The organism is Aliivibrio sifiae (assembly GCF_002954715.1).
In the GTDB taxonomy this organism is placed as follows: domain Bacteria; phylum Pseudomonadota; class Gammaproteobacteria; order Enterobacterales; family Vibrionaceae; genus Aliivibrio; species Aliivibrio sifiae.
Genome location: NZ_MSCP01000001.1, coordinates 2,239,278 through 2,296,948, shown reverse-complemented (window position 1 = coordinate 2,296,948; position 57,671 = coordinate 2,239,278). Strand labels below are relative to the sequence as shown.

Genomic DNA, 57,671 nt, shown 5'->3' with positions numbered 1-57,671 from the left:
AGATGAGTGGACATTAAAAACGCCTCATAAACCGCGTTATGTTGCTGGTGTTTTAGGTCCAACGAACCGAACGTGTTCGATTTCCCCAGACGTAAATGACCCTGGTTATCGAAATGTCTCTTTCGATGAATTAGTCGAAGCCTACTCAGAATCAACTCGTGCCTTAATTAAAGGTGGTTCTGATTTAATTCTTATCGAAACTATCTTTGATACTTTGAATGCCAAAGCCTGTTCTTTTGCAGTCGAATCTGTTTTTGAAGAAATGGGTATTATATTACCAGTAATGATTTCTGGTACGATAACCGATGCATCAGGACGTACTTTATCAGGCCAGACAACCGAAGCTTTCTATAACGCATTACGTCATGTTAAACCAATCTCATTTGGTTTGAACTGTGCGTTGGGGCCTGATGAATTACGTGAGTATGTGAGTGAACTATCTCGTATTTCAGAATGCAGTGTATCTGCACACCCTAACGCCGGTTTACCTAACGCCTTTGGTGAATACGATCTCTCTCCAGAAGAAATGGCAGAGCATGTAAAGGAATGGGCTGAAAGTGGTTTCCTAAATTTGATTGGTGGTTGTTGTGGTACGACACCTGAGCATATCCGTCAAATGGCACAAGTGGTTGAAGGTGTTAAGCCGCGTCAATTACCGACACTTCCTGTTGCTTGTCGTTTATCGGGTTTAGAGCCATTAACTATTGAGAAAGACTCTCTTTTTGTAAACGTCGGTGAGAGAACCAATGTTACCGGCTCTGCTCGTTTTAAACGGTTAATTAAAGAAGAGCTATATGATGAAGCATTAAGTGTCGCTCGTGAGCAAGTAGAAAATGGTGCTCAAATCATCGATATCAACATGGATGAAGGCATGCTTGATGCTGAAGCGTGTATGGTTAAATTCTTAAACCTGTGTGCTTCAGAACCAGAGATATCTAAAGTTCCTGTTATGGTCGATTCCTCTAAGTGGGAAGTTATCGAAGCAGGTCTAAAATGTATTCAAGGAAAGGGTATTGTTAACTCAATATCGCTTAAAGAAGGCAAAGAAAAATTCTTACAACAAGCTAAGCTTATCCGTCGCTATGGTGCAGCTGTGATTGTGATGGCTTTTGATGAAGTTGGCCAAGCGGATACGCGTGAGCGAAAAATAGAAATATGTACTAATGCCTATAACATCTTAGTGGATGAAATTGGCTTCCCACCAGAAGACATTATTTTTGACCCTAACATCTTTGCTGTTGCAACTGGAATCGATGAACATAACAACTACGCCGTTGATTTTATTGAAGCCGTTGCTGATATAAAAAGAACGCTTCCCTATGCCATGATTTCAGGTGGCGTATCTAACGTGTCATTCTCATTCCGTGGCAACAACTATGTACGTGAAGCGATTCACGCTGTATTCCTATATCACTGTTTTAAGAACGGTATGGATATGGGCATCGTAAACGCAGGCCAATTAGAGATTTACGATAACTTACCGGAAGATTTACGCGAAGCGGTAGAAGACGTAGTGCTTAACCGTCGTGATGACTCAACAGAACGTCTACTTGATATGGCTACAGAATATTTAGAACGAGCGGTCGGAAAGGTTGAAGATAAATCGGCTTTAGAATGGAGAACATGGTCGGTAGAAAAACGTCTTGAACATTCTTTAGTGAAGGGAATTACAGATTTCATTGTTGAAGATACTGAAGAGGCTCGAGTGAATGCCTCTCGTCCTATTGAAGTGATTGAAGGTCCTTTAATGGACGGCATGAACGTCGTGGGTGATTTATTTGGTGAAGGGAAAATGTTCCTTCCTCAAGTGGTTAAGTCTGCGCGAGTGATGAAACAAGCCGTAGCGCATTTAGAACCTTTTATTAATGCCACTAAAGATGTCGGTTCAACTAATGGCAAAATCTTATTAGCAACGGTGAAAGGTGACGTTCACGATATCGGCAAGAATATTGTTGGGGTTGTTCTTCAATGTAATAACTATGAAATCATTGACCTTGGCGTGATGGTTTCTTGTGAGAAAATACTAAAAGTAGCGAAAGAAGAGAACGTCGATATTATTGGACTTTCAGGCCTTATTACACCATCACTTGATGAGATGGTTCATGTGGCTAAAGAAATGGAGCGTCAAGGCTTTGATTTGCCACTTTTGATTGGTGGGGCAACGACGTCTAAAGCGCATACAGCGGTGAAGATAGAGCAAAACTATTCTCAGCCTGTGGTTTATGTTAATAACGCCTCTCGTGCTGTTGGGGTTTGTACGTCATTGCTTTCTAATGAATTGAAACCTGCATTTGTTGAAAAATTAGATATTGATTATGAACGTGTGCGTGATCAACACAGCCGTAAAACACCACGAACAAAACCTGTTTCTTTAGTAAGAGCACGAGCAAATAAAGTTGATATTGATTGGGTAAACTACATACCTCCTGCACCTGTAAAGCCGGGAGTGCATATTATTGATGATATGGATGTTGCGACGTTACGCCAATATATTGATTGGACACCTTTCTTTATGACGTGGTCCTTAATGGGCAAATATCCTGCAATTCTAGATCATGAAGAAGTCGGTGAAGAAGCGAAGCGTTTGTATAAAGACGCGAATGATCTGCTTGATCGTGTAGAGAAAGAAAAGCTATTAAAAGCACGAGGCATGTGTGCACTTTTCCCTGCTAACAGCGTTGATGATGATATTGAAGTTTATACCGATGAATCACGCACTGAGGTATTGAAAGTGCTACATAATTTACGCCAACAAACAGAGAAACCAAAAGGTTTTAATTACTGTTTGTCTGATTATATAGCACCGAAAAAAAGCGGAAAAGCCGATTGGATTGGTGGTTTTGCAGTGACTGGTGGCATTGGTGAGCGAGAGCTTGCTGATGACTATAAAGCCAAAGGGGACGATTATAATGCCATTATGATCCAAGCGGTTGCTGACCGTTTAGCTGAAGCCTTTGCCGAGTATTTGCATAAGGAAGTACGTAAAGATATTTGGGGATATTCCCCAGATGAAGACCTGTCGAATGATGATCTTATCCGTGAAAAATACCAAGGTATTCGCCCTGCACCTGGTTATCCAGCTTGTCCTGAACACACAGAAAAAGGAACGCTATGGGAGCTAATGGATGTTGAAAATGCGATTGGAATGTCATTAACCTCTAGCTACGCTATGTGGCCAGGAGCCTCGGTTTCTGGCATGTATTTCTCTCATCCTGATTCTCGTTATTTTGCGATAGCTCAGATCCAAAAAGATCAGGCAGAAAGTTATGCAGAAAGAAAAGGTTGGGATATGTTAGAGACGGAAAAATGGTTAGGTCCAAACTTAAACTAGTCTTCTTAAATAAAATACATTAAAACAAAAAGCCCATTCGTTAGTAACGAATGGGCTTTTTTAGATTAGCTTAAAGTGTAGGCTTATTTTTCAAAAAGTTCTTTATGGAGCACTTTTACTGCTTGTTTAGATTCTGATTCATGTAATAAGAAACACAGATTATGCTGGCTCGCACCATAACAAATCATACGTAAATTAAAGTCTTCTAAAGTGCCGAAGACTTGTTTAGCTGACCCTTTAGAGTGACTCATTTGATTACCTATGAGGGCAATTAAGCATAGGTTGTGTTCTATCTCTATTGTACAAAGCTCTTCTAGCTCTTGTTGTGCTTCTGATGGTAATTCAGGTGCTTTACCATTGGTATTTGTTTGATCTAACGTTAATGCAACACTAACTTCTGAGGTTGTAATTAAATCTACAGAGATTTGGTATTTTGCTAAAATTTTAAATACTTCAGCAAGGAAGCCGTAAGCATGGAACATGTTTGGACTGTGTAATGTCACCATGGTTTGATTACAACGTAAGGTTAACGCTCTAAATAAAGGAGCACTGTTTACCTGCTGTTTAATCCATGTACCGCCTTTTTCTGGTTCTTTTGACGAGCCAACAAATACAGGAATTTGATGACGAAGCGCAGGAAGTAAAGTTGATGGGTGCAATATTTTAGCCCCATAATTGGCCATTTCCGAGGCTTCACTGAAGCTGATTTCAGGGATTGGTGAGGCAGCAGAGGCAATACGTGGGTCGGTCGTATAAATGCCTGGAACATCTGTCCAAATTTCTAACCCGCAAGCATTAACGGATTCTGCTATTAATGCAGCACTGTAATCGCTACCCCCTCGGCCTAATGTTGTTGTATTGTCCTCGCTATCAGAGCCTATAAATCCTTGAGTAACAACAATATGCTTTTGACACAGAGGAATCAGTTTTTCTTGAGCTAGACGAGTTATTTCTTCAAGTTGAGGTTCTCCCTTGCCAAACTTCGAATCGGTGCGTAATACGGTACGAATATCAAAGCGAACTGCTGAGTTTCCACGTTCAATCAATAATTGTGTAAAAAGGTGGGTAGACATTAACTCACCACAAGCAACCAGGTGATCGGTAAGTCTGTCGTTAGATTGAAACGCTGCCGCATCTGCCGCTTTTTCTACATCATCAAGGATTTCAAGAATGACTTTTTCTGGATAAATGGGATCAGAAAGTTGGTCTAATACAGAAAAATGAATGGATTTTAGTTCTGAGAGGATTGCTTTTTTTCTTTGGTTATCTTGTGTGCCGTTGGCAAGTTCAACTAAAAGATTAGTGACACCCGAACAAGCACTGATAACGACAAGGTGAGTATTTTGGTTTTGTTCTATGACATAAGCACTGCGGCTCATTGCTTCAAAATTTGCAACGCTTGTTCCGCCAAATTTAGCAACATTTATAGGGTTCACTTTCCTGTCTCCCGACTACATCCAATGTGGAAATAAATGTGAAGAGTCATAGCAAAAAATAAATAGCTGCTAGAAGCTCTCCACTTAAAATTAAGTGGCAATCGTAAGGATTCAGCCAATACGATCGATAATCTCTTCCCAATTAAGACTATCTCGGCACTGCTCTCCCTCACTTATTTGTTTGGGAGTTTGGGCTCCACAAATAAAGCTACCTAGGCAGTGCTCCTCTTCTGTGTATGTTTTATACAACAAAACATATGTTAACAATGTGCTTTTTTATGAAACAAATGTCAATCAATAGTAATGACTTTATTTGTATTTCTCCGATTTAAAGTGAATATAAGTATTTTATGGTTATTTTGTATAGTTAAGTCACTCTAATTACTTCGTCTAATTGAGTTTAATTATTATTGTGTCTATTCTTTAAACACCCTATATTTCAAGGAGTGAATGATGCAAAGTTTTATCCCACCAAAAAGAACCCTTATGGGACCTGGACCTTCTGATATATCGCCACAAGTATTACAAGCGCTAAGTCGACCAACGATTGGTCATTTAGATCCTCTGTTTATAAAAATGATGGATGAAGTAAAAGAGCTACTTAAGTATGCATTTCAAACAGAAAATGAATTCACTATTGCGGTTTCTGCACCTGGAAGCGCGGGAATGGAGACTTGTTTTGTTAACTTAGTGGAAGAAGGTGAAAAAGTATTAGTTTGTCGTAATGGTGTTTTTGGTGAACGAATGCGTCAGAACGTTGAACGATGTGGTGGAACCGCGATTGTCATTGATGATAAGTGGGGCGAGCCAGTTTCATTAAATAAAATTGAAGAGGCTCTGAAACAACATTCAGATATTAAGATAGTCGCTTTTGTTCATGCAGAAACATCGACGGGTGTATTAAGTGATGCTGAAGCCATTTCAAATTTAGCTCGTCAGTATGGATGTTTAACCATTGTTGATGCGGTAACATCGTTAGGTGGCGTACCATTATTCGTGGATAAATGGCAATTAGATGCGGTTTATTCTGGCTCTCAAAAATGTTTATCTTGTACTCCTGGCTTATCACCAGTGACGTTTTCTGAACGAGCAGTGGATAAGATGAAATCAAGAATTAAGCCTGTTCAAAGTTGGTTCTTAGATCAAAGTTTAGTGCTGTCTTATTGGAGTGGCGAAGGAAAGCGAAGCTATCACCATACTGCACCTGTGAATAGTTTGTATGCATTACATGAATCATTATTAATGCTTAAAAATGAAGGGTTAGAAGCCGCTTGGAGTCGACACGCATTTTACCACCAAGAGTTAAAACAAGGATTAGAATCGTTAGGCATTCAGTTTATGGTTGATGAAGCGTATCGTTTACCACAGCTTAATGCCGTTTATATCCCAAAAGGTGTTAGCGATGTGGAAGTTAGAAGTCGATTACTGAATGAGTATAATTTAGAAATTGGTGCAGGGTTGGGAGATTTAGCCGGAAAGACTTGGCGTATTGGTTTGATGGGTTATGCGGCCAAGAAAGAGAACGTCGCGTTATGCTTAAAAGCATTGTCAGATGTTCTTTAGAACATAAATAAAAAGCCGCTAAAATGTCAGCGGCTTTTTACTGTATTTCTATCTATTATTTTATTTTTGGCGTAACTTTTCGTCGAGTTGCACTAATTCAAATTTGTTATTTGGGAAAAGGAAAATGGCTTCTCTTCTAATATCTTCAGCTCTTTTTTCTTCCCCTAAAGCTTGGTAGGCAATGATTAAATTTTGATAAAACGCAGGTCTTGGTTTTGTTTTAATAAGCTCTTTTGACCAAGTAATATAAGGCGTGATCAGCTCTGGTTTTTTGTTCATGATACCAATGGATAGTTGAGCAGATAATACATCCCAATTAAATCGGTCCTCCCAAATTACAGGGTTAGTTACTTGATTTAAAATATCAGGGTTCATTGGTCGAGTCGTTTCAAATTTAGTCAAAACCCAATTTGTATGCAGTGTTGAAAGCATATAAAAAGCAGTGACAATTGGCAGTACCAATGAGCTGACTCGCAGTGTTATCTTACTGATATCACTAATGCGGTATTTTTTATATTTACAGCTTAATTGGTCTATCCAGAACAAAAGAATAATGAAAGTAAACCAGTGCAGCATAGAGTGATAAAACGGGTACTCTAATTGACTATGAATGAAGATCGGGGCGATTAAAGCCAACAGAGCAAATTGTGTATCGAGTTTACTTTTTCGTATTTTAAGTAATACCCCTCCGGCGGCAATGAGTAAACCTAAAATTGCGACGATACCACCTTCAACAGCCCAATATAGAATTTCATTATGAGGGTGATCCATCGAAGGCAACCCAGGTTTGTAGCTTGATGATATTTGGTGCTGTTTTGCTGTGTATAAGGTGTAATCAGCCTCGAAATTACCATAACCATAACCGGTGATTGGTTTTTCTAAAAACATATCTAGAGCTTGTGGAAAGGTATATCGTCTTGGACTTTCTAAATCAGCCTTTTGACTAATTAATGAAACTTTAGATAAATTATCTTGAGATAAGTTAAATAAAATAAAGCTACCACTAAAACCAATAATTAACGCTAATACCCAAGAAAAGAAACGCTGTTTAGTACAATATTTCCACATGTATGGTGCTAATAAAAGAAGGCTTAAAGCGGTCGCTAACCAACCTGTACGAGATGCTAATACAACAATGAGTGGTAAGGTAAATAAGATGGTTGCATAAAGCAAAGTGAGTGCAATAACATTTTCACGATATTTAATTGGTTGTCGAGCGAGAAAGTAAGAGGCGATAGCGAGTCCAGTAGCGAGAAAACTTGCCATAACATTCGGTTGCTGAAAAATGCCATAAGGACGGTTTGCTATAACATTATAACCGAAACTGTTCCCTTCTTTTAAAAAAAGATATTGGATATAGCCAAAAATTGCTTCGATTAACACTGAGCCTATGATGCACCACAAGAGCCACTGCTTCTGTTTATTTGAAAAAGCAAACTGTTGCAGGGTAATAAAGAAAAGCAATCCAGCCCATAAGCCTAAGAACTTACCTAATGCTAATTGAGGAGAGGCATCATGATAAAATAGGGGAAGAGAAAGTAAGCTAACAGCAAATAATAAAACCAGAGTTAAGGTCGAATATTTAATTAAACCTTGTTTTGCTATATGGAATAAGGCAATTGCAATTGCAATGCTAGCTGGGATCCAAGAGGCGGCATTGAATGCTAGATGTAGTCCTGAACCACCAGGATTAGGTTGGAAAAAATGAGCACAAACAAAGAAAAGAACACTTAAGCTAAATAGATAGGATTTGGTTAATGGTTTTTTTATCTTTCTAGCTTCTAATTGTGTTCCTTGAGTGAGTAGCGTTGCCATGTTTCATTAATTCCTTATTGCGAGCATGAGAATAAAAGTAAAGCCAACAAAATGCTGGCTTTATTCTATCTGATCCAAGCAATAAAAGGCTTAATTTTATTACTTTAACATTGGTTTTAAGAAGCGTGCCGTATGAGAGCCCTCAACTAGTGCAACATCTTCAGGTGTTCCTTCTGCAATGATCTCTCCACCTCCTTGTCCGCCTTCTGGTCCTAAATCGATAATCCAGTCTGCGGTTTTTACTACATCAAGATTGTGTTCGATAACCACTATCGTATTTCCTCGTTCTCGTAAACGGTGAAGAACATTTAATAGTTGTTGAATATCGTGGAAATGCAATCCAGTTGTTGGCTCATCTAAGATATACAGTGTTTTTCCTGTGTCTCGTTTAGAGAGCTCGCGAGCTAACTTCACTCGTTGGGCTTCACCACCAGAGAGTGTGGTAGCAGCTTGGCCTAAGCGAATATAAGATAAGCCTACATCCATTAAGGTTTGTAGCTTTCTAGCGATAACAGGTACTGGCTCAAAGAAGGTATGAGCATCTTCAATGGTCATTTGGAGTACTTCGTCAATACTCTTACCCTTGTATTTTACCTCTAGTGTTTCACGGTTATATCGCTTCCCAGTACATACATCACATGGCACGTACACATCAGGTAAGAAGTGCATTTCGACTTTGATTACGCCATCACCTTGACATGCTTCACAGCGACCACCGCGAACGTTAAAGCTAAAGCGACCAGGTTTATAGCCACGTGAACGTGATTCTGGAGTGCCTGAAAATAGCTCACGAATAGGGGTAAAGATCCCTGTATAAGTTGCAGGATTTGATCGAGGAGTTCGGCCAATTGGACTTTGGTCAATGTCGATCACTTTATCAAAATGTTCGATCCCTTTGATCTTTTTATAAGGAGCAGGTTCTGATGTGGTAGCTCCATTTAATTGCGTATGGGCGATCTTAAAGAAGGTATCGTTAATTAACGTTGATTTTCCTGAGCCAGAAACGCCCGTTACACAAGTAAAGAGGCCTACGGGTAATTTTAATGTGACGTCTTTTAAGTTATTACCTGTCGCTCCAATTAATTCGACCTGTTTTTTAGGATCGGCTTTGATGCGTTCTTTAGGTACCGCGATTTCTTTAGCACCACTTAAGTATTGGCCTGTTAGTGAATTTGGGTTCGAAATAATAGCTTGGTAATCACCTTCAGCCACAATATGACCACCATGAATCCCAGCGCCTGGGCCAATATCGATAATATGGTCGGCACTTCTTATCGCGTCCTCGTCATGCTCCACCACAATGACGGTATTACCAAGATCACGAAGGTGATTAAGGGTTTTTAATAGGCGCTCATTGTCTCGTTGATGAAGACCGATAGAAGGTTCATCAAGAACGTACATAACACCAACTAAACCCGCACCAATTTGACTTGCTAAGCGAATACGCTGCGCTTCGCCACCAGAAAGGGTATCAGCACTGCGTGATAAATTAAGGTAATTTAAACCTACATTGATAAGGAAATGCAGACGTTCATTAATCTCTTTCATTACTTTATCTGCGATTTGAGCTTTTTGCCCTTTCAGTTCTAGAGAACTAAAAAATGCCATTGAGTCTTGAATACTCATTTCACAGATTTCAGGTAATGTTGTATCACCAACAAATACACTACGCGCTTCTAAACGTAAACGCGTACCGTGACAGCTTGAACAAGATTGAGTCGAAATATATTTAGATAAATCATCACGAACAGAACTTGATTCTGTTTCTTTGTAGCGACGGTCAAGCGTATTTAATATGCCCTCAAAAGGGTGACGTTTAACACGTAAATCACCACGGTCATTACTGTATTGAAACTCAACTTCTTCCGTTCCTGAACCATTAAGAATGATATTTTGGAATTTCTTCGATAGAGATCTAAATGGTGCGAAAAGATCGAATCCATAATGATTTGCTAATGAAGTTAGCATTTGGAAGTAGTAATAGTTTTTTTGATCCCAGCCTTTAATTGCGCCTTCTGCAATGCTGAGCTTATTGTCTAAAACAATTCGGTCGGCATCAAAATATTGTTGAACACCTAGACCATCACAAGTACCACAAGCTCCTGCTGGGTTATTGAATGAAAATAGGCGAGGCTCAAGTTCTGACATGCTGTAACCACAATGTGGACATGCAAAGTTAGCAGAGAAAATCAGGGGTTCATCTTTGGTATCATCCATATAATCGACAACAGCAATACCGCCTGTAAGCTCTAAAGCGGTTTCAAAAGATTCAGCAAGGCGTTGTTTTAGGTCCTCTCTGACTTTAAAACGATCAACAACGACTTCAATGGTGTGTTTTTTATGTAATTCCAACGTCGGTGGATCTGAAAGATCGCAAACTTCGCCATCAATACGAGCGCGAATAAATCCTTGAGCAGCTAAATTTTCTAAGGTTTTAACATGTTCACCTTTACGTTCTTTCACAATAGGAGCTAATAGCATCAGCTTTGTGCCTTCAGGTAACTCTAGCGCTTTATCAACCATTTGACTGATAGTTTGTGCAGTTAGTTCTACATGATGCTCAGGGCAACGAGGTTCGCCAATACGTGCATATAAAAGACGTAAATAATCGTAAATCTCAGTAATTGTTCCGACAGTAGAACGAGGATTGTGAGACGTTGATTTTTGTTCGATAGAAATAGCAGGAGAAAGGCCTTCGATGTGGTCTACATCTGGTTTTTCCATTAGGGATAAAAACTGGCGAGCATAAGCAGATAACGACTCTACATAGCGTCGTTGACCTTCTGCATATAAAGTATCAAAGGCCAAAGAGGATTTGCCTGAACCAGATAAACCAGTAATAACGGTTAGTTTATCTCTTGGGATAGTTAAACTAATGTCTTTTAGGTTATGGGTTCTTGCCCCTCTAACTTCAATTTTATCCATGAAAATGTCTCTCTGCTTTAAAGAATAACTAGAGATAAGTATTGCACAGAGTATCAAAACAACAAAGAGGTACTGGGTAAAAAAACAGTAGTTTTATTAAAAGGGAGATATTATGTGGGAAATAAAAACGCCTTGAGATATATCACAAGGCGTTTATATAACTAGTAAGCAGAGGTATTATTTTTTACCTGTTTTTTGTTGTGCAAGTTCTGCGGATTTTTTATCTTTTAAGTAAATATTTTCGTAGCAGTAGTTAGTTGCTTCGATGTAGCCCTCAACGCTACCACAGTCAAAACGCTTACCTTTGAATTTATACGCAAGAACACAACCTGATTGAGCTTGTTTTAATAGCGCATCAGTGATTTGGATCTCACCACCTTTGCCTGGCTCTGTTGTTTCTAGAATTTCAAAAATATCAGGAGTTAAAATATAACGACCAATAATGGCAAGGTTACTTGGTGCTGTTCCTGGTTCTGGTTTTTCAACCATGTTGTCTACACGATATAAATCGTCTTTGATCATTTCACCAGCAATAACGCCGTATTTGTGAGTTTCGTTATCTGGCACTTCTTCTACTGCAACGATAGAGCAGCGGAATTGCTTATACAGCGCAACCATTTGTGAAAGAACACCTTGTTCTTCATTAACACACAAGTCATCTGCAAGTACGACAGCAAACGGTTCATCACCTACAAGTTCGCGACCAGTAAGAATAGCATGACCTAAACCTTTCATTTCACGCTGACGAATGTAAGTAAAGTGAGCTGCGTCGATCAATTCACGAACATCTTCAAGTAATTCTTCTTTATTGGTACCACTAATTTGGTGTTCTAATTCGTAGTTCTTATCAAAGTGATCCATTAATGAATGCTTACCGCGACCTGTTACTACACAGATCCCGTCCATACCAGCATTGATAGCTTCTTCTACGCCGTATTCAATCAGAGGCTTGTTTACCACTGGCATCATTTCTTTTGGCATTGATTTCGTTGCTGGTAAAAAGCGAGTGCCGTAGCCTGCTGCAGGGAAAAGACATTTTTTGATCATTACAAAGTCCTAGAAAACAAGATTAAAATTAGTGAATAACGCTTACTTGAGCATTATTGTTATGAGTGCAGTTTAGCGATTAAGTAAACTGAAATGAAGCGCTTTAGATGAAAAGGGAGCTTGGTATCATTATTAATTAGGTAATATTCATAAGTTCTTTAAACCAATCCCAAATTCCGAATGAGAAATTATGAAATATGTCGATCCCGAGTGCTGATTTTATTAAATATAAAGTAACAACCGCTAGAGCAAATAGGCTCAGTACACCTAGGGCCATTAGCAATGTCATCATAAAGACAGCAAAAGGAGACTCATTTCTTAATTGTTGTCTAAAATCACGACCTAATAAGAAAACGAAGAAGTAACGTTTATTGAATATAGAAATGCTTTTTCGAATATCGACTTTATTATTCGAGCCAAGTCCTGTTGCTATGATTGCTCGTTCTATCGATTTTCGTTGATCACTTGTGAGTTCACTTGCTGTTGTTTCATCAAGAGATGCATAGAACTGAGCGATTAAACGTTGTTGTTTTTTATTCATTATTAATTAGCTCTTTTCTAAAGCAGTTTGGTTATAAACAGACATGGTTTGTTTCGCTATTTTTTCCCAATCATAATAATCAAGATAGTGACTATAGTTCACTTTTTCACTATTCATTTCCGCATGTTGTGACAGTTTTGAGGTTAACTCTTCAATGTTACCAACAGGGAAGTAACTTTCGGATGAGAGTTTAACCTCTAAGTTAGCAGGAATATCACTTACAATAGTAGGTAATGAATAAGACATCGCTTCTAATAAGGCAATAGGTAAACCTTCATGATATGAAGGCATTACAAACACTTTTGCTTGAGAGAAGAGGGCTTGTAATTGCTCCCCTTTCAAGAAACCGGTCATAATGACGCCATCGACTTTACTCGCTTGTTCTTTTAGCTTTTCGCTGTAAGGCGTAGGGTGATCAGTATCGCCCATGATAACTAAAGGAATTGATAGCTGAGCTTTTTCGTAAGCGGTGATTAAATTATGAAATCCTTTTTCTTCCACTAAGCGACCAACCGCAACAAAATAATTATTTGCAGTTAGAGAAAATTCAAATAGTGCATTATCTATTTTATCTTGCGCTAATGGTTTTGGTAGTTTTACCCCATTATAAATAAGGTGGGCATCATGACGATGGTACTTGTCTTTTATAATGTCATTGATAACTTCTGATATTACAATGATTTCAGAGGCATAAGTGACTGCTAACTTTTCACCTAATAGCAAAATTTTCTTTGCAAAATCTCCCCATTTTTGACGGTCATAGTCAGGGCCATGATGAGTAAAAATGACTTTTTTCCCTAATATCCGCAATAAAGGAACAACAAGACCCGGACCAATAGCATGGACATGAACAATGTCTGATTTATCGAACAGTGTTGAAAAAGAGGCTAAGGTTGAGTGAATAATTGCTTCCAAAGATTTCTTCTTTGGGGCCCAAACTGATTTTGTTGTTACGCCTTGGTAACTTGATATTTTATAATCAACATAAGGAGAGCGAGCTATTACACAAATATTATTATGAAACTGTTTATGGATTTCAGGATATAGGTGCTGGCAGTGTGTCTCTACACCACCAAGAACATTTGGGATCCCACGAGTACCAATAACGGTAATATTATTTGTCATCTTGTTATCCTTTTAAAAGCGCTTGATATAAATTTAATAAATCAGTTTTATGTTTTGTCAGTGTGTACTTACTTAGGAAGCGCGCTCTTGAATTTTTGCCCATTTCATTGGTTGTCTCTGGGTTTTCTATTAATGAATCTAATTTCTCAGCAAGCGCTGTAGCATTGCCAGCTTCAAATAAATAGCCATCAATACCATCTCTAATTTGTTCGGGTATTCCACCAATTTTAGAACCAATAACAGGCTTACCGTAAGACATGGCTTCAATCACAGACATTGAACAGTTTTCATAACACTCTGATGGAACGATAATAGCTTTTGCTTCTTTTATAAGGGTTAGTAATTCGTTTCCACTTTTAAAACCAAGTAAATCAGCTGTTGGGTAGCTTTCTTTTAATTGGTTAAAAACAGGACCATCTCCAACAATTTTTAATCCTGATTTTTTGGTCATTAATTGGTGCGCTTTAGCGAGAGTTGGAACGCCTTTCTCTTGGCTTAGTCTACCTAAATAAAGAAAGTAACCTTTATCTGTTGTCCCTTCTAAAGATACATTCTCATCAATACCATTAACGATTACGTCTACTCGGTTGTTTGGTAGCTTTTCTTGAATGAATCGCCCTAAAAAACGACTTGGAGATACGATAGCATCAAGTTGTTGATAGTTTTTACTGGCCTGTTGGTAGAGTGCTTCCACTGATAATAAAACACTTTTCATTAATGACCCTTCTTGGCAGCGATATTTTGTCGCATTCCAAACAGAACCATGAACACAGGCTTCACAGGTGTGTCCATTACGATACATTGTGTAGCTTGGGCAAGCTATTTTTGTGTCGTGAGCAGTAAGCACTGTTTTGCAACCAAATTGTTTCGCCACTTTAATGATGGAAGGAGTGAGTTGATGATAAATATTATGAAAGTGCACCAAATCAGGCTTTTCTTGTTCCAACAGAGCTTTAAATTTCTTACATGCTTGGGAGTTATGAATAAAGTTAACGGCCGTATCGATTTTATTTTTAATGGTTTGTTCTTGATAGTAGTCGACATTGTCTACAAAAAAATCTGCATATTTTGAATCTATATTTTTCTCATGTTTCATCGAAAATTCAACGATCTCGACACCTTCAGAAAGCAGCATATCTCGTTCTTGAAAATAAACGGTTTCAGCGCCACCTTTCATAAAGAAAAATTTATTAACTAATAGAACTTTCATTTTTTACCCTCGTTAATAATTTTATGTTGTGGTGGTTGTTTCGGATCTTTAAGGGGCAAAAATAGCCCTCTAATTAAGCCCGCAGAGAAAATAGATAAATTAAATACGCTTTGTAGAGCATCTTTGATGGATCTGTTTTTAATTGTTTTTAATGCAATAAATGCCAATAAAGGTAACACTACACTGATGATTAGAGTTGTGTTCAGGGTAAATAAAGTACTTATTAATAGTATTAAGTAAATAGTGAAAATAGCTTCGTTTTTTATAGTCCCTAATGCTTTTTTAAATAATGGGGTGCCAAATGAACCTTTAAGTAGTTCACCTGAAGCAAATAGATACCCGCCTTTCCATCTGTGTTTCATTAATGCTAATGAAGACATCGTATATGAAGTGTGAGAAAAATAAGGAACATCTAAACGATGGAGCTTGTAACCAGTTAAGGTTAAGCGCATACCTAATTCAGACTCTTCATAAGCATGTAAATTGCGATTAGTTAAATAACCAATTTCATCAATGGCACTTTTTCGATATAAGCCACCGCCGCCTAAGTGGGAGCAATCTCCCAATGGATAGATCTGATTTATACGTTGCTTACGAGATTTAAATTCATAACTATCAACATCATCCATTTCGACAACACCGGCAACGCCTGCATAGTCAGGGTTATCAATTAAAAACGAAACCCCATGCTCAATGAAGCTAGGCTCTAGCTCCATATCACCATCAAGTAACAGTAAGAAATCTCCCTCACTGTGTAAGTAACCTAATTGATGGCCAACACCGCAACAACGTTCTTGTGGATTGGTTAATGAGACAACAGTGACTCCCATCTCTGAGGCGATTGTTTGAGTTGTATCGGTTGATAAGCTGTCGGCAACAATAATTTTATGGGGGTATTCTCCTATGTGTTGCTGAATGCTTGTTATGGTTTTTGCTATGCCATCTTCTTCATTATAGGTTTTAATAATGACGGAAATAAAAGGGGGATTAGTCATGATTCGCTGCCGCCGTAATTAGGGATTTTCTGATCACAAGGTTTGAGCCTAGTGATAGGTAAAAAAGAAATTGGAGCATAGGAACCAACATCAATATTTGACTGTATGGAAGACTTAATAGACAAGCAATCGCAAAAGCATTAAATGCTGGAGGGTAGCTCATTAATCTGATGTCTTCTTGGGTCACGTCATTGCGGTCAAATAGAGGTTTTGGTTTACAAACTCGAAGAATGTAAAGCGTCATTGAAATGAAGAATAACGTACCAATAATACCTAGTTCCCATAAAAGAACACTTAATGCAGTCGTGTCTAAAATGACATTAAATAGAATATTAAGAAAACCTGGGGATACGGCACTACCGTGGTTTGTGGTATTTAATCCATAACCAAATAAGGCATTAGGAAGACCATAAAAATCATTATTATCTAACCAGAAGAAGACGGTGGTCATTCGGCCCAATTCACCCGTTGGCATGATGTAATTAGGATCAAAAATATATTCTAAAGAACCAATGAAAATGTCCAATGGGCCTTTACTTGGATCACTACCAAAAGCCGATGAATAAGATAGGGATAGCAGTAATATGGCTATGCTCATAAGAAAAAGCATGCCAGCGATAATGCCTAGAATGATTTTAATATCATAGCTTTTCATGCCTTTAATGTAGCTAGGGGCTAGCCACACATAAGCGAGTAGGATAGGAGATAATAAAATAACAAATTTTACCTCTCCTACTATGCAAAGAGTAAACGCGGCTCCAATATGTAATATAGTGGACTTTAGCGTACATAATCCATGTTTATATTCAGAGAGTTTAAGCAGCATAATGAGTAAGCAAAAAAGCCCCATCGCAGCGGTATTTCCGCCCCCCATGGGATCTCCACCAAAAGTACCAACGACAGAATCCCACTTCTCAAATTCACCATGTGCAGCGACACGCTTAGGAAGGATGACAAAAATCTGGAATAAAACCACTGGGAATTGAGCGTAAAAAATCCAATAAAGTGTTTTTGTTACTCGATATATTTGAGATTCACGGCAGAATCGAAGTAATAGGCAAAATAGAATCAGAGAGAGTGCCAGTTCATTTTTTAAGCCCACGATAGTCGTGGTTACGCCATTTTGTAATAAGGTACTAAGCACCGCTTGAACGAAAAAACCAATAAATAAAACCAGTATGATGATTTCTTTATGGTCAAGATCCAAGGGGGTGTATCGGTTTTGTAAAAAGAGTAACCCTGTCATTGTAAAGGCGAGTAAGAATGGCAGCCATAAAATGGCAGAGACACCTGTAAAATATTGTGTGACACCACAAAGAACAAGGCTGGTAATGGCGTATAACTGTAGGAATAAACCGGTATTCAACGTCATGATATTTTATTTTCCTGCGCTAATCGATGAGCTCGTTGATTTACTTTTCTATAGATAAAGCTGTAACGAACAAATGACAGAATTGAAAATAAAAGAACTGAATACGCGTAATCGTTATGGAAATAAGGGAATACAACAAAAGCGATAGCAATGACGAGCAATTGCTCAATCTGAATGCGAAGAAAATATTTTGGTGAACCAAAGACTAATTCAATAACAGTAAGCGGGCATATAGCAAGCGCTGGGAATAAATAAGGCAACATATAGCGAGACATTGGAACCGAGTTTAGCCACTCATCATTAAAGCCAAGTTGCATGACTAAAGGGTAAAAAATTAACACTCCTACTGTAGCGATAAGGCCTAGGATTAATAGCATCAGACGAACTTTTTTAAACTCTTGAAAGTTAAAAGTGTTGTTACGAAAATCAATTGACCACTTAGAAAAAATCGAATTCCTAACGGCATTACCCACGATAGTCACAGGGGCTAAGCAGAAGCGATTTACGACAGCAAAATAACCCGCAATTAATGGCGAAAACCAGAAATTAATTAAGAGGGTAGGTAAATTATTATTTGCCATTGCTAATACTTCAGCGCTTCCGATACCACTGAGATGGACTCTATGTTCTTTCATGAATTGAATATTATTTGTGAAAGAAAAATGAGAGAAACGAAGCTGTGAAAAAGAAATAGAATGAAAAAGCCAAATAATGATAAGAAGAAACAGTCCAATAGCCCAGCTTAAATAAAATTGTTCTGTGGTTGGAGTGAAAAATACAGCAGCAATAACGAGTAAAGAAATCGAAATTCGTTGGAATGCTAATAGGCGGATATTTTCTACTCTAAGGAGTAAGTTTTCTGATACTAGAATCCAAGCATGACAAAGCGTTAGAACATAAAGCAAAATGCCATTTAATTCAAAAAACTGAGTCATCACAAAACTATAAGGCAGCGCGAGGACCAGGCTTTGCAATAATGAAAAAATAATATTTTGAGTTACTTTTTCTTCACTTTGTTTGGGTAAAAGTAATTGAGATGCAAAGGTACAAACTTGTGCCCCAATTAAAACAATGCTGTATACCAAAGCGTAAGTTCCGACTTGTGACATATCGTACTTGTGGGAAATTAGCCAAATAGAGATGGCCCCGATTATTTGAGAAATAACCGATGCACCGGCAATCGTTGAAACGCTTTTAAGTAAACTCATTTGTAAACCTAGCTTAATAAATCTTCGTTTTGATGTATTAGTTGTTGTTGAGCTTCTTCTGTTTCTAACTCGTCATCAGCGACGTTATTTAGTATAGCGCCAATGATCGGTGTTTGTAGTTGAGTCAGTTTATCAATGTTAGTTAGAATATGATTTGTGCTTAACGTGCCAGCTTTAACGGTATAAATAACGCCTGATAAATAACGAGCAATCAATTGCGTATCTTTACTTTCTGAAAGTGCTGGCAAATGAATAATAATTTGTTCAAATTGTTGGCTTACTTCTTTCAGTTTTAGCTCAAGCTCTGGAGACGATAAAGTAAGTAGTGGTGTAGAGGTTAATGTTCCACGAGGTAAGAGTGATAAATTATCTTCTAATGGAATAATACAGTCATTAATAGAATGATTGTTTTCAAGAATTTCAGCCATTCCCATAACGGTTAATGTTGGTAAAACTTCCGCTACTTCTTTTTCTGCTGTTGATGAGCTAAGGGCGTCTTCTGAAGGTTGTGCCATTAGAATTTCTTCAGTTAGAGATACTTCCTTTCTAAAGTCTAAATCTATTAATAATGTCGAACGGTCTTGCGATAAAGAATGAGCGAGAAGGTAACTGCTTAACTCATTGTTTTCGTCAGAATCAGTCGAAACTAGGCCAATTGTAGGCCAAGATTTTTCATTTAATAAAATGCTAGTTCTAATGGCATGGATAGTTTCACCAGAGTAAGAATGAGCAAAAAATCCTTTAGAGAATAGAGGAAGGTCTTCGATATAATTGAATGGACGAAGTTCACCTATAGCCTCTAAACCTAAGCGAGTACGGACTTGTGTAATATTATTTACCGACTTATTTAATGCCGCTTTAATAATGATAAATAATAAACTAAGAATAAATGTCATCACAAAAATCATGATGATAAATAAGGCTTTATTCGGTTTGCTTGGTTTGTTTGGTGGTGTTGCTGGGTCTAGTAGCGTTGCAGCCGGTTCACGATATAACATCGTTAATTCTTGTTCTTTACTACGTAAAAATATTTTCTCATATAACTCTTGTGTCTTATCTAAATCCGCTTTCATTGTGTTGTAAGCGTCTCTTTTGGATGCGAGTTTAGTAAAGTTTTTACGTTGTTCATTGAGAAGGGCACGATATTTATTTTCTCGCTCTACAGAAGCTTGGTACTCTTTATAAAGGCCTGTTTTTAATTCTTTAAGTAAAGACGTGGTTTGTAACTTAATCGCTTCAATTTGTGCGTTTGCTTCTAAAATTAGTGGATTTTTAGGACCATATTTCTTTTGTAAATCAAACAGGCTACGTTTTGCTTGAATGAGAGCTATACGTAGATCTTGCAATTGAGCGTGATTTGAAATACTTGGTAACGTTGCAACGTCCTCTAATGGATAACCAAGTGCTTCGCTAATCGTGTTGTAACTTGCTTTTGCTGTAATTCTTTTCTCTTTGGCGGTTGCTAAACGGTCATTTACTAAGGCTAATTGTTCTGTTTCAAAACCATCTACACCTTGATAAGTAAGTAAACCATTATCTGAAAGATAAGTATCAATGGCTGATTTTTGCTGTGTTATTTTTTCTTTTAACTCAGCCATGCGAGTAGTATTCCACTCTTGAGCTTGTTGAGTTTTTTCAATTTTACGTTGCTCTTCTAAATGAATATAAGCGTTGATGACGGCATTAGTTACCATTGCAGACATCTCGGCAGAGTTTGATTCATAAGAAACTTTGACTAATTGACTAAATCGAACAGGAGAGATCGACAATTTTTTCTCTATCGCGTGAACAATTTGAGATACATGTTCATCTTCTGAAATTACTTTATCTGTACTTTTAATTTCAAATAATGGGTCATTTTGTAGATCTAACTGACGTACCGCAGCTTCAATTACTCTTTTTGATTGTAAAACTTCAGCTTGAGTCGGGTAGTATTCAGCTTGAGTCGCGTCAAAGTCTTCTACTTGATCAATCGGAGTAGAATTATCTGATTGTGCCTTCAGTATGATCGTCGCCGTTGCCGAATATTGAGGGGTCATTGAATAAATTAATGGAAAAGCAACTAGGGTTACAGTTAGAACCGCAAGAATAACTCGTAAGCGATATCTCTTAAATTCTTTTAAAAAGTTAGAAAAATCAATGGTGCTCTCTAATTTTTTTCCATTTTCTATAATTGATATTGTCATAATTTAGAAAAAACTCTGCTCAATAATAACTACATCGCCCGGACCTACTGGATAGGTTGGACCCACATCTTCAATTAATTCGTTTGTAGCAGCAAGGCGGATGTTAATACCATCTCTATCTGAACGATCAGTAAACCCTCCAGCCATTGCTATTGCTTGTTCAACCGTTAACCCCGGTTGAAATTCGTACCCATTAGGGTTAGCTACCTCACCACTGATAAAGAACTTTCGAAATGCTTCGATACTAACGGTAACCATTGGTTGAACGATATATCCGTCAGCTAACTTATTTTCAATATCTTGTTCTACTTGTGCAGGAGTTCTGCCTAATAATTGGACATCACCAAGATAAGGAAAGTTAACAAAACCACCACGATGAATTTTTAAGCGCAACGTCATTTCTGGCTCTTTAAATACAGATATTTGAATGCTGTCACCGGCCCCCAATACGTAGCCTAAATCGTCTTTTAGAAGGGGAGCTTCAGATTGCTTAGGCTCGGCGTTTGTTGTTGACGGAGTCTCGGAGGCATAAGCGTGAGAAAACACCGAGATGAATAAGCAAAAAGATATAAAGAAGTGTTTCATCTAAATTTGCACCTTAGTTGTAAACATAATAATGGATTTGTCATAACCTAATGTTTGGATAACCGTTTCTGCTGAGTTATTGATTGTGAAATCATCAAATTCTTTATCTGACGAGTCGATGATTTGTTGATAACTTAATTCGAATATAATCGATGGTCTGAATTTATATATTAGCTTTGCTGTCGCATCTGTCGTTGTTGTTGTTTTACCATCATTTTTTTCTTTATCTGCACTTGTTTCGTAATTAAAGCCTAATTCACTAGAAAATCTATTAGACCACCAAAAATGTTCCCAACGTGTCCCATATTTGGTATTTAAAACGTATCCCCCAACCTCTGTAGGGTCTTCTACGCTTTGATCTGTAAATAAATGGAAGGTTGAGTACCTTACTGGGCTCCAAGCGACATCAATATCCCAATTTAGCCCTCCAAAATCTTGAGAGTCTGATTGATTTGGAAAGGTTTTATATAACCATGCAATATTTGCATCAATTGTGGTTTTTCCTGTTTGCTGAGTTTTTATACCTGCAACAAAAAAGGTTTCATTGGTATTTTTTTGACTGTCCTCTTCGTAGTCTCTTAAATTACTGATAATTGAGTAACGAAATCGAGTACGACTTGAGGCTTGATCAAATAACTCTATAGTAAAGGTGGTTTGGCTCCAATTTTGATCTTTTATGTATTGGTTAAAATTATGCTTGTGGATATCATCAGACTCTTTATCATCATAATTTAATTCTTTGTATTGAGCTGCAAAACTTAACTTTCCAATGCTATCTTGTTTATCAATGCTGTAGCGCAATTCAGTATTAAACATATTTGTTTTTAATACATCGTCGATACCGTACTTTTGAAATTGCTGGGCAGATAATCCATCGGTAAGACCTTCCCCTCTATTTTCATGACCTAAAACATTTTCTATCGTAAATAATAAGTCATTATTAAGGCCTTTTTTCCATGCTCCAATAAATCTTACTGTATGGTCATCGTAATTATCTGAGGTGACATCTTCTTGGTATTGGCGATAATCACCTAAATATTCAATCGTATAAACGTCAGCATTGTGCTTACCTTCTAATTTTAAAAAAGGTTTGAGGTTGAAAAAATCTGACGTTACATTTGGTGTTTTTTCAGATTGAAAATTTACATTGTCATCATAACCATAATCAATATCGACATTGCTTTGGAACTCAAGACCAGCAGGGCCAATATGTGGTTTTGGTGTTAAATAGGCGTAAGCAGAGCCACTCAGTAAGGAAAAACCGAGCAGTATTAAGTTTGATGCGAGTGCTGTTTTAGTACGCAGTGTCACTTACAAAACCTTTAAATACAGTTAAAAAAATGATTTTTATGTCCATTGATAAAGACCAGTGCTGAAGATATTTAATATCGTACTCAACGCGTTTTTCCATTTTATTTAAGGTGTCAGTCTCTCCACGATAGCCATTTATTTGAGCTAATCCTGTGATCCCTGGTTTAATTTTATGTCTTACCATGTAGTTATCGACTAAAACTCGGTATTCCTCATTGTGAGCAACGGCATGAGGTCTTGGGCCCACAATCGACATGCTTCCCTGTAATACATTAATAAATTGAGGCAGTTCATCTAATGAGGTACGACGAATAAAACTACCAAATCGGGTGACTCGTGGATCATTTTTCGTTGCTTGAGTAACAATATCTGAGTTTTCCATTACTTTCATTGAGCGGAATTTCCATACTTTAATTTTTTTTCCGCCTAATCCGTAACGATCCTGTTTAAATAAAATAGGACCAGGAGAACTTAATTTGACTCCAAGAGCGACAAGACACAAAACGGGTAATATAAGTAATGTAATAAGAGAGCCAATAACGATATCTTCGATGCGTTTTGTTAATGCACCTAGGCCTTCAAATGGAGAGCTAAAAATGCTGAATGTATGAACGTTACCGATTCGAGCTATTTGAGATACACTCAGTTTATAAGTGTATAGGTCAGGAACAATATAAGCATCAACGGTAGAATTAGATAACTGAAGTATTGCGTTTTTAATTCTGTCTTTTGCCACCATAGGAAGAGCGATGTAGACATCGTCAATTTCACCAGTTTTAACTTTATCTATTACTACAGACACGGTACCAATGTAGGGGCTTTTCGCGACATAACTGAAGCGCTCATTTGAACGATCATCATAAAACTCGATATTTACTTTCTGATTTTTATATTTTTCGATGAGGGCTTTCTCAATAGAAAGACCTGCCGGAGTTAGCCCTATGATAGCAATATTTCTTACTTTCATATTAGGCAGAATAAATTTTTGATGTGAGAAAGTACAAATAACTCGAGCTAAGGCAATGATAGTAAATGCAACAAGATATAGCTGACTATAAATACTAAAAGATAAATTACTTATCTCAATGCCTTCTAAATCTAAAAGACGTAATTTAAGCATAGAGAAAACAGTTATAGATAGACTTAAAGAAAATAGTGACTTTAAAAGATATTTCACAAGATGTTTTTTTGTATCTATTAAGTATAAGCCTAGGTATTCACTTATCAGTAGATAAATGGTTGAAAATAGTAAACCTGCAGATAAATCAATCGCTGTTTCAGAGAAACCATGTAAGGAAAGTATGAAAGTGAGTGCCGAATTTATAACAATGAAGTCAAAAACCTTGGTCAGGGTGCGATAGCTATTATTTATCACTTGTAAATTTTGCTGTTTCATATCGCTCCACGTATTTAAGGTCAGTATTGTTATTATATGGGATACAAGTTTGTGCTAAGTTAATTTTCCGTCAAAAAAATGACATTGTATATCTTTTATTTGTCGCTGATGTCACATTATTTTTTTGGTTTCAATTTTTTATCATAAAAAAGTCATAAAGTTAGTGTTCAACTATTCTCTATTTTAGGACGTTATGAAACGGATCCCAAGTTTAGGGCTATCAGATATTACTATGAACGTGTTAGACTGAGGACTACTGTATATATAACCGGGTGACATCAATGTTTACCCCTAATCTCTGGAGCAAACTATGGCCAGCCGTGGTATTAATAAAGTTATTCTTGTTGGTAACTTAGGGCAAGATCCTGAAATCCGTTACATGCCAAGTGGCGGTGCGGTAGCAAACATTACAATTGCAACGTCTGAATCATGGCGTGACAAAGCAACTGGCGAACAACGTGAAAAAACAGAATGGCACCGTGTGTCTTTGTTTGGTAAGTTGGCTGAAGTTGCAGGTGAATATCTACGTAAAGGTTCTCAAGTTTACGTTGAAGGTCAACTTCAGACTCGTAAATGGCAAGACCAAAATGGTCAAGACCGTTTTACAACAGAAGTGGTTGTTCAAGGCTTTAATGGTGTAATGCAAATGCTTGGCGGTCGTGGTCAGGGTGCTCCTGCTGGCGGTCAACAACAACAGCAACAGCAAGGTAATTGGGGTCAACCTCAACAGCCTGCTCAGCAAAATAACTTTGCACCTCAGCAGCAACAGCAACAAGCACCTCAACAACAAGCACCACAGGCAGCTCAGCCTCAATATAATGAGCCACCAATGGATTTTGATGATGATATCCCGTTCTAAGGCGATTGCCCTTTAAGAATTTAAGTCGTTATCATTATGAAAAAAAACCTCGAATTATCGAGGTTTTTTTGTATTTACACTAAAAATATAATTGTTATTTATGCGTTAATCTTTAATCTTTAATGTTAAGTTTGGGAACTGATTACCAATATAAGTTGTTGCTGTATAAATCAAAAAAGCGATCCCTAGCATTTCTAATATTTCTTCAATACTGTAGCTAACGGCATAAATTAACGCATTTGTTCCATATTGTTCTGCGATTTTACCTCCTATAAGCTCAAGAACTAAGGCGCCAGAGACATAGGTTATACCTGATAATATTAATAAATTTCGAGTTTGCTTTGGTAATCTAAATAGAAACTTACAGTAAGCTAGGCCAAAGAGAGCGAGTAATGCAGCGTAAGGAATAACCCAAGCAAAATAGAGTATTCCTGTTGTGTTTAAAGAGTGACGAACCGGTCCGACGAGCATTTCGTGCAGTTCAGCCATTTCGTCTAATGCAAGAAATAGAAATATGAAACTTAACCCAGCCCAGGAAAAATAAGCTTCGTGTTTTTTGAAATGTATGCGTGCAATGAGCCCTAGCAAAAGGCTAGCGATTATCATCGTACAAGAAGAATAAAGAGTCGGTATATTCATTTCTTTATCAACATTAAATAGTCGAATGACCGTTTTCATATGAGCATAATTTAAAAAATGCTCAGAAAAGACAGCAAAGCAATTAGCTATGAATATTAATGTGATGATAGAAATAAAAAAGAGTAATAATTGTTTTGAATTGAGTTCGATATTCATGCATTTACCTTCGAATGGGAAGTCTTGGCATCATATCCATGATATTTATTTGATCTCCTTATTGTTAACGACTGTCATTGTATAGAGATATGAGTGAAATGTTTGTATTATATCTAATACGTATTTAGAGATAGCTCTAAAAAATATATTTTCAGCTGTATTACGATTTATAATCTATTTGCTTCAAGGAAGAAGAGCTTAATGAGAAAAACGCCCAGCTTACGTTTAAGTAATCGCCTTATATCATTTGTTACTTTGATGGTTTCTGCCGCTATATTTATTTTATTTATTGGTGGTGCTATCTCTTTTAAGCAAATAGGTAATGAATACCTTGAGCATTATCTTGCTGGTGTGGTTAACGTTGTTGATGAAGAGCTCCTTGCTCCAGAAGAAGCTAAGTCAATGGCAAAGTGGCTACCAAAATTACTTAAAGCGAGCAGTGTTGTGAGTATGGAGTTATCTTCTCCTACTGGTCCTGTCTATTCATTTCAAACATTATCAGTGATGCCGGATGATACTCTTCTATATCAAAAAACATTACCTCTTCAAATAAATAAAGGTTATTCAATTACCTTTAAGTCTATCCCCCCCTACAGCGCATTTACTTACTCTCTAGGTGCTTTATTTTCTATCACTGCGGCAATTGCCGTTATCATCGTTTCATTATTATGGGGCGTAGTTTGGCTAAGGAAGCAGCTTTATGGTTCTGAATTATTAGAAGAGCGTGGGAGAATGCTACTTGCAGGAAGGTTAGATGATTACTCTGTGGGGAGTGAAGAAGAATGGCCAGCAACGGCTAGTTTGGCGTTAGATTCGGTAATTACAGAGTTAAAAGATGCACGTAAAGAACGTAGCCGTTTTGATACGTTTATACGTACACATACTTTTTTAGATAAACTAACGGGTTCTGCCAATCGAGTTTTATTTGACAGTAAATTAGAGTCAACTTTACAAGAATCTCAAAGCCAAGGGGTTCTTTTACTGTTACGTATTAATGGTTGGGATGATTTAATTGAAGAGCAAGGAAAGGTTGTCGCTGATGATTTTATTGTTGAGATTGGTAAGCAACTAAATAATATAATTCAGCGTTATAGTGACGGTGTTCTTTCTCGCTATTATCATTCTGATTTTGCTTTGCTTATTCCTCAACAATCATTAAAAGAAGCAAAAATAATAGCGTCTCAGTGTTTAAAAGTAGTAGAGAAAATAATCCCACCTAAGAGTTTGAATTGTGATAATTGGTGTCATATTGGTGTCAATATGTATGTCAGTGGCGAAGGTCGAGGCCGTCTAATGGATGAGCTTGATATGGCTCATCGTAGTGCGTTATTGCAAAACAATAACAGCTGGTCTTTATTTAAAAAACAACAACAGCTTACTGAAAGTTTGGGTAGTGTTCGTTGGAGAACGCTATTTGATGCTATTTTTGAGCAAGAGCAATTACTCCTTTATAAGCAATCTACGTTTTTATTTAAAGGTAATGAACTTGAGCTACTTCATTTAGAAATATTTTCTCGTATTAGGGATGAAAATGGTGTGCAGATAAAAGCGTCCCGATTCTTACCTGCAATTAAGCAAGTCGGCTACCAAATAAAACTGGATAGTGCGGTATTGAAACAAGTATTTCCTTTATTAAGTGATCCTGACTTCTCTCAATATATGTTTTCAGTACACTTACAAGTAAAGAGCTTACAAACCCCCGCGTTTATACGACAACTAAGGAATCGCTTATTACAAACGCCAAGAGCTCAACTTAAACGTTTAAGTTTTGAGTTAGTCGAGGGGCAGGTTGTAACTTATTTAGATGCAGTTAGACCAATTGCAAGATTATTAAAAAGTTTTGGTTGCCAATTAGTTGTAGAACAAGCAGGTAGAACCATTGTAAGTACTCATTATATTAAAGATTTAAATGTTGATTACATTAAACTTCATCGTAGTTTAATGAAGGACATTCATCAGCGTTATGAAAACCAATTGTTTGTACGTAGCCTATTAGGCGCATGTGAAAACACTGGGGCGGAAGTTCTTGCTGTGGGGATTGAAAATGAAAAAGAACTTAAATTGTTGAAAGAGCTAGGTGTAGAGGGCGGTCAGGGCCGTATTTTTGAATCAGAAACCGCGTTATTTCATCGTCAAGAAAAAATATCAATTCCAAAGAGGCGAAATCGTTGGGGCAAGTAGAATGTCTCTCATTTTATAGATAATCCCATACCCGAAAAGAACAGAATGTTGTATTATTGTGTAAAGTGTACTTCTTTTGAGAGTGCTGTAAATAAAGTAAGAGAAGAGAATCGAACAATAAATGAATATGATGGACGCATTTAACAAACTGAAACTCTCTCGTTCAGTGAAAGTCACGACATCGATTGTGATATTGCAAGGCGGTATCTATGTTGCCAAAAGTGATGGTAATGATGAACTTAAAGAACAACATTTCACGCCACTAGAGCACTCTAATGCATGGAAAGAAGGACTTCTTGAGGCTTGCCAAAAAACAGGTCTTTCTGATTGCAAAGTAAATATTGTTATCGGTTCTCATCTATATCAATCCTTTCAAATTGATAACCCTAATTTACCTAAAGAAGAATTAACAGGCGCATTACCTTTCTTAGTTAAAGACCTTATTTCAGATCGTGTTGCTGATATTGTTGCTGATGGTGTCGAAACATCGAATGGTAAAATGCAGGTGTATATTTCTCAATTAGTGATAATTAAAACACTGATTGATTTATTACAGTCTTTTTCTGTTCAAGTCGGTAATATCACACCAGATGAATTGGTGTGGAGTCATTCTAAAAAAGATGAAAGTAGCTTTATGTTACTTACATACAGTAAAGGCGCAGAATTTAAGTTATTAGCGTTTAATGAAGAGCGTTTATATCTTAACCGTTCTTTACGTGGAATTATGCCGCCGTTAACGGGGGATTTAGCAAATAGCTTCCAGTTTGATAGCCTAGCTCTAGAGTTACAGCGTTCATTAGATTATTTAAGTGCTCAATTGCATGGTCTTAATATTAATCATTTATATGTTCGTTGTGATAATGAAGACGACTCACTTCTTGTTTCAGAACTACAGAAACGATTAGGGGTTCAAGTTGCCTCTTTATTACTTGAAGATCCTAGAGTATTTCGTGCTGGTGAATTATTAAGTTGGCTTGGCCTATTTAATCAACCAAATATTAATTTATATAATGATAGGTTAAAACCTCAAGTTGACTATTTTTCATTACAGAATGTAGTTATTAGTTGGGGCATAGGTCTTATTTTTTCAGGTCTATTTCTTGGCTATTATCAATGGCAAATAAATCAATTAGACAATCATATATCTCAATTGACCTCAGAAGAAAGAGGTTACAGAGAAGAGTTATCTGCGTTAAATAAAAAGTTAGAAAGTCATAAACCCTCGGCAGCTAAATTAGCTGCAATTAAGCGTTTGCAAGAAGATATTCAATCTAAAAAAGCCTCATTAAAAGTCATCGATAATTTTGATGAAGGTATGCAGATTGGTTATTCCGGTGTGATGAGTAGCTTAACTCAATTAGGTAAAGGAAATATCTCTCTTACTAAGATCTATATTTCAGGTGATGATGTTAACTTTACAGGATTTGCACGTACTCCTGATGTTGTTCCTAATTGGATTAAGAGCTTTGAAAATGAATTACATTTAGTTGGTCGTACATTCGATCAGTTAGAAATCAAAACAGATGAGGAAGGGCTGGTGTCGTTTATTTTAAACACTAAGACAGCAGAGGATAAGTAATGGAATATTGGACTAAAGCCAAAGAGGCATTTTCTGCATTATCACAACGAGAGAAAATATTAATTACTCTGGTTGGTTGGGTCGCGGTAATTTTTATTTCATTGACTGTTATTATTGAACCGAAAATAGAACAACATCAGCAGGCTCAACGAGAGGTAAATCGTTTAACGAGTTCAATTACGTCTTTGAAGCAACAAATCGAATTAGCGCAGTTTAGATTGCAAAAAGATCCAAATGTAGCGATTGATAAGCAATATCAGGAATTGACCCTTGATAGCCAAGATTTGGCACAATTACTATCAACTCGAGTTGCCGCTTTAGTTTCACCGAGTCAAATGGCTCAACTGCTAGAGACAGTGCTACAGAAGTCATCAAAACTAACATTAAAATCAATGATTACCTTGCCTTCAGAAAGGCTATTAGATGAAAACAATAACGCAGGTTATTACATTCATCCGGTTAAATTGATTTTATCGGGTAATTATTTTGATATAGAAACATACCTTTCTAATTTAGAAGCCTTGCCTGTGAAATATTATTGGCGAAATTTTCGCTACCAAGTAACTGAATATCCAGTAGCAGAGTTAACTATTGAGGTATATACACTAGGATCTAGTAAAGGGTTTATTGGCGGTTAAATATGAAGCATTTATTTTTAATGGTCGTGTTGTTCTCGGCATCTATTAGTGCGTCAGAAGCCGTGGTTGGACACGATCCTACAGAGCCATTAAGTTGGTTTAAACCTGAACCAGTTAAAAAGAAAGTAATAAAAAAACGTCAATATTTCCCCTCTTTACAAGCAATCAGCTGTAATGGTGAATCTGATTGTAATGCAGTGTTAGATGATAAATCGATGAATAAAGGTGACAAAATATCAGGCTATACCTTATTAGCTATTAATGAGGAAAGCGTTTCGATTGGTCGTTCTGGTAAGAAATGGCAACTTTCCCTATTTTCACAAGATATTAAGAATTAAGGTTAGCAGTAATGAAAGTACGTAATGTCATCATTGGATTCATGGTAGCGTCATTAACGGGTTGCTCAATGGGCCACCGTGATCCTGTTGAAATTAAACAGACCTTAGATAAATCGATTAATGAAAATGGCGGTCAATTATTAACTGACTTACCTGCATCGGTTCAGGCTGATTTAATGCCTGATTTAAGCTCACCAAATGTTGAAGTTGATAAACCTGTTAAACGTTTTAGAGTGAAAGCGAATGGAGTTAATGCTAAAGCTTTCTTCACCAGTTTAGTCAAAGGTACGGAGTACAGTGTCGTTATTCACCCTGACGTTTCAGGACGCATAACGATGAATGTTAATGATGTGACATTGGATGAAGTGCTGTCTTCTGTTGAAGATTTATACGGTTATGAAATCGTCAAGTCAGGTAAAATACTACAAATTTATCCAGCGACGATTAGAACTGAAACGATCCCTATCGATTACTTACAATTAACTCGTAAAGGTCGATCGTTAACTACGATCACTACAGGTTCAATTACAAATTCTGATAGCAATTCGAACAGTAGTGATAATTCAAATTCGAATAGTAGCTCGTCTTCGTCTTCATCCGCTACTGGTGGAACGGAAATTGAAACCACCAGTGAAAGTGATTTCTGGAAAGAATTAGAGAAAGCCGTTTCTGTGATGATTGGAAATGGTTCTGGACGAAGTGTTGTAGCTTCACCACAAGCGGGTGTGATTACTATTACGGCTTCTCCTGATGAGTTACGCAAAGTTAAACAATTTTTGGGTACGTCTCATAAGCGTTTGCAACGACAAGTTATTTTAGAAGCTAAGTTACTAGAAGTGACGCTGAGTGATGGTTATCAACAAGGCATCAATTGGTCTAATTTAACGGCTTCTATTGGTGGGACTGATGTAGTGGTTGATAAGTTAGCCAGTTCAACAGTATTACCAGGAATGGATACCATTGGAACTTTATTGGGTGGACAAACAAACGTTACGGTTTCTGATGGTAACTTTAAAGCGGTTCTCAGTTTTATGGACACTCAAGGTGATTTAAACGTACTTTCAAGTCCTCGAGTCACCGCTGCTAATAATCAAAAAGCGGTAATTAAAGTTGGTCGTGATGAATACTACGTCACTGATGTATCGAGTGTTATTGGTAATGGCGATAATGCAAATGCTTCACCAGAAGTCACTTTAACGCCATTTTTCTCTGGCATTTCCCTCGACGTAACGCCACAAATTGATGATAAAGGCAATGTGATGCTGCATGTGCATCCGTCAGTTATTGATGTGGAAAACGAAATAAAAGAGATTAACTTAGGTGAAAATGTTGGGATTTTAGAGCTTCCATTAGCGAAAAGTTCAATTCGCGAATCTGATTCAGTTATTCGAGCGAAAAGTGGTGATGTGGTAGTTATTGGTGGTTTGATGAAATCACAAACCGTAGACCAAGTTTCAAAAGTTCCATTTTTAGGTGATCTTCCTGCTTTAGGGCACTTATTCCGCAATGTAAGCAAATTAACCCAGAAGACAGAATTGGTCATATTGTTAAAACCAACGGTTGTTGGTGTTGATACATGGCAAGAGGAATTGGAGCGATCTCGTGATTTATTACAAGAGTGGTTCCCTGACGAGTAATCGTTAAATTATGTATGAGCAACATTTTGGTCTAAAGCAACTTCCTTTTACTTTAACGCCAAATACTTCTCTTTTTCATGGATTATTGCCTCATTATGAGGCAATTCAGACAGTATTGTCTGCAATTGCCATGGGAGAAGGTGTCATTAAGGTTACTGGGGAGATAGGAACTGGAAAAACACTTGTCTGCAGAATGCTAATGAGCCAATTACCGCCTAATGTTGAATTACTTTACTTACCTAACCCAGTAATGAATGGATACGAGTTAAGACAAGCATTAGCAAAAGAGCTTTGGCTTGACCAAGATGGCGATGGTATTGCGTTAACTGACCGTATTCATGAAAAATTGATTGATTTACATGCGGAAGGTAAAACAGCCGTCGTTTTTATTGATGAAGCACAAGCATTGTCTGATGAGGCATTAGAAACATTACGTCTCTTCGGTAATTTAGAAACGGATTATTGCAAATTATTGCAGATTGTTCTGTTTGGACAACCAGAATTGGATGAGCGATTAACACAATATCATTTGCGCCAATTAAGGCAGCGAATTACGTTTTCTGCAATGTTACGCCCATTAAATGTCAGTGAAACAGTAGCTTATATTGATTATCGAATGGTGGGCTCTGGTTGTTTAAGTAACCCATTTTCACTTTATCAAATGAAGGCGATTTGGCGAGCAAGTGGCGGCGTACCAAGACTTATTAATCAAATATGTCATAAATCGCTACTTATTTCTTTTTCAGAACAGTTAGAAATGGTGTCCTCGAAATCAGTATTCAATGCGATTTTAGATACAACCGACACTATTAAGCCTAAGTATTACTTTCCCAGGTTTTGGGGTTGGAGAGCATCGTGAGTGCAACGAATAAAGCCTTACTCAATATTACAAAGAAAGACACTGGCGCGGGGTCTAAAAAGAGTATTTCTCCAGCAAATGTACCAAATATAGAATCGAAATTTAAAGCTTCGTTCTTTTTTGCGATTGGTGTTGTTAGCTCATTATCCCTTATTGGTTGGGCTACGTTAAATAATTCAATTGAGGTAACTCCTGCACTTGCTACGGGGGAGGAGTTACCGTTGCCTGCACTTTCAAAAGTAGATATGGCCTCAGTATCTCCATTATCTTTAGCTAATTCGCCAACACAGAAAAGTGCAATAAAAGAAGTGAGTGCAATTTATAGCGATAAGAATGACAAGTTACCAATGGTGAGTAAAAGTCGCCCTGAGCAAGAAGCGGTCAAGACAATCAAATCATCAATGGTCATTGCCGAGAATACAAATGTTGATCTACCTGCAACGAAGCAATCTTCGGTAATACCTAAGACTCCCCGTGAAGAGGCAAGCCAAGAGTTTCAAGTTGAAGAGGTTGAGTTACTGCCTTCTGATTTAGCTCAAAAAAGTCGTGATGCAGCCCAAAAAGCCCTAGATAGATCTGATTTTAAAGAAGCGACAAAAGAATATTATACCGTCTTAAAGTATCAATCGAGTGATGAAGAGTCGCGTAAGAAATTAGCGGCATTACTTTATGGAAAGCGTGATGTAACAGAAGCTGCTGCAATCTTACAGCAAGGAATTAAACTCGATCACGATAGTGTTAATTTACGTTTAGCTTTAGCCAGTTTATTGCAAAAAGAAGAGCAACCAGAGGCTGCATTATCGGTACTCGAGTATATTCCTTTAGACGCTAGTGTGGATTATTTAGCGACTCGTGGTGGTTTGGCTCAAAAACTAAAATTGATGGATTTAGCAAATGAAAGCTATCAAATGTTAGTAAAAAAAGAGCCAGATAATGGTCGTTGGTGGCTAGGCTTAGCTATTGTGTATGAAAGAGAAGCGAAAACAGAGCAAGCGTATGAGATTTATCAAACCGCGTTAATTAAACCTGGGTTATCTCGTTCTTCTTTGGTTTTTGTAAGAGACCGAATAAAACTATTAGCGACAATGAAGGGAAATGAATAATGCGTCTTAAGTTAAGAAAAAGACTTGGTGATTTATTAGTCGAAGAAAACATTGTCACTGAAGAACAAATTGAACAAGCGCTATTAGCACAGAAAAAAACAGGTCGAAAGTTAGGTGGAACTTTAATTCAGTTAGGTTTCTTGTCTGAAAAACAAATGCTAACTTTTTTATCTCAGCAATTAGATGTGCCTTTAGTCGATTTGAATCGAGCGGATATTGATGCTGCGGCAGTACATTTGTTACCTGAAGTTCATGCTAGACGATTGCGAGCTTTAGTGTTGAGCCAGCAAGGAAATACCATTCGAGTAGCGATGAGTGATCCTGCCGATCTCTCCGCTCAAGAAGCGCTGTTTTCTCAATTGCAGCAATATCAAATTGAAATGGTAATCGCCTCAGAAAGACAATTGGTCGATAGCTTTGATCGCTTTTATCGTCGTACCAAAGAGATAGCCTCTTTTGCAGAGCAGTTGCAATCAGAACATCAAGACAGCAATGATTTTAATTTTGGCATTTCAGATAGTGATAATGATGAAGTTACGGTTGTAAAACTTATTAACTCTCTATTTGAAGATGCGATTCAAGTTGGTGCGTCTGATATCCATATTGAACCTGATGATAAAGTACTGCGTCTGCGTCAACGTATTGATGGTGTGCTGCATGAAACGTTACTAAATGAAGTTAATATTGCATCGGCGTTAGTGCTTCGTTTGAAGTTGATGGCGAATTTGGATATTTCAGAAAAACGTTTACCTCAAGATGGACGTTTTAATATTAAGTCTCGTGGTCAATCGGTTGATATTCGTTTATCGACAATGCCTGTGCAATATGGTGAATCAGTGGTAATGCGTTTGCTAAATCAAACGTCAGGACTTCGTGAGTTAGAATATTCTGGTTTGCCAGATCACCTTTTGGTTCGTCTACGCAAACAATTACGTCGCCCTCATGGGATGATTTTAGTTACAGGGCCAACTGGCTCCGGTAAAACAACCACATTATATGGTGCACTTAGTGAGCTAAACACACCAAGTAAGAAGATCATTACTGCTGAAGATCCTGTGGAATATCGCTTGCCTCGAATTAATCAGGTGCAAGTAAACAGTAAAATTGATTTAACGTTTTCAAAAATATTAAGAACCTTCCTCCGTCAAGATCCAGATATTATTTTGATTGGTGAGATGCGAGATCAGGAAACGGTAGAGATCGGGTTACGTGCCGCATTAACGGGCCACTTGGTGTTATCTACCTTACATACGAATGATTCGATAGATAGTGCATTACGAATGATGGATATGGGTGCTCCTGGTTATCTTGTTGCCAGTGCTGTTCGTGCTGTATTAGCACAACGATTGGTTAAAAAAGTGTGCCCAGAATGTTCTGGTGTTGATACGCTTGATGAGCCTCGTAAGCAATGGGTACAAACTCGTTTTCCTAATCAAGTATCCGTACCTTTTCAACGAGGCTATGGTTGTCAAAGTTGTAACCTAACTGGATATCGTGGGCGTATTGGTGTGTTTGAGTTGTTAGAATTAGATCAACCAATGATGGATTCATTAAGAGCAAATGATGCGGTTGGATTCTCACAAAAAGCCCGTCAAAACCCAGATTATAAGCCACTGTTAGCGTCAGCAATGGAGCTTGCTATGAATGGGATTATCAGTCTTGATGAAGTAATGGTATTGGGCGAAGGCGATAATGCGGCTTCTCATCAACCAATATTGATGTAGGCATTAGCATGGCAATATTTAAATATAGCGGACGTAATAGCCGTGGTGAACAAGTCTCAGGGTCTATCGAGTCAACATCGCAAGAAATGGCGGCTGAGCAACTCATGAATGATGGCGTGATACCTACCTCAATTCGAGCGAGTAAATTTGGTGGGAACTCAAGTGCAACTGACTGGAAGAAGTGGTTTCAGCCAACGATCCCTTTAGAAGTGCTCGTTATTTTTTGTCGCCAAATGTACAGCCTAACTAAAGCTGGAGTTCCTTTATTACGAGCGATGAATGGATTATCACAGAATAGTAATAACAAATTATTAAAAAATGCATTGGAAGAGGTGACTGCTGATTTAACGAATGGTCGTAGTTTATCGGTATCAATGCAACAGCACCCTAATGTATTTAGCTCTTTGTTTGTATCAATGATACATGTTGGTGAGAATACCGGTCGATTGGATCTTGTATTAATGCAATTGGCTAACTATTACGAACAAGAGATGGAAACTCGTAAACGAATTAAATCGGCGATGCGATATCCGATATTTGTATTAACGTTTATTTTACTTGCGATGTTTGTATTGAATATTAAGGTTATCCCTCAGTTTGCGAGTATGTTTTCTCGCTTTGGCGTTGATTTACCATTACCAACACGGATCTTAATTACGACCTCTAGTTTCTTCGTTAATTATTGGCATTTTTTAATCGCAGGAATGGCTGCTGCGTTGTTTGCGTTTCAAGCGTGGATTGGCCAGCCAAAAGGAAGAGAAACTTGGGATAAGTGTCGTCTGCGGTTACCTATTGTTGGTGATATTGTAACTCGAGCTCAGATGTCTCGTTTCTCAAGAACGTTTGCTTTGATGTTAAAATCAGGCGTACCACTTAACCAATCACTCGCGCTTTCTGCCGAATCTTTAGAGAATAAATACCTAGAGAATAGATTGCTTGAAATGAAAAATGGGATTGAATCAGGCACTAGTATGTCAGCAACAGCAGCTCAGAGTGGTATTTTCACGGCCTTAGTTCAACAAATGATAGCCGTTGGTGAAGAGACGGGACAAATAGATGACTTATTATTAGAAGTTTCAGATTTTTATGACCGTGAAGTTGATTATGACTTAAAGACATTAACAGCAAGGATTGAACCTCTGTTATTGGTTATTGTTTCAGGAATGGTTTTGATATTAGCATTAGGTATTTTCTTACCAATGTGGAATATGTTAGATGTAGTAAAAGGGTCGTAATGATGTCAACAACCCGGTTTATATGGGGTGGGCTTGTTATTGTATTTCTCGCGGTTATTTTATATCAATGGGATAGAATTGAGCCTGAAGTAGAAGATACTGCGTTATTAATGAGTAGCCGAGAAATATTATCTTCAGCTAATGAATTTAAAAATTATTGGGTTGTAAATGGGCAACCTAACGTTATTGTTAAAGACGGAATAGAAGTAACATTTACCAAATTAGGCTGGCCACTGACTCTTGATGATAAAGAGTTAAATTGTCAAAAGTGGCTACACCTTTTATTACCAGAAAAACAGAAAATTTATACAGAAGCGATTCATGTGACGAAAAAAAAAGCAAAAGTGGTTCAGTATGGTTGTGAGTATGGTATATCGAATGGTAAAATTGTTTCTGTAATGTTGGTAAATGGCGTGTTTAAAGTTGACGTCGGTTTTTTGAATGAAAACTAAGTTGGCATTTTTTTGACGAACACTGTGTTTTTTATTGTAAAATCCCTTACAATTCAGAAAGAAAATAGAAATAGAGAGAAGCATTACAATGAAGTTCCAAAAAGGTTTCTCACTGGTTGAGCTAGTGATAGTGATAGTGGTAATAGGTTTGTTGGCAACTGTCGCACTCCCTCGATTTTTAGATGTTAGTCTTGAAGCGAAAAAAGCGAGTGTTGAAGGTGTTGCGGGCGGATATGCTACGGCTGTTCTTTCTGCAAGAGCGCAATGGGAAGCAGAAGCTCGTCCAAGAACTGATGGCTATAATGCGGTGAGTTATGATGGAACTGAGTTTTGGTTAACGGATCCATCACAATCAAATCAATCTGAATTTCGTCCTGGCTATCCTATAGCCCCAAGAGAAGATTTAGATGGTAATGACACCGGAAGCTATCCTTCGGCATTAACGGCAAAAGAATGCATATTATTAATGGAAATGTTATTACAAAACGCACCGTACGTTACTGATGATAGTAACGATAATAAAGCGAAATATTTAGCCGAAGTAATAACAGAAAATAGCCGTAATCAATGTAAATATACACAACAAGAAAATGAAGGGCATTTCTTTACTTATGAACCTGAATCAGGTCGTGTTGTTGTGACATTACAATAATAAATTTAATAATTAATGCTTATTTAATTTTCTAAATAGCGTTAATTGGTAAATAAGACTTAATTATATTTATATATTAGTTTTAACAATAACGGTGGCACCATTTAAGTACCATCATATTAATAATAAAAGAGAGAAGTAACATGAAAAGACAAGGTGGTTTCACACTTATTGAGTTGGTAGTTGTAATCGTTATTCTAGGTATTCTAGCAGTAACCGCAGCACCTAAATTCCTTAACCTGCAATCTGATGCTCGTGCATCGTCACTGCAAGGCTTAAAAGGCGCAATGTCAGGAGCTTCTGGTATTGTTTATGGTAAAGCGGCAATTAATGGTGTAGAAACTAAAGATTCTAATACAGATGTTGACGGTATTGATACTATCTACGGGTATCCAATGGCAACTACTGATGGTATTGAAAAAGCGGTTGTAGGTTTGGCTGAAGATTGGGATAGTTTTTCTCAAGTAGTTAGTGCTCCTGCAAACTCAATTACGTATTCTTTCTCTGGTTCAACAGCTCCAACTAATTTTTCTACTGGTTGTTTTGTGAACTATGCACAAGCTTCATCAGTATCATCTGGTGTGAGCATTATTGTTAGAGACAATAACTGTTAATAACAGGGTATAATTTATAGTAAGCCAGCGATCTCCGCTGGCTTTTTTGTATCTAAAATTAACATTACCTTCGCTATCTTTATAAATTCCGTTATCCTAGTAACAGGAGACAATAAGGTAACGGATGATGATTTTTCCCCTCGTAGTATCCCTACAAAAACAACCAATAAAAACAAAAGGTTTCACATTAGTTGAATTGATTGTCGTGATCGTTATTCTAGCGATTATTGCTATTTACACCTCTAGTAAATACATGGGGGCGAGCCGCTTTTCTTCTGCAGCAGCTCAAGAGCAGGTTGTATCCATCTTGCGTCAAGTCCAGATTGCTGCAATGCAAACTAATGCCCCCGATAATAGCGATTCTTGTCGTTCTATTTTAATGGCAACAAGCCAATTTGGCGTCTCTCAATCTTGTCAAAGTCAAGGCATGTCCAGTGCGGCACTTTCTGATTATTCTAAAAATACGGATCAGCAACAATTAGAGTTAATCAAACTAAGCTATGCTTTTAATTCAGTAAGCGGAGCTGTTTCTGAGTTGTCATTTGATTTGCTTGGTAGACCAATAACTAAGGTTACTTCTTCAGTATCCTCTTCTCTTTGTACTGCTAGTGATTGTCGTATAACGATAACAACATCTTCTTCAAACGAGAGTCGTTCGGTATGTATTAATAGTGAAGGATTTATCTATCGTTCAACTCAAGGGCTCGGGTGTCAAATATGAGGTTGAAATTAACCTATCAACGAGGGTTAACCTTAATAGAATCAATCGTCGGTATTGTGATTTTAGGTTTTGCATTATCAGTATTGATTTCTGGTGTGTTTACTTCCTCAACGACGTCTCATCAAGCCACCTACCAAGTACAAGCCGCCGCGCTTGGGCACTCAGTGATGACGGATATATTAAGTCGTCAATTCGATCAACATAGCGATCCTAATGGTGGCCAATATCGGTGTGGAGAAGCGCTCTCTGGAATGACGATTCCGAGTTGTACTTTGGTGAAGAATTTGGGGCGAGATGGAGCAGCAGAAAATAGCGCTATCACGTTTAATGATGTGGATGATTTTATTGGTTGCTGGGGAGCGTTATCTGAATGTTCATCAAATACTTTACCGTCATATCAATTAAACCAATTAATAGATACATCAAGTGCGGATGAATATAAGCATTTTACCGTAGAAATTAATGTTATGTATGCAGATATAGATGCTCAGAATACTGCTATTACGCAATATAAAAAAATAATTATCACGCTTTATGCAAGCCAATATGCCAAATATACCTTTAGTGCTTACAGAGGTAATTATTAATGAAGAAATTAAGTGGATTTACCTTAATTGAATTGATTTTAACGGTTGTAGTGGTTGGCATTGTTGCTTTAGCTGCGGGTAATACTCTGCAACTTGGTTTTCAAAGTTACAATGAGAGTATTGATCGTCAAGATAATCAAATGCAGGCAAAATTTCTGATTGAGAAATTGAGCCGTGAATTACGCCATGCAGTGCCTAACAGTGTTGAAGTATCAAATTCTCAGGATTGCGTTAGTTTTATTCCAGTAGAAGCAAGTGCTTTTTATTTAACGTTGCCATTATTTAATGAGAAGCAAATAGATACGGTTTTACTCTCAAATAATACTCAAAATATGGCTGGGTTAAATCTTACTATTAATCCAAGTAATCAAAATGAGTTGATTGAAAATAATGGGGCTAGATATGTCGCTATTAATTCTGTTACTGCTTCTGGTGGCATATCTGCCATAAACTTTTCTACTAATAACAATCCGGCATTTATTTCTAACTCGGTATCTGATCGTGCTTTTATCTATAAACCTGAAGTCATTAGTTACTGTATTGACGTTGGGAAAGTGAATAGAACGGTTAAAAAACGACCGAGTCAGGTAAGTGTGACACATCAATTAGCGAATCATATTAACAGTGGTAAGTTTATTTTTGAGCAAGCGTCAATACACCGAAATAATATGGTCAGAATGGTGTTAGCGTTTGAAAATGATCTAGGTGAAATAACCCAATATCAACATGATGTGCAGGTGATTAATGTTCCATAATCAAACAAAACAAAAAGGTAACCTGTTAATCATGTCGATTGTCGTTATGGTTGCTATCGGCTATTTATCATTAAACTTATTGAAGGTCGAAACTAGTAATTCAGATACGGTTTCAAAGGAAGTGCTAGGAACACAAGCTTGGTTTTTAGCGCATTCTGGTGCTGAATGGGGGCTGGTTCAGTTATTTCCTTTAGTGGTATCTGGAGCAGAGCATTCGATTTGTGATGGGGTGGCGCGAAATCCAAATATGACTTTAACAAATAGTGGATGCAGCCAGAACCCTAGTGTGGTGTGTGAAAAGAGTACTGTTTCTTATCATGGTGAAACGATTCAATATTTTCAAATAAAGAGCACGGCTATTTGCGGCTCCGGAGCAAATAAAGTGATGCGAGTTCAAGAAGTATGGGCTAAGGAGATAAATTGATGGTTATTGCAGTTTATATAAAACGGTTACTACTGTTAAATTTTCTTTTTATTGTTTTTATTTCTCATGCAAACGCAAATAATAATTTTGAGTTTGGAGTACTGAATAATCAAAACTGTATAGATCAGAGTTGTACTATCTCATTTGAGAATACTTATACATCCCCATTAGTTTTTTTATTATCTTCTTTTGATGCCGCTAACTATACGACCGATGTGTCGTCTACATTATTTCTTGAAAGTGTTTCTTCAACCAACGCGACGATACGTCAAAAAACTCGGGTGTATGAACAATCGGAACAAATTCAAATGTTGTCAATTCAATATGTAGTGGTTGAAGAAGGGAAGATTGTATTAGATCCAACACAGCCTACTATGCTAGCTGAAACTGGGGTTATTTCTGGTGCTGCTTATATTGGAAAAAAAGTAAAGCACAAGCATAAGAAGTGGTTAAATGTTGATTTTAAATCACCCTTTTCAAAGCCTCCGATAGTCTTTACTCAAGTTCAAGGGTTATCTCAAACTAATGTATGGGCAACCACTTCAAATAGAAATGTATCCTCTCAAGGTTTTGACACAACCCTTGAATTAGGGCGTTCTTCTATTATGCCTGCGAATGATCAACCAGAAAAAATAGCCTATTTAGCGATTCAAGAGTTTAGTGGAATTACGGATCGCGGAGCTTCGTTTGTTGTTGGAAAAAAAGAGAATGTTAACCAAAAGAAACGTAAAGGCGATGACGGGGGAGCTTTGGATGCATTGGCGCGTTCCTGTCGGAATAATACAATTTCATTACCATCGTCATTTGACTCTAATTATACCGTATTAATATCGAAGCAAACACGTCAAGGTGCGGATGGTGGTTGGCTACGTTTATGCGAAGGCCAACAGAATAATGAATTATCATTTATGCTTGATGAAGATCATATTACTCGAGAGCATGGTGCTTTAGAGACTGTTGGTTATTTGGCTTTTGAAAATAAAAATGATTCATTTGATATGTGTGAATATTTTCCATCAGCGGCTCAAACTTGGTTTGATGGAGGAGGCTCAAAAGTACAGTTAATCGTTGATGGTGAAAAGGGAGGAAACCGTTCGTATATTGAAACCCCTAGCCGCAAGGTCGGATTTCCTTCTGGCTCTATGAATTTAAAATCAGGAAATACGTGTGAAAGCAGTAATGGAGGTGATTGTATTGCAGACCCCTCTTTAATGGTATCTAAATTATCAATGACTACTGAATTTACCGGGGTAGATGGGGTTATAAATGGATTAAGTGATATTACAATTAGTCCAGGTCATTACACCGCGATAAATCTGATGGGGGGGAATGCTTTTGATTATATTCAGGTGAATGTGGAACCTGGTGTTTATTGGGTCAATCAATTTAATGCAACTGGATTTGCGGAAATTCATTTCTCTAATATAGAAAAAACAATTATTCATGTTCAAAATTGGAATGACCCAGGCAATGTTATTTATAATCATGAGGCGAAACCTGATAATTTATTAATTGCAGCACATGGAATAAATGCCAATATACTTATGGCGGGATCTAATTTATTAAAAGCGCATTTATATAGTGAAAATAATATAGCCTTAAATGGTAGTGTTTCTGTGTACGGTGCTGTAACTGCTAAAACTCTTAAGTTATTCTCTAATTCACGTATTATCGGGCAGAGTGAATGTATAACCCCAAGTAATGATGTACAACTTGTTATATCTCCAATCTCAGGTAAGGGGCTTGCTTGCGATGGCATTAAAATTGATTTTTCTCTTGTTGATTCAAACGGTGATGTTGTTGAAGCTAAAGGACAAAACTTACAAGTAACTAGTAATTCTGTGGTTACTGGAGATAGAAATTCGGCGTGTTGGAGTGAAGATGGAAATATTACAACCCCTGAGTGCAATCATACGGATGACAGTCGTTTCGATGCGACATTTCCATCAAGCGGCCCCGCGATTGTTACTCGATTTATTCATAGTAAATTTTTAAATTCTTATAATGTATCGGCAAGTGTTAGTAGTGAAAACTTAACTACGACAGAAGGGCCTTATGAGTTTATTGCAAAAGCAATCAGCATTGTTCCATCTGAAGGCGTTGATGGCTCTAATAGCAACCAAGTTGCAGGTCGTCCTTTTCCATTTAGATTGAAAGTTAGAGGAAAAGAGAATGGCAATGGAAATCAGCTTAATTGTAAAATCATTAAAGACGATATTGATTTAAATGTGAATTTTTCTCATTCTAAGCAACCAATAAGTAGCTCTAAGAACTTAGAGATTTCTTATAATAATGGACGTTGGGAAACCGCAAATAATAATATCTTAATTTCGTTTGAAGATGGTGTCGCTGGTGGGGATGAAAATCGAGCAGATGGAACTTTACTCGCTAAATTTGATGATGCTGGAATCATTAACTTAACTGCTCGAGTTGCTATTCAAGGGGATGATTTTACTACCTCTGAGCAATTTTATTTTCGCCCTTTCACCGCAGCACTGTGTGATTCTTCATCAGCACTACCCTCTTATATTGATGAAGAGTCAGGAGCTTATCTTGCATCAGGAACCGATTTTAATGCTTACCTAAAAGCGGTTAATTGGATTAAAAGTTTGGATAGTGGAGCCTATGGTGATGGTGTTCCAGATCGTAGCGCCCCATCTTTGGTATGCAGTAAGGCAGTAACGTCAAGCTATATTACTCACTCCGGGGGGAGCGCTAAGTTGAACTTATCCTCTCAACTAAGCTATCCAGTATCAGGCGTTGTAGGCGTTATTATTGCTGATGGACAGCTTATTACTAATTTTAATAAAGATATAACAAATTCAAATCAAAATTCACCAACGATTATGAACTGGAATGAAGTTGGTGCATTGAAGTTTGATGTATTCCAAAATAATTATTTTAATCGTACTGGGTTTAATATTCCCTCAACAACCTCAAATGTAGGTCGCTTCTATCCAGCTTATTTTTCCATTACAAATACGTTATGGGATTACCCAGAAAATCAAGGGTCTTCAGAGGGAACTTATTCTTATATGGCACAACCTTTTGATGACGTAAACTTTGAAGTAACTGCTTATTCTGATAATGATTCAATCGTTGCTAACTATGGGTTGTTTGATACAAACTTAAAAGCCAGTTTCTTATTAACAGGTGGCTATAATAATCGGTTGAATATTGCGTCTTCTGATTTAGATAATACCCATTGGAGTAATGCGACTTGGGAGACGCCAGATCTTTCAAATAGTGTCATTTGGTCAAGAGAAAGTGCATCAATGTTGGCTGGTAATGTAACAACAACGGTTGATGGCCCATTTAATGAGGGGGGGAATTCGATAACGACTGCGTTGAGCTTAGCAATAAGTGGAGTAGATCCTGTTTCTTTTGATAAAAATAAAGAAGCAGTGTTGGAACAAGAGTTGTTATCTCAACCGAGTACTCGATACGGCCGAATGGTACTAAACAGTGTTGGTACAACGATAAACCAAGACGTAAATATACCGCTGAGAGTTGAATACTGGAATAGGAGTCGATTTGTTGTGAGTGATACTGATAACAAAGCGAACTTTGATGGTGATAAATATTGTAAGCAAATTATATGGCCAAACCCAACAGATTTAAGTCCATCTAAATTAGTTGGGAGCGGGGGTGTTGATAAAGGTATTAACCAAGCTGATTTGAATGCGGATCCGGATGGTCATGCTTTACGTGAGCAAGTTAGATTTTGGTTACGTTTAGCTGCCGAGTCTCCACAGAAAGGAGAGTCAAATGTGAACTGTCAGGGACTTCTAGGGTCGAATGACGAGCAACCTTGGTTGCAATACAATTGGCGAGGCCAAGGTGATGAAGATCCATCGACGGTTGTTACTTTTGGTATTTACCGCGGAAATGATCGAATTATATTTCGTGGTGAAAGTAACATAATTGGTACTTCTAACTAAAATATTAATAAAAATCCTGATTTGCTTCAGGATTCTGTAGCAATGCCTTGCTGATTAGGCTAGGCATTGGTACATTTAGATATATTTATCTTATTCTCACGCTTTCAGGAAATACGAAGATTATGTTCAAGAAACTTCGTGGCATGTTTTCAAACGATCTATCGATTGATCTAGGTACTGCCAACACACTTATTTATGTAAAAGGTCAAGGCATCGTTCTTGATGAGCCATCAGTTGTTGCTATTCGTCAAGACCGTAATGGCTCTACGAAAAGTGTTGCCGCTGTTGGTCATGATGCGAAGCAAATGCTAGGTCGTACTCCTGGTAATATTTCTGCTATCCGTCCAATGAAAGATGGCGTTATCGCTGACTTCTATGTGACAGAGAAAATGCTTCAGCACTTCATCAAACAAGTGCATGACAACAGTGTTTTACGTCCAAGCCCACGCGTATTAGTGTGTGTTCCTTGTGGTTCTACACAAGTTGAGCGCCGTGCTATTCGTGAATCAGCACAAGGTGCAGGTGCTCGTGAAGTTTATCTAATTGATGAGCCAATGGCTGCTGCGATTGGTGCTGGCCTACCAGTATCTGAAGCGACAGGTTCTATGGTTATCGATATAGGTGGCGGCACAACAGAAGTCGCTGTTATCTCTCTTAACGGTGTTGTTTACTCTTCATCGGTACGTATTGGCGGTGACCGTTTTGATGAAGCGATCATCAACTACGTACGTCGTAACTACGGTAGCTTAATCGGTGAAGCTACGGCTGAGCGCATTAAGCACGAAATCGGTTCAGCTTATCCTGGCGATGACGTATGTGAAATTGAAGTTCGTGGTCGTAACCTTGCAGAAGGTGTTCCTCGTAGCTTTACGCTTAACTCAAACGAAATCTTAGAAGCACTTCAAGAGCCTCTATCAGGTATCGTTTCAGCTGTTATGGTTGCACTAGAACAGTGTCCACCAGAGCTAGCTTCTGATATTTCAGAGCACGGTATGGTATTGACTGGCGGTGGTGCACTGCTGCGTGATTTAGATCGTCTTCTTACCGAAGAAACAGGTATTCCAGTCGTTGTTGCTGAAGAACCACTTACGTGTGTTGCTCGTGGCGGCGGTAAAGCATTAGAAATGATCGACATGCATGGTGGCGATCTCTTTAGTGAAGAGTAATAACAACTAACGGGTGAGTGGATATGACTCCAATCTTTGGTAGAGGTCCTTCTCTACAGTTTCGCCTGTTTATTGCTGTAATGGTATCGGCTAGCCTCATGCTAGCCGATAGTCGTTTAAATGCGTTTTCCGACATTCGTTACTTATTAAATAGCTTTGTATCTCCAATTCATTATGCGGCAAATCTTCCTCGTACCATGTTTGATGGCATGTATGACAGATTTAATAGCCGTAATACCCTCATGCTTGAAAATCAACGCCTTAAGCAAGAAATGTTTGTGCAGAACAGCAATTTATTGTTGATGGAACAACTCAAGCAAGAAAACAGCCGATTACGCGATCTATTAGGCTCACCGTTTATTCGAGATGAGAAAAAAATGGTAACAGAGGTGATGGCGGTAGATTCTGCGCCTTATACACACCAAGTTATGATCGATAAAGGCCAAATTGATGGTGTTTATGAAGGTCAGCCTGTGATCAGTGATAAAGGTATTGTTGGACAAATTAACTATGTTGGTGCTCACAATAGTCGAGTTTTATTGCTAACCGATCCAAATAATGCCATTCCTGTACAGATTGTTAGAAATGATATTCGGGTGATCGCGTCTGGTAAAGGTCACTTGGATACTATGCAGTTAGAGCATATACCAACAAATACTGACATTGAAGTTGGGGACCTACTTGTGAGTTCAGGCTTAGGTGGGCGTTATCCTGAAGGTTATCCTGTCGGCTATGTTTCAATGATTGATAATGATAATAAGCGTCCGTTTGCATCAATTGATTTAGAAACTTCGGTTGAATTTGATAAGTTACGTTACCTATTATTAGTATGGCCAACAGGAACGGCTGTGAGTACAGAGGAGATGCCAAATGAGCAGTAGTCACTTAATGCGCGGTAGAATCATTATTTGGCTCTCTTTTTTAATCGCCTTAACTTTACAAGCAGCACCATGGCCGGGGACTTTAGAGGTACTTCGACCATCTTGGATTATTCTCGTTACTTTTTACTGGGTACTTGCATTACCTCATAGGGTTAATGTAGGTACAGCAATGCTACTGGGTATTTTGTGGGATCTACTATTAGGGACCACACTAGGTATCCGTGGTATGACGATGGCAATTTTAGTTTATCTTGTCGCAGCCAATTTTAAGGTATTGAGAAACTTAGCGTTATGGCAACAAGCCGCTATTTTTTCAGGGTTAACCCTATTAGGTAAACTTTTAGAGTTTATGGGTGAATTTTTAGTCCATGATGTGTCTTTCAACGCACACTTTTTATGGGCTGGCGTGTTAAACTTTATTTTATGGCCTTGGTTATTTTTACTAATGCGTAGAGTTCGTCGCCACTGGTCAATTCGATAAGGAAATGTAATGACTACTCAAGTTTTCTTAGCTTCAGGATCTCCTCGAAGAAAAGAATTATTAGCTCAACTGGGCTATCAATTTGAGATCCTGTCTGTCGATGTAGAAGAGGTGCATCAAGATCATGAAACGCCTCTTATGTACGTTGAGCGATTATCTCAGGATAAAGCGCAAGCGGGTGTGAAAGCCATAGAGCAAATAGAAAATAAGAATGTCCCAGTATTGGGCTCTGATACTATCGTCGTTATCGATGGTGTTATTTTAGAAAAACCTAAAGATTTTGAAGATGCTAAGAGAATGCTCTTAGCTTTGTCTGGTCGTCAACATCAAGTAATGACTGCCGTTACACTAGCAACACCTGATACAACAAGAACCAAAACAGTAATAACACAGGTGTGGTTTAGAACACTTTCAATACAAGAAATAGAACAATATTGGGAAAGTGGTGAGCCTTGTGATAAAGCGGGCTCATACGGTATTCAAGGTAGTGGTGGGCGATTTGTCTCGCGTATTGATGGCAGTTATCATGCCGTCATGGGACTGCCTTTGATGGAAACAGATCAGCTCTTACACCAATTTTTGTAAAAATTAGTGAGGTGCTCCAATGAGTACAGAGTTGTTAATAAACGTCACACCGAGTGAAACTCGTGTTGCGATGATTGAAGCCGGTGTGCTTCAAGAGATCCATGTAGAAAGAGAAGCAAGACGCGGTATTGTGGGTAATATATACAAAGGCAGAGTAAGCCGAGTATTACCGGGGATGCAAGCTGCGTTTATAGATATCGGTTTGGATAAAGCTGCATTTTTGCACGCCTCAGATATTGTTCCTCATACAGAATGTGTTTCGGAAAATGAAAAACGTCAGTTTCAAGTAAGAGATATTTCTCAGTTAGTACACCAAGGGCAAGATTTGGTAGTACAAGTTGTTAAAGACCCTCTTGGAACTAAAGGCGCTCGTCTAACGACTGATATTACGCTTCCTTCTCGTTATCTAGTTTTTATGCCTGGCGCAAGTCATGTGGGTGTATCTCAACGAATTGAAAGTGAAAAAGAACGTAATCGTTTAAAAAACACGGTCTCTGATTATTGCGATGAGTTCGGTGGATTTATCATTCGAACAGCTGCTGAAGGGGCAAGTGAAGCTGAAATTTCGCAAGATGCCGCTTTCTTAAAGCGCTTATGGCATAAGGTTATTGAGCGTCGTAAAAAGAGTAAAACGAAATCAATGTTATACGGTGAGTTAGGTTTAGACCAACGTATTTTACGTGATTTTGTAGGTACGGAGCTTGATTTAATTCGTGTTGACTCAAAGTTAGCTTTTGAAAAATTAAAAGAATTTACTTCTGAGTTTGTTCCAGAGTTAACCAAAAAACTTGAGTATTATGCTGGCGATAAACCAATCTTTGATATGTACGAAACGGAAAATGAAATCCAGCGTGCACTTGATCGTAAGGTAGAGTTAAAGTCGGGTGGGTATTTGATCATAGATCAAACTGAAGCCATGACAACGGTTGATATTAATACCGGTGCATTTGTAGGACGTCGTAATTTAGAAGAGACCATCTTCAATACTAATATTGAAGCAACTCAAGCTATTGCTCGTCAACTTCGCTTGCGTAATCTCGGTGGTATTATCATTATTGATTTTATCGATATGATGAGTGAGGAGCACCGTCGTCGAGTGTTGCAAGTGTTAGGCTCTGCATTAGAAAAAGATAGAGTTAAAACTAATGTAAATGGTTTTACACAACTTGGCTTAGTCGAGATGACTCGTAAACGTACTCGTGAAAGTATTGAGCATGTATTATGTGGTCAATGCCCAACGTGCGAAGGCCGTGGTGCAGTGAAGACTGTCGAAAGTGTATGCTATGAGATCTTACGTGAAATTACTCGAGTAAATAGAGCGTATGATTCAGATAAGTTTGTAGTTTATGCCTCTGTCGCTGTGGCTGATGCCCTTGAAGGGGAAGAGTCTCATGCACTTGCTGAACTCGAACTATTTATAGGTAAACAGGTTAAAATTCAAGCCGAACCTCTTTATATTCAAGAGCAGTTTGATGTCGTAATGATGTAGAGAATAAAAATACGTGACCACTAAGTTAATTCGTTTTGAACGTTGCTTGATGGGATTATTGCTGCTGGTATTCTTACTAGCAGCATTAGTCATTACAAGCTTGCGCCTACTCCTACCTTCACTTAATCAATATCAACCTGAAGTTGAAGCTTTTCTTTCCAAAAGTACCGGTTTTTCAATCTCTATTGGTGAACTTGATGGTCGTTGGAGAAACACTAATCCCTCATTAAACCTTAAAAGATTGACGGCAGTCGATCCTATCTCTGGAGATGAAATCATCTCGGTTAAAGAGGTTGAGATCCAACTGAATATTCTTTCTTCTCTGTGGGCCCAACAGCCTCAATTTGCTGATCTACGTATTGATAAGTTAGTTGCAGACTTAACCTCATTAGGTGATGACTCTGAAAAACCAGAAGAAGCGAAAAAGCCAAGTGAAAAAAGCAGTGATGAATCCTTAGCAAAGCGTCTTGAAGATTTATTTTTAGTGAGATTAAATCACTTTTCACTAAAAGATTCTCAAGTGACCCTCGTAGCGCTTGATGGTAATGATAAAACACTTCAAATTGACTCACTGCAATGGCGAAATGAAAGCAGAAGGCACCTTGCTGAAGGCGTTGTAAGTATTATTGGTAGTGAGATAAATCAGCTTAAAGTTATTGCTAACTTTAAAGAGAAAGGCACATTTAAAAGCTTAGATGGTAATTTTTATGTCGAGGCTAAAAATATCCAAGTCACTCCATGGATCGCCGATGAGATTCAAAAAGAATATGGAGTCACTCAAGGTGAAGTATCTGCCAATGCTTGGTTGTCATTTAAAAATGGCCAACCTATTGATGCGCTTGTTGAAGCATCACCATCTTATGTTAATTGGCTTGAAGGAAAAGACGTTCATCAAGCAAGTGTTGAAGCTGGAGTATTCGAACTTCAGCCAGATAAAGATGGCTGGAAGGTATTAGCTTCTGATATTCGAATTAAGCATCAAAATGATATGTGGCCACAGGTTTCAGGAAGCTTTACATGGCAGCCTGAAAAGTGGATATTAAATTTGGCACATATTGATCTTCACAGTGCATTAGATTTAAAAACATTATTACCTGCTTCCCAAGATAATATTACCGATCTTCTGACAACGCTTGATCCTAAAGGCAGTATTAATGATATTCGAGTCGAGTTTGATCGCTCTACAGGATTAAATTATTCTGCATCTATTCATGCAGCAGGAATGAAACAATGGGAATTACTTCCAGGTTTTCATAAATTGGATATATTCATTGCTGGTGATACTGAAAAAGGCAAAGCAACACTATCGTTAGTGGATGATACGCTGCCTTACGGCGATGTATTCCAAGCCCCATTAAATATAGAACAGGGTAATGTAACTGCTTATTGGGAAGTTAATGATAATGGTTGGCGCTTATGGTCTGATTACATAAAAGTCTCGACTCCTGATCTGCAAGCTAAAGGTGAGTTCCGTTTAGACTTTCCAAAGGATAAACCATCTGTACTCTCTTTTTATGCAGAGGCCGATGCATTCCATGCAGATCAAACTTGGCGTTACTTACCAACGCTAGCTCTGGGACAAGATTTAACGGATTATTTATCTGCAGCCGTACAAGGTGGCAGCGCAAAAACCGTGCAATTGCTTTGGTATGGTGAAGTTGCCGATTTCCCTTACACCAAATACGATGGCATATTTCAAGTTAAGGTCGGCTTAAAAGACGCTCAGTTCTCATTTGATACCGCTTGGCCTCCACTTACGGATCTGCAATTAGATTTGATGTTCCAAAATGCGTCTATGTTCTTAAGTTCGCATTCAGCCGATCTTATGGATGTTCACGCAACACGTGTTACTGGACGCATTGCTAATTTATCGGAAGACGGAAAGTTAACTATTCGTGCAACTGCTAATGGTTCTGGTAAAGCAGTTCGTGAGTATATGACAGCAACTCCACTGGTTGACTCTGTTGGTGCAGCATTAAACAGCATTCAAGTAGATAATCGTGTTGATGCTTTATTACGTTTGGATATCCCATTTAATGGCGATGATGTGCGTGCGTGGGGCTATGCCGATCTTGCAAATAACCACATTGAATTGCAGTCACCAAATATATTGCTGACTAATGCAAAAGGTCGAATTGAGTTTGATAATGACGTAGTTAAAGCGTCAGGTATTAAAGCGTCATTATTAGGGCAGCCGATCTCTCTTTCTTTTAATGGTGAAGCACAATCTGATTTTTATAGTGTGAACATTGAAACGAAAGGTAAGTGGAAAGTTTCACCGCTTAAAGATTATATTGATTCTCCAATGATGGATAAAGTTGGTGGTGTTTCGGAATGGAGTTCAACCATCAGTCTACAAGTTGCAGATGTTGGTTTTACTTATCAGCTTGGGGTTAATGCGGCATTAAATGAGGTTAGTTCTACGCTGCCATATCCATTAGCGTTAAATAAAGGTAATGGAGAAAAAGCCTTATTACAGGTTTCTGGTAATTCGGAGAAACTATCGGGGCGCTTAACGTTGCCTGATGCAAAATACCAAACAGAAATTGATATAACAAAGGAAACGCCTGTTATTACAGCAAGTCATGTAGTTGTTGGGCGTGGTAACTTTAGAGTGAGCCCTATTGTAGGGCAGTCAGCTTCTATTAATACCAAATCATTGGATGCAGATGCTTGGTTATCTGAACCTATTTTAAATAAAGGAAAACCAAGTACTACAAAATCATCAATGACTCATTTTCCAATCATTCCAATTCCGACTCGTATTGATACAAATATTAAGTCATTACATCTAGCTTCATTAGATTGGAATGATGTACGTATAGATGTAAGAAAGAAATCTCAAGGCTGGTATGCTCAAGTTAACAGTCAAGAGGTTGATGGAAAGGCAAGCTGGAAAGGAACCGATGATCTATTGGTTCAGTTAGACAATCTTCATATATTTATTCCAAGTTTAGATGAGCCTGAAAATCAAAAACGATTAAATCAAGCGAAAGACCATGAACCTATTATTTCTGAGTTTGATCGCGATTTTTTCCGCTTGATGCCTAATTTAGAATTAACGATTAAAGACACGTGGGTACAAGGCTATAAGTTAGGTAAGCTTGATACTAAGTTGCATAAAAAAGGAGAGATCTTTTATCTGGATAAACTGAGAATCACCAGCGGTGAAAATAAACTGGCGGTATCAGGAGATTGGTTATTAGATAAAGGTAAGAGTCTCTCTGCTTTTAAAGTTAAGGCGTCTGGAGAAAATAACTCTGAATTGCTCGCGCGTTTTGGCATAAGTTCTGGTATTCAAAAAGCCACCTATAGTATGGATGCAGATCTTAAATGGGAAGGTGCGCCTTGGAGTATTCAAATCGATACACTTTCTGGCGATCTTGCTTCGACCTTAGGTGAAGGTGTGATTACTGATGTAAAAGGAGCCGCTCGTTTCCTTGGTTTATTCAGTATTGATTCTATCATTCGTAAGATGAAACTCGATTTTAGAGATGTTTTTGATGACGGTATGGCATTCAATTCTATTACCGGTAGTGGAAAGATGCGAGATGGTATTTTTGTCAGTAATAATCTGCTTATGGATGCAGTTGCTGGTGAGATGACAATTAAAGGCAAAGCGGATCTTAATACCCGTTTAGTTGATGCAGAAGTGAGCTTTACTCCTGACCTAACATCAGGTATTCCGATTCTTACTGCTTTTGCCGTTGCACCACAGACCGCTATTATTGTATTGGCCGTTGCGACAGCAATAGCTCCTGTTATTGATGTTATCACGCAGGTTAACTACAAAGTGGAAGGACCATTAGAGTCCCCAACGGTAAAAGAATTATCTCGTAGCCAAGGCGAGTATCAACTCCCAGAAAAAACGGATAATTAATGTTTGCAGAGCTTCGACAAAGTAAATAATAAGGATATATGATGAGAAAGGTTGGTGTTATTCAAATGAATTCAGGTGTAAATCCTGACGATAATATTAAGCAACTTACTCTCAAGCTAAAAGGATTACGTCAACAAGGCGCAAAACTGGCTTTAACTCCTGAGAATAGTATCGTTTTTGGTCAGAAAGAAGATTATGAACGATATGCAGAATTTCTTGGAGAAGGAGAATTACAAGAGGCGCTGTCTGCATTGGCAAAACATTATCAGATTTGGCTTGTCGTTGGTTCTTTTCCGATAAGAAATCCAGATGAAAGCTTATCGTCAACGTGTTTAGTTTATAACGATACTGGAGATCTTGTAGAGCATTATCATAAATTGCATATGTTTGATGTTGATGTCGAAGATGGACATCAAAGTTACCGTGAATCTGATACATTTACACCAGGTAATCACATTAAAGTCGTTGATACGCCAGCCGGGAAACTAGGGCTCTCTATTTGTTATGATGTTCGTTTTCCTCAACTGTACAGTGAGCTTCGCCGACAAGGTGCTGAAATTATTGTCGTTCCAGCTGCATTTACCAAGGTTACTGGTTATGCACACTGGGATATCTTATTGCGCTCAAGAGCGATTGAAACTCAATGTTGGTTATTAGCTGCTGGTCAGTGGGGCTCTCATGGTGCAGGCCGTGAAACATGGGGACACTCAATGATTATTGATCCATGGGGAAATAAAGTTGCTCTTCAAAAAGAAGGCACAGGTGTGATTATTGCGGATATTGATTTATCGCAATTAGCAGCGATCCGTAAAAAAATGCCAATAGCAAAACATGCGAGATTAAATTGCCAGTTAAATTAAACTCAGTGTGTATACGGTTTATTTAAGAAAAGAGTGAGTTTCACTATAAAATACACTCTTTTTTATTCATAATCAGATCCTAGATATTAAATTTTTAACAAGAGTACCTCGAATGAGTTTGCAAGAAGTAGAACAATCCTTATTGAGTCAAGCAGGGATCGGTCAGCAGGAACTGTCTCAGACCTTAAGCACCATTGCAAAAAGAGACGTAGACTATGCTGATATCTACTTTCAGTCTTGCTGGCATGAATCGTTAGTACTTGAAGACAGTATTATTAAAGACGGCTCTTTTAATATTGACCGTGGTGTTGGTATTCGTGCTGTTGCTGGTGAGAAGACTGGTTTTGCTTATTCTGATCAAATTAATCTTGAGGCATTAACTCAAAGTGCAAAAGCAGCTCGTGGTATTGTTCAACAAGGTGGTGAAGGTAAAGTAAAAGCATTTTCAGCTCAAGCCATCCCTCAATTCTATGCACCCATCAACCCTCTTAACAGTTTAGATAAGCAACAAAAAATAGCACTTCTTGAAGAAGTGGATGCTTATATCCGAGCAAAAGAACCACTAGTTCAAGAAGTATCTGCAAGTATTAGCGGTGTTTATGAGCAAATGTTAGTAGCCGCTCTGGATGGGACTTATGCAGCAGATGTGCGTCCATTGGTTCGCTTATCTATTAGTGTATTAGTTCAGCGTGGTGATAAGCGTGAACGCGGCAGTGCTGGTGGTGGTGGCCGTTATGGCTATGATTACTTTTTAACTGAAGTTAATGGAAAATCTATCGCTCTTGAGTTTGCAGATGAAGCGATTCGTCAAGCTTTAGTCAATTTAGATGCGGATGCCGCTCCAGCTGGAATGATGCCTGTAGTTCTTGGTTCTGGTTGGCCTGGCGTTCTATTGCATGAAGCGGTAGGCCATGGTCTTGAAGGTGATTTCAACCGTAAAGGGTCTTCAGTATTCTCAGGAAAGGTTGGAGAGAAAGTTACGTCTTCAGTATGTACAATTGTTGATGACGGTACAATGGCTGATCGTCGTGGTTCATTAAATGTCGATGATGAAGGTGTTGCAGGCCAATACAATACATTAATTGAAAATGGTGTATTGAAAGGCTACATGCAAGATAAGCTAAATGCTCGTTTAATGGGCGTAGCTCCTACAGGTAATGGTCGTCGTGAGTCTTATGCTCACTTACCAATGCCTCGTATGACTAACACTTATATGCTACCAGGTGAACATACTCCTGAAGAAATTATCTCAACGGTTAAGAAAGGTATTTATGCTCCTAATTTCGGTGGTGGCCAAGTAGATATTACTTCTGGTAAGTTTGTGTTCTCAGCATCAGAAGCGTATTTAATTGAAGATGGTAAAATTACTCGCCCAGTGAAAGGGGCTACTTTGATTGGTTCAGGTATGGAAGCAATGCAACAAATCTCGATGGTCGGTAATGATTTATCATTAGATCGTGGTGTTGGTGTTTGTGGTAAAGCTGGCCAAAGTGTTCCTGTTGGCGTTGGTCAACCAACATTGAAGCTAGATGCATTAACTGTTGGTGGTACTGAGTAACCCAACTAGTTACAACTTAGTTATATAAAAAAAGAGCCAAGTATCATATGATGCTTGGCTCTTTTTTATGGACAGTAGAAGAAGATTTATAGATCTTCTTCTAAGTACAAGTCTTTTAAAATTTGGAAAATTTCACGATATGCCTTAGGTGGCTTATTCGATGCTTTTTCTTTTTTAGCTTGACGAGCAAGCTGACGGAAGCGTTGGCGATCCGCTTCAGGATATTTCACCATTACTTCTTCAATCACAACATCTGGAGTTTCAATCATACGGTCACGTAAGATTTCTAACTTATGAAGTGCGATAGTCGCTTGTGAGTGCTTATTACGAACTTTATCCAAAGCCAATTGAATTGGTTCTGGATCTTCAAGACGCATTAACTTACCAATGTATTGTAATTGGCGACGTTTTGCTTCGTTCTTAAAACGTTGCGCATCAGAAATAGCTACTTGCAGAGTTTCTGATAGTGGAAATTTAGCAAGAACAGCAGGCTTTAAACCAACTAACTCTTCGCCTAATTTTTGTAGATCTTCCATGTCGTTTTTCATCTCGGTTCTACTTACCCAGATGATCTCTTCTTCTTCTTCCCAAGGAGCTTTTTGATTTTTACGTGCCATGATCTTCATTCTTTAATGGGTGATTATCTCTATTTTAGCAAGATAAATGGATAATTGGGCGCAAATTTATCACATAGAGTGTTATTCTAGTAAAAATGTATATATTCAGTCAGATGTTATGGATGCAAAAGCCCAAATGATGAATCAAAAAATAGAACTTGAAGCTGCAGTAGCCAAGGCGTTAGAAATGGCCACACAACACGCGAGTGCTGCAGAAGTAGCAATCACAAAAACAACAGGTATCAGTGTCTCTACTTTAATGGGAGAGGTTGAAAACGTTGAGTTTAATCGTGATGGTGCCCTAGGTATTACCGTTTATCGTGGTCACCGTAAAGGCAGTGCATCAACATCTGATTTAAGTGATAAGGCGATTCAACAGACGGTTGCTGCGGCGTTAGATATCGCAAATTATACCTCAGAAGACCCATTTTCTGGGCCTGCGCCAAAAGAATTAATGGCGAAAAATATTCCTGATTTAGATTTGTTTCATCCTGATGATCCAGAACCTGATTATGCAGCACAAAAAGCAATTGAAGCTGAACAAGCTGCATTAGAGTATCATTCTTCGATTAAGCAGAGTGATGGTGCAAGTTATGACAGCCATTACGGTATCAAAGTTTACGGTAACAGCCACGGCATGTTAGCGAGCTATCCATCAAGTCGCCACAGCATCAGTTGTAGTGTTATTGGTGTGGATAAAAACGGTGATATGGAGCGAGATTATAGTTATACCGTCGCTCGTCATCGTGATGATTTGTGGGATGCTAAGAAAGTCGGTCTCGATGCGGCTGAGCGAACAGTGAGTCGTTTAGATGCTCAGAAATTAAATACAATGAAAGTACCCGTTATGTTTGCTGCTGATGTAGCAACAGGCTTGATGGGACATCTTGTGATGGCCATCAGTGGTGCGAATCTTTATCGTAAATCAACGTTTATGCTTGATAAGTTAAACGAAAAGATTCTACCTGAATGGTTTAATGTGAGTGAACGTCCACATATTTTAAAAGGCTTAGC

Annotated in this window: 45 protein-coding genes and 1 riboswitch (2 of these 46 cut by a window edge); of the genes, 29 read left to right on the top strand and 16 right to left on the bottom strand. The window is 38.0% G+C overall.

All coding sequences use genetic code 11. From position 1 onward, the window contains the following. Positions 1-3,331 carry the 3' portion of a methionine synthase gene (metH, locus tag BTO23_RS10325; RefSeq protein ID WP_105063443.1) on the top strand. The gene continues 350 nt to the left of window position 1, outside the view, so the window shows 3,331 of its 3,681 coding nt (coding positions 351-3,681); its start codon lies beyond the left edge, outside the window; the stop codon is at positions 3,329-3,331. An 83-nt stretch (positions 3,332-3,414) separates the two neighbouring features. Here the strand turns inward: metH and lysC are convergent, their stop codons facing one another. Beyond that, on the bottom strand, positions 3,415-4,767 hold the full coding sequence (gene lysC / locus BTO23_RS10320) for a lysine-sensitive aspartokinase 3 (protein WP_105063442.1): 1,353 nt from the start codon (positions 4,765-4,767) through the stop codon (positions 3,415-3,417). Between the two features lie 65 nt (positions 4,768-4,832). After that, positions 4,833-5,005, bottom strand: a riboswitch (Lysine riboswitch). 215 nt (positions 5,006-5,220) lie between these two features. Here lysC and BTO23_RS10315 point away from each other — a divergent pair. Then, entirely contained in the window at positions 5,221-6,330 is a 1,110-nt protein-coding gene (locus BTO23_RS10315) for a pyridoxal-phosphate-dependent aminotransferase family protein (protein ID WP_105063441.1), read from the top strand. 60 nt (positions 6,331-6,390) lie between these two features. Here BTO23_RS10315 and BTO23_RS10310 read toward each other — a convergent pair whose 3' ends face one another. The 13 genes from BTO23_RS10310 to BTO23_RS10250 form a co-directional block, all read right to left on the bottom strand. Continuing rightward, complete coding sequence (locus tag BTO23_RS10310) at positions 6,391-8,145, bottom strand: PglL family O-oligosaccharyltransferase (protein WP_060992576.1); 1,755 nt, start codon at positions 8,143-8,145, stop codon at positions 6,391-6,393. Between the two features lie 99 nt (positions 8,146-8,244). Beyond that, complete coding sequence (gene uvrA / locus BTO23_RS10305) at positions 8,245-11,070, bottom strand: excinuclease ABC subunit UvrA (RefSeq protein ID WP_105063440.1); 2,826 nt, start codon at positions 11,068-11,070, stop codon at positions 8,245-8,247. A 177-nt stretch (positions 11,071-11,247) separates the two neighbouring features. Beyond that, positions 11,248-12,117: a UTP--glucose-1-phosphate uridylyltransferase GalU gene (gene galU / locus BTO23_RS10300; protein ID WP_060992574.1), complete on the bottom strand. Its 870-nt coding sequence runs from the start codon at positions 12,115-12,117 to the stop codon at positions 11,248-11,250. Positions 12,118-12,253: 136 nt separating this feature from the next. Continuing rightward, the gene (locus BTO23_RS10295; RefSeq protein ID WP_425427816.1) at positions 12,254-12,658 is read right to left on the bottom strand and encodes a hypothetical protein; all 405 of its coding nucleotides are present in this window, start codon (positions 12,656-12,658) and stop codon (positions 12,254-12,256) included. A 6-nt stretch (positions 12,659-12,664) separates the two neighbouring features. Next, positions 12,665-13,783 carry a glycosyltransferase family 4 protein gene (locus BTO23_RS10290; RefSeq protein ID WP_105063439.1) on the bottom strand — a complete coding sequence of 373 codons (1,119 nt, stop codon included), beginning with the start codon at positions 13,781-13,783 and terminating at the stop codon, positions 12,665-12,667. A 4-nt stretch (positions 13,784-13,787) separates the two neighbouring features. Then, positions 13,788-14,993: a glycosyltransferase family 4 protein gene (locus BTO23_RS10285; protein ID WP_060992571.1), complete on the bottom strand. Its 1,206-nt coding sequence runs from the start codon at positions 14,991-14,993 to the stop codon at positions 13,788-13,790. Then, positions 14,990-15,988 carry a glycosyltransferase family 2 protein gene (locus BTO23_RS10280; protein ID WP_060992570.1) on the bottom strand — a complete coding sequence of 333 codons (999 nt, stop codon included), beginning with the start codon at positions 15,986-15,988 and terminating at the stop codon, positions 14,990-14,992. The genes BTO23_RS10285 and BTO23_RS10280 overlap by 4 nt, the downstream gene beginning before the upstream one ends. Further along, positions 15,981-17,360 carry a hypothetical protein gene (locus BTO23_RS10275; protein ID WP_060992569.1) on the bottom strand — a complete coding sequence of 460 codons (1,380 nt, stop codon included), beginning with the start codon at positions 17,358-17,360 and terminating at the stop codon, positions 15,981-15,983. Before BTO23_RS10275 ends, BTO23_RS10280 begins: the two co-directional genes overlap by 8 nt. Then, complete coding sequence (locus BTO23_RS10270) at positions 17,357-18,568, bottom strand: lipopolysaccharide biosynthesis protein (protein ID WP_105063438.1); 1,212 nt, start codon at positions 18,566-18,568, stop codon at positions 17,357-17,359. The genes BTO23_RS10275 and BTO23_RS10270 overlap by 4 nt, the downstream gene beginning before the upstream one ends. 8 nt (positions 18,569-18,576) lie before the next feature. Then, a complete protein-coding gene (locus tag BTO23_RS10265; RefSeq protein ID WP_061012852.1) occupies positions 18,577-20,754 on the bottom strand; it encodes a GumC family protein in 2,178 nt (725 codons plus the stop codon). 3 nt (positions 20,755-20,757) lie between these two features. Continuing rightward, positions 20,758-21,339 carry a polysaccharide biosynthesis/export family protein gene (locus tag BTO23_RS10260; protein ID WP_060992566.1) on the bottom strand — a complete coding sequence of 194 codons (582 nt, stop codon included), beginning with the start codon at positions 21,337-21,339 and terminating at the stop codon, positions 20,758-20,760. Further along, positions 21,340-22,650, bottom strand: coding sequence for an outer membrane beta-barrel protein (locus tag BTO23_RS10255; protein ID WP_105063437.1), 1,311 nt, complete (start codon positions 22,648-22,650; stop codon positions 21,340-21,342). Next, positions 22,634-24,046, bottom strand: coding sequence for an undecaprenyl-phosphate glucose phosphotransferase (locus tag BTO23_RS10250; RefSeq protein ID WP_060992564.1), 1,413 nt, complete (start codon positions 24,044-24,046; stop codon positions 22,634-22,636). The genes BTO23_RS10255 and BTO23_RS10250 overlap by 17 nt, the downstream gene beginning before the upstream one ends. A gap of 310 nt (positions 24,047-24,356) precedes the next feature. Between BTO23_RS10250 and BTO23_RS10245 the strand changes: the two genes are divergently transcribed. After that, positions 24,357-24,905 carry a single-stranded DNA-binding protein gene (locus BTO23_RS10245; protein ID WP_061004679.1) on the top strand — a complete coding sequence of 183 codons (549 nt, stop codon included), beginning with the start codon at positions 24,357-24,359 and terminating at the stop codon, positions 24,903-24,905. 105 nt (positions 24,906-25,010) lie between these two features. Here BTO23_RS10245 and BTO23_RS10240 read toward each other — a convergent pair whose 3' ends face one another. Further along, complete coding sequence (locus BTO23_RS10240) at positions 25,011-25,700, bottom strand: hypothetical protein (RefSeq protein ID WP_105063436.1); 690 nt, start codon at positions 25,698-25,700, stop codon at positions 25,011-25,013. A gap of 201 nt (positions 25,701-25,901) precedes the next feature. Between BTO23_RS10240 and csrD the strand changes: the two genes are divergently transcribed. The 25 genes from csrD to tldD all read left to right on the top strand — a co-directional run bounded on the left by csrD (position 25,902) and on the right by tldD (position 56,040). Beyond that, positions 25,902-27,881 (top strand): RNase E specificity factor CsrD, encoded by a 1,980-nt coding sequence (gene csrD, locus BTO23_RS10235; RefSeq protein WP_105063435.1) that lies wholly within the window; start codon positions 25,902-25,904, stop codon positions 27,879-27,881. Between the two features lie 121 nt (positions 27,882-28,002). Then, positions 28,003-29,460: a hypothetical protein gene (locus BTO23_RS10230; RefSeq protein WP_061004675.1), complete on the top strand. Its 1,458-nt coding sequence runs from the start codon at positions 28,003-28,005 to the stop codon at positions 29,458-29,460. Beyond that, positions 29,460-30,098 (top strand): type II secretion system protein GspM, encoded by a 639-nt coding sequence (gene gspM / locus BTO23_RS10225; protein ID WP_060992559.1) that lies wholly within the window; start codon positions 29,460-29,462, stop codon positions 30,096-30,098. The genes BTO23_RS10230 and gspM overlap by 1 nt, the downstream gene beginning before the upstream one ends. A gap of 2 nt (positions 30,099-30,100) precedes the next feature. Continuing rightward, entirely contained in the window at positions 30,101-30,436 is a 336-nt protein-coding gene (locus BTO23_RS10220; RefSeq protein WP_105063434.1) for a type IV pilus, mannose-sensitive hemagglutinin D (MSHK), read from the top strand. Between the two features lie 11 nt (positions 30,437-30,447). Then, complete coding sequence (gene mshL, locus BTO23_RS10215) at positions 30,448-32,073, top strand: pilus (MSHA type) biogenesis protein MshL (protein ID WP_060992557.1); 1,626 nt, start codon at positions 30,448-30,450, stop codon at positions 32,071-32,073. 10 nt (positions 32,074-32,083) lie between these two features. Next, a complete protein-coding gene (locus BTO23_RS10210) occupies positions 32,084-32,932 on the top strand; it encodes an ExeA family protein (RefSeq protein WP_061030300.1) in 849 nt (282 codons plus the stop codon). Beyond that, positions 32,929-34,035, top strand: coding sequence for a tetratricopeptide repeat protein (locus BTO23_RS10205; protein WP_170066711.1), 1,107 nt, complete (start codon positions 32,929-32,931; stop codon positions 34,033-34,035). Before BTO23_RS10210 ends, BTO23_RS10205 begins: the two co-directional genes overlap by 4 nt. Next, positions 34,035-35,759 (top strand): GspE/PulE family protein, encoded by a 1,725-nt coding sequence (locus BTO23_RS10200; protein WP_061004671.1) that lies wholly within the window; start codon positions 34,035-34,037, stop codon positions 35,757-35,759. The genes BTO23_RS10205 and BTO23_RS10200 overlap by 1 nt, the downstream gene beginning before the upstream one ends. An 8-nt stretch (positions 35,760-35,767) precedes the next feature. Beyond that, positions 35,768-36,994 carry a type II secretion system F family protein gene (locus tag BTO23_RS10195; RefSeq protein ID WP_105063432.1) on the top strand — a complete coding sequence of 409 codons (1,227 nt, stop codon included), beginning with the start codon at positions 35,768-35,770 and terminating at the stop codon, positions 36,992-36,994. Beyond that, positions 36,994-37,446, top strand: a complete 453-nt coding sequence (locus BTO23_RS10190) for a type IV pilus, mannose-sensitive hemagglutinin protein MshF (protein WP_245922093.1) — start codon at positions 36,994-36,996, stop codon at positions 37,444-37,446. Before BTO23_RS10195 ends, BTO23_RS10190 begins: the two co-directional genes overlap by 1 nt. An 88-nt stretch (positions 37,447-37,534) precedes the next feature. After that, the gene (locus BTO23_RS10185; protein ID WP_060992552.1) at positions 37,535-38,098 is read left to right on the top strand and encodes a prepilin-type N-terminal cleavage/methylation domain-containing protein; all 564 of its coding nucleotides are present in this window, start codon (positions 37,535-37,537) and stop codon (positions 38,096-38,098) included. A 143-nt stretch (positions 38,099-38,241) separates the two neighbouring features. After that, positions 38,242-38,712, top strand: a complete 471-nt coding sequence (locus BTO23_RS10180; RefSeq protein ID WP_105063431.1) for a type II secretion system protein — start codon at positions 38,242-38,244, stop codon at positions 38,710-38,712. Positions 38,713-38,836: 124 nt separating this feature from the next. Next, on the top strand, positions 38,837-39,433 hold the full coding sequence (locus BTO23_RS10175) for a prepilin-type N-terminal cleavage/methylation domain-containing protein (RefSeq protein ID WP_060992550.1): 597 nt from the start codon (positions 38,837-38,839) through the stop codon (positions 39,431-39,433). Continuing rightward, positions 39,430-40,020 carry a type II secretion system protein gene (locus BTO23_RS10170; protein WP_060992549.1) on the top strand — a complete coding sequence of 197 codons (591 nt, stop codon included), beginning with the start codon at positions 39,430-39,432 and terminating at the stop codon, positions 40,018-40,020. Before BTO23_RS10175 ends, BTO23_RS10170 begins: the two co-directional genes overlap by 4 nt. Beyond that, a complete protein-coding gene (locus BTO23_RS10165) occupies positions 40,020-40,775 on the top strand; it encodes a PilW family protein (RefSeq protein WP_105063429.1) in 756 nt (251 codons plus the stop codon). Before BTO23_RS10170 ends, BTO23_RS10165 begins: the two co-directional genes overlap by 1 nt. Further along, complete coding sequence (locus BTO23_RS10160; RefSeq protein ID WP_061004665.1) at positions 40,765-41,199, top strand: hypothetical protein; 435 nt, start codon at positions 40,765-40,767, stop codon at positions 41,197-41,199. Before BTO23_RS10165 ends, BTO23_RS10160 begins: the two co-directional genes overlap by 11 nt. After that, positions 41,199-45,140: a DUF6701 domain-containing protein gene (locus BTO23_RS10155; RefSeq protein ID WP_105063428.1), complete on the top strand. Its 3,942-nt coding sequence runs from the start codon at positions 41,199-41,201 to the stop codon at positions 45,138-45,140. Before BTO23_RS10160 ends, BTO23_RS10155 begins: the two co-directional genes overlap by 1 nt. Before the next feature lie 122 nt (positions 45,141-45,262). Continuing rightward, complete coding sequence (locus BTO23_RS10150; protein ID WP_060992546.1) at positions 45,263-46,306, top strand: rod shape-determining protein; 1,044 nt, start codon at positions 45,263-45,265, stop codon at positions 46,304-46,306. Between the two features lie 23 nt (positions 46,307-46,329). Next, positions 46,330-47,187 (top strand): rod shape-determining protein MreC, encoded by an 858-nt coding sequence (gene mreC, locus BTO23_RS10145; protein ID WP_060992545.1) that lies wholly within the window; start codon positions 46,330-46,332, stop codon positions 47,185-47,187. Then, a complete protein-coding gene (gene mreD / locus BTO23_RS10140) occupies positions 47,177-47,668 on the top strand; it encodes a rod shape-determining protein MreD (protein ID WP_060992544.1) in 492 nt (163 codons plus the stop codon). Before mreC ends, mreD begins: the two co-directional genes overlap by 11 nt. Before the next feature lie 9 nt (positions 47,669-47,677). After that, complete coding sequence (locus BTO23_RS10135) at positions 47,678-48,253, top strand: Maf family protein (protein WP_061004661.1); 576 nt, start codon at positions 47,678-47,680, stop codon at positions 48,251-48,253. Positions 48,254-48,272: 19 nt separating this feature from the next. After that, positions 48,273-49,742 (top strand): ribonuclease G, encoded by a 1,470-nt coding sequence (rng, locus tag BTO23_RS10130; protein ID WP_060992542.1) that lies wholly within the window; start codon positions 48,273-48,275, stop codon positions 49,740-49,742. 13 nt (positions 49,743-49,755) lie between these two features. Beyond that, positions 49,756-53,622, top strand: a complete 3,867-nt coding sequence (locus tag BTO23_RS10125; protein ID WP_105063427.1) for a YhdP family protein — start codon at positions 49,756-49,758, stop codon at positions 53,620-53,622. 41 nt (positions 53,623-53,663) lie between these two features. Beyond that, positions 53,664-54,482, top strand: coding sequence for a carbon-nitrogen hydrolase family protein (locus BTO23_RS10120; protein WP_061004657.1), 819 nt, complete (start codon positions 53,664-53,666; stop codon positions 54,480-54,482). A 112-nt stretch (positions 54,483-54,594) separates the two neighbouring features. Then, positions 54,595-56,040: a metalloprotease TldD gene (tldD, locus tag BTO23_RS10115; RefSeq protein WP_060992539.1), complete on the top strand. Its 1,446-nt coding sequence runs from the start codon at positions 54,595-54,597 to the stop codon at positions 56,038-56,040. A gap of 86 nt (positions 56,041-56,126) precedes the next feature. Here the strand turns inward: tldD and yjgA are convergent, their stop codons facing one another. Beyond that, a complete protein-coding gene (gene yjgA / locus BTO23_RS10110; RefSeq protein WP_060992538.1) occupies positions 56,127-56,657 on the bottom strand; it encodes a ribosome biogenesis factor YjgA in 531 nt (176 codons plus the stop codon). Positions 56,658-56,775: 118 nt separating this feature from the next. Between yjgA and pmbA the strand changes: the two genes are divergently transcribed. Then, positions 56,776-57,671, top strand: the 5' portion of a protein-coding gene (pmbA, locus tag BTO23_RS10105) for a metalloprotease PmbA (RefSeq protein ID WP_060992748.1). 448 nt of this gene lie beyond the right edge of the window; the window shows 896 of its 1,344 coding nt (coding positions 1-896); it begins with the start codon at positions 56,776-56,778; its stop codon lies beyond the right edge, outside the window.

What these genes read in the sequence shown, in the direction of transcription:
- BTO23_RS10135 (WP_061004661.1), top strand. Translation starts at nt 47,678, where the DNA reads ATGACTACTCAAGTTTTCTTAGCTTCAGGATCTCCTCGAAGAAAAGAA.
- galU (WP_060992574.1), bottom strand. Translation starts at nt 12,117, where the DNA reads ATGATCAAAAAATGTCTTTTCCCTGCAGCAGGCTACGGCACTCGCTTT.
- BTO23_RS10265 (WP_061012852.1), bottom strand. Translation starts at nt 20,754, where the DNA reads ATGACAATATCAATTATAGAAAATGGAAAAAAATTAGAGAGCACCATT.
- mshL (WP_060992557.1), top strand. Translation starts at nt 30,448, where the DNA reads ATGAAAGTACGTAATGTCATCATTGGATTCATGGTAGCGTCATTAACG.
- mreC (WP_060992545.1), top strand. Translation starts at nt 46,330, where the DNA reads ATGACTCCAATCTTTGGTAGAGGTCCTTCTCTACAGTTTCGCCTGTTT.
- BTO23_RS10280 (WP_060992570.1), bottom strand. Translation starts at nt 15,988, where the DNA reads ATGACTAATCCCCCTTTTATTTCCGTCATTATTAAAACCTATAATGAA.
- BTO23_RS10195 (WP_105063432.1), top strand. Translation starts at nt 35,768, where the DNA reads ATGGCAATATTTAAATATAGCGGACGTAATAGCCGTGGTGAACAAGTC.
- BTO23_RS10240 (WP_105063436.1), bottom strand. Translation starts at nt 25,700, where the DNA reads ATGAATATCGAACTCAATTCAAAACAATTATTACTCTTTTTTATTTCT.
- gspM (WP_060992559.1), top strand. Translation starts at nt 29,460, where the DNA reads ATGGAATATTGGACTAAAGCCAAAGAGGCATTTTCTGCATTATCACAA.
- uvrA (WP_105063440.1), bottom strand. Translation starts at nt 11,070, where the DNA reads ATGGATAAAATTGAAGTTAGAGGGGCAAGAACCCATAACCTAAAAGAC.
- BTO23_RS10310 (WP_060992576.1), bottom strand. Translation starts at nt 8,145, where the DNA reads ATGGCAACGCTACTCACTCAAGGAACACAATTAGAAGCTAGAAAGATA.
- csrD (WP_105063435.1), top strand. Translation starts at nt 25,902, where the DNA reads ATGAGAAAAACGCCCAGCTTACGTTTAAGTAATCGCCTTATATCATTT.
- BTO23_RS10185 (WP_060992552.1), top strand. Translation starts at nt 37,535, where the DNA reads ATGAAGTTCCAAAAAGGTTTCTCACTGGTTGAGCTAGTGATAGTGATA.
- BTO23_RS10285 (WP_060992571.1), bottom strand. Translation starts at nt 14,993, where the DNA reads ATGAAAGTTCTATTAGTTAATAAATTTTTCTTTATGAAAGGTGGCGCT.
- BTO23_RS10250 (WP_060992564.1), bottom strand. Translation starts at nt 24,046, where the DNA reads ATGAAACAGCAAAATTTACAAGTGATAAATAATAGCTATCGCACCCTG.
- BTO23_RS10120 (WP_061004657.1), top strand. Translation starts at nt 53,664, where the DNA reads ATGAGAAAGGTTGGTGTTATTCAAATGAATTCAGGTGTAAATCCTGAC.
- BTO23_RS10275 (WP_060992569.1), bottom strand. Translation starts at nt 17,360, where the DNA reads ATGACGTTGAATACCGGTTTATTCCTACAGTTATACGCCATTACCAGC.
- BTO23_RS10260 (WP_060992566.1), bottom strand. Translation starts at nt 21,339, where the DNA reads ATGAAACACTTCTTTATATCTTTTTGCTTATTCATCTCGGTGTTTTCT.
- BTO23_RS10270 (WP_105063438.1), bottom strand. Translation starts at nt 18,568, where the DNA reads ATGAGTTTACTTAAAAGCGTTTCAACGATTGCCGGTGCATCGGTTATT.
- BTO23_RS10200 (WP_061004671.1), top strand. Translation starts at nt 34,035, where the DNA reads ATGCGTCTTAAGTTAAGAAAAAGACTTGGTGATTTATTAGTCGAAGAA.
- BTO23_RS10210 (WP_061030300.1), top strand. Translation starts at nt 32,084, where the DNA reads ATGTATGAGCAACATTTTGGTCTAAAGCAACTTCCTTTTACTTTAACG.
- mreD (WP_060992544.1), top strand. Translation starts at nt 47,177, where the DNA reads ATGAGCAGTAGTCACTTAATGCGCGGTAGAATCATTATTTGGCTCTCT.
- BTO23_RS10165 (WP_105063429.1), top strand. Translation starts at nt 40,020, where the DNA reads ATGAAGAAATTAAGTGGATTTACCTTAATTGAATTGATTTTAACGGTT.
- BTO23_RS10160 (WP_061004665.1), top strand. Translation starts at nt 40,765, where the DNA reads ATGTTCCATAATCAAACAAAACAAAAAGGTAACCTGTTAATCATGTCG.
- BTO23_RS10155 (WP_105063428.1), top strand. Translation starts at nt 41,199, where the DNA reads ATGGTTATTGCAGTTTATATAAAACGGTTACTACTGTTAAATTTTCTT.
- BTO23_RS10190 (WP_245922093.1), top strand. Translation starts at nt 36,994, where the DNA reads ATGATGTCAACAACCCGGTTTATATGGGGTGGGCTTGTTATTGTATTT.
- BTO23_RS10220 (WP_105063434.1), top strand. Translation starts at nt 30,101, where the DNA reads ATGAAGCATTTATTTTTAATGGTCGTGTTGTTCTCGGCATCTATTAGT.
- tldD (WP_060992539.1), top strand. Translation starts at nt 54,595, where the DNA reads ATGAGTTTGCAAGAAGTAGAACAATCCTTATTGAGTCAAGCAGGGATC.
- BTO23_RS10315 (WP_105063441.1), top strand. Translation starts at nt 5,221, where the DNA reads ATGCAAAGTTTTATCCCACCAAAAAGAACCCTTATGGGACCTGGACCT.
- BTO23_RS10175 (WP_060992550.1), top strand. Translation starts at nt 38,837, where the DNA reads ATGATGATTTTTCCCCTCGTAGTATCCCTACAAAAACAACCAATAAAA.
- BTO23_RS10245 (WP_061004679.1), top strand. Translation starts at nt 24,357, where the DNA reads ATGGCCAGCCGTGGTATTAATAAAGTTATTCTTGTTGGTAACTTAGGG.
- BTO23_RS10180 (WP_105063431.1), top strand. Translation starts at nt 38,242, where the DNA reads ATGAAAAGACAAGGTGGTTTCACACTTATTGAGTTGGTAGTTGTAATC.
- BTO23_RS10295 (WP_425427816.1), bottom strand. Translation starts at nt 12,658, where the DNA reads ATGAATAAAAAACAACAACGTTTAATCGCTCAGTTCTATGCATCTCTT.
- yjgA (WP_060992538.1), bottom strand. Translation starts at nt 56,657, where the DNA reads ATGGCACGTAAAAATCAAAAAGCTCCTTGGGAAGAAGAAGAAGAGATC.
- rng (WP_060992542.1), top strand. Translation starts at nt 48,273, where the DNA reads ATGAGTACAGAGTTGTTAATAAACGTCACACCGAGTGAAACTCGTGTT.
- BTO23_RS10230 (WP_061004675.1), top strand. Translation starts at nt 28,003, where the DNA reads ATGAATATGATGGACGCATTTAACAAACTGAAACTCTCTCGTTCAGTG.
- BTO23_RS10170 (WP_060992549.1), top strand. Translation starts at nt 39,430, where the DNA reads ATGAGGTTGAAATTAACCTATCAACGAGGGTTAACCTTAATAGAATCA.
- BTO23_RS10150 (WP_060992546.1), top strand. Translation starts at nt 45,263, where the DNA reads ATGTTCAAGAAACTTCGTGGCATGTTTTCAAACGATCTATCGATTGAT.
- BTO23_RS10290 (WP_105063439.1), bottom strand. Translation starts at nt 13,783, where the DNA reads ATGACAAATAATATTACCGTTATTGGTACTCGTGGGATCCCAAATGTT.